Source organism: Streptomyces sp. NPDC052020 (assembly GCF_040680575.1).
In the GTDB taxonomy this organism is placed as follows: domain Bacteria; phylum Actinomycetota; class Actinomycetes; order Streptomycetales; family Streptomycetaceae; genus Streptomyces.
The window spans coordinates 1-55,682 of record NZ_JBFAWY010000031.1; the positions used below are offsets into that span (position 1 = coordinate 1).

Annotated in this window: 53 protein-coding genes (1 of these 53 running past the window's edge); 26 read left to right on the top strand and 27 right to left on the bottom strand. The window is 74.1% G+C overall.

The features are described from left to right. Positions 1-132: 132 nt before the first annotated feature. Together AB0L74_RS26515 and AB0L74_RS26520 are read right to left on the bottom strand one after the other, a co-directional pair. Positions 133-1,047, bottom strand: a complete 915-nt coding sequence (locus tag AB0L74_RS26515) for a YceI family protein (RefSeq protein ID WP_365657334.1) — start codon at positions 1,045-1,047, stop codon at positions 133-135. A gap of 348 nt (positions 1,048-1,395) precedes the next feature. Next, on the bottom strand, positions 1,396-2,457 hold the full coding sequence (locus AB0L74_RS26520; RefSeq protein WP_365657337.1) for a LacI family DNA-binding transcriptional regulator: 1,062 nt from the start codon (positions 2,455-2,457) through the stop codon (positions 1,396-1,398). 185 nt (positions 2,458-2,642) lie between these two features. Between AB0L74_RS26520 and AB0L74_RS26525 the strand changes: the two genes are divergently transcribed. Next, complete coding sequence (locus tag AB0L74_RS26525) at positions 2,643-4,187, top strand: carboxylesterase family protein (protein WP_365657340.1); 1,545 nt, start codon at positions 2,643-2,645, stop codon at positions 4,185-4,187. Here AB0L74_RS26525 and AB0L74_RS26530 read toward each other — a convergent pair. The 3 genes from AB0L74_RS26530 to AB0L74_RS26540 form a co-directional block, all read right to left on the bottom strand. Further along, on the bottom strand, positions 4,135-4,383 hold the full coding sequence (locus AB0L74_RS26530; protein ID WP_365657343.1) for a DUF397 domain-containing protein: 249 nt from the start codon (positions 4,381-4,383) through the stop codon (positions 4,135-4,137). The genes AB0L74_RS26525 and AB0L74_RS26530 overlap by 53 nt on opposite strands. Before the next feature lie 82 nt (positions 4,384-4,465). Beyond that, entirely contained in the window at positions 4,466-4,714 is a 249-nt protein-coding gene (locus tag AB0L74_RS26535) for a DUF397 domain-containing protein (RefSeq protein ID WP_365657346.1), read from the bottom strand. Next, positions 4,711-5,544, bottom strand: a complete 834-nt coding sequence (locus tag AB0L74_RS26540; RefSeq protein ID WP_365657518.1) for a helix-turn-helix transcriptional regulator — start codon at positions 5,542-5,544, stop codon at positions 4,711-4,713. Before AB0L74_RS26540 ends, AB0L74_RS26535 begins: the two co-directional genes overlap by 4 nt. 85 nt (positions 5,545-5,629) lie before the next feature. Here AB0L74_RS26540 and AB0L74_RS26545 point away from each other — a divergent pair, with 85 nt between their 5' ends. Further along, the gene (locus AB0L74_RS26545; RefSeq protein ID WP_365657520.1) at positions 5,630-6,163 is read left to right on the top strand and encodes an ATP-binding protein; all 534 of its coding nucleotides are present in this window, start codon (positions 5,630-5,632) and stop codon (positions 6,161-6,163) included. Between the two features lie 109 nt (positions 6,164-6,272). On the opposite strand, the gene AB0L74_RS26550 is transcribed toward AB0L74_RS26545, so the two are convergent. After that, positions 6,273-6,872, bottom strand: a complete 600-nt coding sequence (locus tag AB0L74_RS26550) for a TetR/AcrR family transcriptional regulator (protein WP_365657349.1) — start codon at positions 6,870-6,872, stop codon at positions 6,273-6,275. 110 nt (positions 6,873-6,982) lie between these two features. Between AB0L74_RS26550 and AB0L74_RS26555 the strand changes: the two genes are divergently transcribed. Next, positions 6,983-7,864, top strand: coding sequence for an NAD(P)-binding domain-containing protein (locus AB0L74_RS26555; protein ID WP_365657522.1), 882 nt, complete (start codon positions 6,983-6,985; stop codon positions 7,862-7,864). A 79-nt stretch (positions 7,865-7,943) separates the two neighbouring features. On the opposite strand, the gene mmuM is transcribed toward AB0L74_RS26555, so the two are convergent. Both mmuM and AB0L74_RS26565 read right to left on the bottom strand, forming a co-directional pair. Further along, positions 7,944-8,861, bottom strand: coding sequence for a homocysteine S-methyltransferase (gene mmuM / locus AB0L74_RS26560; RefSeq protein ID WP_365657352.1), 918 nt, complete (start codon positions 8,859-8,861; stop codon positions 7,944-7,946). Between the two features lie 122 nt (positions 8,862-8,983). Then, the gene (locus tag AB0L74_RS26565) at positions 8,984-9,601 is read right to left on the bottom strand and encodes a hypothetical protein (protein WP_365657355.1); all 618 of its coding nucleotides are present in this window, start codon (positions 9,599-9,601) and stop codon (positions 8,984-8,986) included. A gap of 258 nt (positions 9,602-9,859) precedes the next feature. Between AB0L74_RS26565 and AB0L74_RS26570 the strand changes: the two genes are divergently transcribed. Together AB0L74_RS26570 and AB0L74_RS26575 are read left to right on the top strand one after the other, a co-directional pair. Then, positions 9,860-10,945, top strand: coding sequence for a glycoside hydrolase family 43 protein (locus AB0L74_RS26570; RefSeq protein WP_365657359.1), 1,086 nt, complete (start codon positions 9,860-9,862; stop codon positions 10,943-10,945). A 1-nt stretch (position 10,946) separates the two neighbouring features. Then, positions 10,947-11,999 (top strand): rhamnogalacturonan acetylesterase, encoded by a 1,053-nt coding sequence (locus AB0L74_RS26575; protein ID WP_365657362.1) that lies wholly within the window; start codon positions 10,947-10,949, stop codon positions 11,997-11,999. 1 nt (position 12,000) lies between these two features. Here AB0L74_RS26575 and AB0L74_RS26580 read toward each other — a convergent pair whose 3' ends face one another. After that, entirely contained in the window at positions 12,001-13,206 is a 1,206-nt protein-coding gene (locus AB0L74_RS26580) for a hypothetical protein (RefSeq protein WP_365657365.1), read from the bottom strand. A 203-nt stretch (positions 13,207-13,409) separates the two neighbouring features. Then, positions 13,410-14,543 carry an MFS transporter gene (locus AB0L74_RS26585; protein ID WP_365657368.1) on the bottom strand — a complete coding sequence of 378 codons (1,134 nt, stop codon included), beginning with the start codon at positions 14,541-14,543 and terminating at the stop codon, positions 13,410-13,412. Positions 14,544-14,718: 175 nt separating this feature from the next. Between AB0L74_RS26585 and AB0L74_RS26590 the strand changes: the two genes are divergently transcribed. Together AB0L74_RS26590 and AB0L74_RS26595 are read left to right on the top strand one after the other, a co-directional pair. Then, complete coding sequence (locus tag AB0L74_RS26590) at positions 14,719-15,642, top strand: LysR family transcriptional regulator (protein ID WP_365657371.1); 924 nt, start codon at positions 14,719-14,721, stop codon at positions 15,640-15,642. 156 nt (positions 15,643-15,798) lie between these two features. Then, entirely contained in the window at positions 15,799-16,596 is a 798-nt protein-coding gene (locus AB0L74_RS26595; RefSeq protein ID WP_365657374.1) for an isocitrate lyase/phosphoenolpyruvate mutase family protein, read from the top strand. A gap of 15 nt (positions 16,597-16,611) precedes the next feature. Here the strand turns inward: AB0L74_RS26595 and AB0L74_RS26600 are convergent, their stop codons facing one another. The 5 genes from AB0L74_RS26600 to AB0L74_RS26620 form a co-directional block, all read right to left on the bottom strand. Beyond that, entirely contained in the window at positions 16,612-17,712 is a 1,101-nt protein-coding gene (locus AB0L74_RS26600) for a glycosyltransferase family 4 protein (protein WP_365657376.1), read from the bottom strand. A 217-nt stretch (positions 17,713-17,929) separates the two neighbouring features. Next, a complete protein-coding gene (locus AB0L74_RS26605; RefSeq protein WP_365657379.1) occupies positions 17,930-20,074 on the bottom strand; it encodes a glycogen debranching N-terminal domain-containing protein in 2,145 nt (714 codons plus the stop codon). Between the two features lie 124 nt (positions 20,075-20,198). Further along, a complete protein-coding gene (locus tag AB0L74_RS26610) occupies positions 20,199-20,963 on the bottom strand; it encodes an alpha/beta fold hydrolase (protein WP_365657382.1) in 765 nt (254 codons plus the stop codon). Then, positions 20,956-21,540, bottom strand: a complete 585-nt coding sequence (locus tag AB0L74_RS26615) for a TetR-like C-terminal domain-containing protein (RefSeq protein WP_365657385.1) — start codon at positions 21,538-21,540, stop codon at positions 20,956-20,958. The genes AB0L74_RS26610 and AB0L74_RS26615 overlap by 8 nt, the downstream gene beginning before the upstream one ends. A 134-nt stretch (positions 21,541-21,674) precedes the next feature. Next, positions 21,675-23,012, bottom strand: coding sequence for a jacalin-like lectin (locus tag AB0L74_RS26620; RefSeq protein WP_365657387.1), 1,338 nt, complete (start codon positions 23,010-23,012; stop codon positions 21,675-21,677). Between the two features lie 210 nt (positions 23,013-23,222). Between AB0L74_RS26620 and AB0L74_RS26625 the strand changes: the two genes are divergently transcribed. After that, a complete protein-coding gene (locus AB0L74_RS26625; RefSeq protein ID WP_365657390.1) occupies positions 23,223-24,911 on the top strand; it encodes a PHP domain-containing protein in 1,689 nt (562 codons plus the stop codon). Further along, positions 24,908-25,423 (top strand): hypothetical protein, encoded by a 516-nt coding sequence (locus AB0L74_RS26630; RefSeq protein ID WP_365657392.1) that lies wholly within the window; start codon positions 24,908-24,910, stop codon positions 25,421-25,423. Before AB0L74_RS26625 ends, AB0L74_RS26630 begins: the two co-directional genes overlap by 4 nt. Positions 25,424-25,488: 65 nt before the next feature. Here AB0L74_RS26630 and AB0L74_RS26635 read toward each other — a convergent pair whose 3' ends face one another. Both AB0L74_RS26635 and AB0L74_RS26640 read right to left on the bottom strand, forming a co-directional pair. Further along, positions 25,489-26,067, bottom strand: a complete 579-nt coding sequence (locus tag AB0L74_RS26635; protein WP_365657395.1) for a hypothetical protein — start codon at positions 26,065-26,067, stop codon at positions 25,489-25,491. A gap of 131 nt (positions 26,068-26,198) precedes the next feature. Then, positions 26,199-27,452: a D-arabinono-1,4-lactone oxidase gene (locus AB0L74_RS26640; protein WP_365657398.1), complete on the bottom strand. Its 1,254-nt coding sequence runs from the start codon at positions 27,450-27,452 to the stop codon at positions 26,199-26,201. Between the two features lie 281 nt (positions 27,453-27,733). On the opposite strand from AB0L74_RS26640, the gene AB0L74_RS26645 reads away from it, so the two are divergent. The 6 genes from AB0L74_RS26645 to AB0L74_RS26670 all read left to right on the top strand — a co-directional run bounded on the left by AB0L74_RS26645 (position 27,734) and on the right by AB0L74_RS26670 (position 34,584). Continuing rightward, complete coding sequence (locus tag AB0L74_RS26645; RefSeq protein WP_365657401.1) at positions 27,734-29,053, top strand: radical SAM protein; 1,320 nt, start codon at positions 27,734-27,736, stop codon at positions 29,051-29,053. Between the two features lie 180 nt (positions 29,054-29,233). Next, positions 29,234-30,157 (top strand): hypothetical protein, encoded by a 924-nt coding sequence (locus AB0L74_RS26650; RefSeq protein WP_365657403.1) that lies wholly within the window; start codon positions 29,234-29,236, stop codon positions 30,155-30,157. Between the two features lie 114 nt (positions 30,158-30,271). Further along, positions 30,272-30,784, top strand: a complete 513-nt coding sequence (locus tag AB0L74_RS26655; protein WP_365657406.1) for a hypothetical protein — start codon at positions 30,272-30,274, stop codon at positions 30,782-30,784. A 641-nt stretch (positions 30,785-31,425) separates the two neighbouring features. After that, the gene (gene rsgA / locus AB0L74_RS26660) at positions 31,426-32,535 is read left to right on the top strand and encodes a ribosome small subunit-dependent GTPase A (protein ID WP_365657409.1); all 1,110 of its coding nucleotides are present in this window, start codon (positions 31,426-31,428) and stop codon (positions 32,533-32,535) included. Between the two features lie 79 nt (positions 32,536-32,614). Further along, a complete protein-coding gene (locus tag AB0L74_RS26665) occupies positions 32,615-34,018 on the top strand; it encodes an AlkA N-terminal domain-containing protein (RefSeq protein WP_365657524.1) in 1,404 nt (467 codons plus the stop codon). A gap of 14 nt (positions 34,019-34,032) precedes the next feature. After that, a complete protein-coding gene (locus AB0L74_RS26670; RefSeq protein ID WP_365657526.1) occupies positions 34,033-34,584 on the top strand; it encodes a methylated-DNA--[protein]-cysteine S-methyltransferase in 552 nt (183 codons plus the stop codon). Here AB0L74_RS26670 and AB0L74_RS26675 read toward each other — a convergent pair. After that, entirely contained in the window at positions 34,571-35,053 is a 483-nt protein-coding gene (locus tag AB0L74_RS26675) for a DUF456 domain-containing protein (protein ID WP_365657412.1), read from the bottom strand. The two genes, AB0L74_RS26670 and AB0L74_RS26675, sit on opposite strands and share 14 nt — an antisense overlap. A gap of 116 nt (positions 35,054-35,169) precedes the next feature. Beyond that, positions 35,170-36,153: a winged helix-turn-helix transcriptional regulator gene (locus AB0L74_RS26680; RefSeq protein ID WP_365657415.1), complete on the bottom strand. Its 984-nt coding sequence runs from the start codon at positions 36,151-36,153 to the stop codon at positions 35,170-35,172. A 309-nt stretch (positions 36,154-36,462) separates the two neighbouring features. Here AB0L74_RS26680 and AB0L74_RS26685 point away from each other — a divergent pair, with 309 nt between their 5' ends. The 3 genes from AB0L74_RS26685 to AB0L74_RS26695 all read left to right on the top strand — a co-directional run bounded on the left by AB0L74_RS26685 (position 36,463) and on the right by AB0L74_RS26695 (position 40,697). Then, the gene (locus AB0L74_RS26685) at positions 36,463-38,232 is read left to right on the top strand and encodes a protein phosphatase 2C domain-containing protein (protein WP_365657418.1); all 1,770 of its coding nucleotides are present in this window, start codon (positions 36,463-36,465) and stop codon (positions 38,230-38,232) included. Between the two features lie 82 nt (positions 38,233-38,314). After that, positions 38,315-40,057 (top strand): pyruvate dehydrogenase, encoded by a 1,743-nt coding sequence (locus AB0L74_RS26690; protein ID WP_365657421.1) that lies wholly within the window; start codon positions 38,315-38,317, stop codon positions 40,055-40,057. A 160-nt stretch (positions 40,058-40,217) separates the two neighbouring features. Next, the gene (locus tag AB0L74_RS26695; RefSeq protein ID WP_365657424.1) at positions 40,218-40,697 is read left to right on the top strand and encodes an ATP-binding protein; all 480 of its coding nucleotides are present in this window, start codon (positions 40,218-40,220) and stop codon (positions 40,695-40,697) included. A 141-nt stretch (positions 40,698-40,838) separates the two neighbouring features. Here the strand turns inward: AB0L74_RS26695 and AB0L74_RS26700 are convergent, their stop codons facing one another. Together AB0L74_RS26700 and AB0L74_RS26705 are read right to left on the bottom strand one after the other, a co-directional pair. Next, positions 40,839-41,873, bottom strand: a complete 1,035-nt coding sequence (locus tag AB0L74_RS26700; RefSeq protein WP_365657427.1) for a DUF2637 domain-containing protein — start codon at positions 41,871-41,873, stop codon at positions 40,839-40,841. Positions 41,874-42,107: 234 nt separating this feature from the next. Beyond that, positions 42,108-42,953, bottom strand: coding sequence for a (2Fe-2S)-binding protein (locus tag AB0L74_RS26705; RefSeq protein WP_365657430.1), 846 nt, complete (start codon positions 42,951-42,953; stop codon positions 42,108-42,110). 166 nt (positions 42,954-43,119) lie between these two features. Between AB0L74_RS26705 and AB0L74_RS26710 the strand changes: the two genes are divergently transcribed. Further along, positions 43,120-43,890 (top strand): GntR family transcriptional regulator, encoded by a 771-nt coding sequence (locus tag AB0L74_RS26710; RefSeq protein WP_365657433.1) that lies wholly within the window; start codon positions 43,120-43,122, stop codon positions 43,888-43,890. 83 nt (positions 43,891-43,973) lie between these two features. On the opposite strand, the gene secD is transcribed toward AB0L74_RS26710, so the two are convergent. From secD to AB0L74_RS26730, 4 genes are all read right to left on the bottom strand, one after another. Further along, positions 43,974-46,250 (bottom strand): protein translocase subunit SecD, encoded by a 2,277-nt coding sequence (secD, locus tag AB0L74_RS26715; RefSeq protein ID WP_365657436.1) that lies wholly within the window; start codon positions 46,248-46,250, stop codon positions 43,974-43,976. A 100-nt stretch (positions 46,251-46,350) separates the two neighbouring features. Then, a complete protein-coding gene (locus AB0L74_RS26720) occupies positions 46,351-46,776 on the bottom strand; it encodes a hypothetical protein (RefSeq protein ID WP_365657439.1) in 426 nt (141 codons plus the stop codon). Between the two features lie 93 nt (positions 46,777-46,869). After that, on the bottom strand, positions 46,870-47,535 hold the full coding sequence (locus tag AB0L74_RS26725; RefSeq protein ID WP_365657442.1) for a response regulator transcription factor: 666 nt from the start codon (positions 47,533-47,535) through the stop codon (positions 46,870-46,872). After that, on the bottom strand, positions 47,532-48,485 hold the full coding sequence (locus AB0L74_RS26730) for a HAMP domain-containing sensor histidine kinase (RefSeq protein WP_365657445.1): 954 nt from the start codon (positions 48,483-48,485) through the stop codon (positions 47,532-47,534). Before AB0L74_RS26730 ends, AB0L74_RS26725 begins: the two co-directional genes overlap by 4 nt. A gap of 359 nt (positions 48,486-48,844) precedes the next feature. On the opposite strand from AB0L74_RS26730, the gene AB0L74_RS26735 reads away from it, so the two are divergent. The 4 genes from AB0L74_RS26735 to AB0L74_RS26750 all read left to right on the top strand — a co-directional run bounded on the left by AB0L74_RS26735 (position 48,845) and on the right by AB0L74_RS26750 (position 51,180). Next, positions 48,845-49,171 (top strand): TraR/DksA C4-type zinc finger protein, encoded by a 327-nt coding sequence (locus AB0L74_RS26735; protein ID WP_365657447.1) that lies wholly within the window; start codon positions 48,845-48,847, stop codon positions 49,169-49,171. 41 nt (positions 49,172-49,212) lie between these two features. Further along, entirely contained in the window at positions 49,213-49,584 is a 372-nt protein-coding gene (locus AB0L74_RS26740; protein WP_365657450.1) for a hypothetical protein, read from the top strand. Then, positions 49,581-50,447, top strand: coding sequence for a rod shape-determining protein (locus AB0L74_RS26745; protein WP_365657453.1), 867 nt, complete (start codon positions 49,581-49,583; stop codon positions 50,445-50,447). The genes AB0L74_RS26740 and AB0L74_RS26745 overlap by 4 nt, the downstream gene beginning before the upstream one ends. Before the next feature lie 109 nt (positions 50,448-50,556). Then, positions 50,557-51,180 (top strand): hypothetical protein, encoded by a 624-nt coding sequence (locus AB0L74_RS26750; RefSeq protein WP_365657456.1) that lies wholly within the window; start codon positions 50,557-50,559, stop codon positions 51,178-51,180. 7 nt (positions 51,181-51,187) lie between these two features. Here the strand turns inward: AB0L74_RS26750 and AB0L74_RS26755 are convergent, their stop codons facing one another. Both AB0L74_RS26755 and AB0L74_RS26760 read right to left on the bottom strand, forming a co-directional pair. Next, positions 51,188-51,970: a hypothetical protein gene (locus AB0L74_RS26755; RefSeq protein ID WP_365657459.1), complete on the bottom strand. Its 783-nt coding sequence runs from the start codon at positions 51,968-51,970 to the stop codon at positions 51,188-51,190. 151 nt (positions 51,971-52,121) lie between these two features. Beyond that, positions 52,122-53,831, bottom strand: a complete 1,710-nt coding sequence (locus tag AB0L74_RS26760) for a PucR family transcriptional regulator ligand-binding domain-containing protein (protein ID WP_365657462.1) — start codon at positions 53,829-53,831, stop codon at positions 52,122-52,124. 366 nt (positions 53,832-54,197) lie between these two features. On the opposite strand from AB0L74_RS26760, the gene AB0L74_RS26765 reads away from it, so the two are divergent. The 3 genes in view from AB0L74_RS26765 to pucD are tightly spaced (at most 2 nt apart) and all read left to right on the top strand, a layout consistent with a single transcriptional unit that may run on beyond the window. Then, the gene (locus AB0L74_RS26765; protein ID WP_365657465.1) at positions 54,198-55,088 is read left to right on the top strand and encodes a xanthine dehydrogenase family protein subunit M; all 891 of its coding nucleotides are present in this window, start codon (positions 54,198-54,200) and stop codon (positions 55,086-55,088) included. Next, the gene (locus AB0L74_RS26770; protein ID WP_365657468.1) at positions 55,088-55,678 is read left to right on the top strand and encodes a (2Fe-2S)-binding protein; all 591 of its coding nucleotides are present in this window, start codon (positions 55,088-55,090) and stop codon (positions 55,676-55,678) included. The genes AB0L74_RS26765 and AB0L74_RS26770 overlap by 1 nt, the downstream gene beginning before the upstream one ends. 2 nt (positions 55,679-55,680) lie before the next feature. Beyond that, positions 55,681-55,682, top strand: a 2-nt sliver of a protein-coding gene (gene pucD / locus AB0L74_RS26775) for a xanthine dehydrogenase subunit D (RefSeq protein ID WP_365657471.1). It continues 2,383 nt past the right edge of the window; a 2-nt sliver of its 2,385-nt coding sequence is all that appears in the window; only part of the start codon is in view: it crosses the right edge, with 2 bases visible at positions 55,681-55,682; the stop codon falls past the right edge of the window.

Here is a 55,682-nt window from a genome sequence, read left to right on the forward strand (position 1 = left end):
TCGCATGCCCTGGCCAGCCGGCACCTGCGGCGCCTGGATGCCGTCGGTCTGGTGGAACTGGCCGAGGAACGCATCCGCCGGGACCGGCCGTGCCGTCCCGGAAGAAGGGCCGGACGGCTCCGGCCGGTCCGCCTACTCCGGCGGGGTGGGGGTGTCATGGGTGTGGTACATCGCCTGGACGTCCAGCTCCAGCTGGACGGTCGGCCCGACCACCGCGATGCCGCGCGCCAGCATCGAGCGCCAGTTGAGCGTGAAGTCCTCGCGGTGCAGCTCCGTCTTGGCCAGGGCCGCGCAGCGCAGCTCCTGCTCGTAACCGCCGTTCACGGTGCCGAGGTACGTCGTGTCGAGGCCGACGGTACGGCTGGTGCCGTGCATGGTGAGCGTGCCGTGCAGGGTCCACTTCGAGCCGCCCTGGTAGACGAACCGGGAGCTGACGAAGTCGATGTACGGGTAGCGCTCGACGTCGAGGAAGTCGGCGGACCGCAGGTGGTTGTCGCGGGTCTTGTTGCCCGTGGTGATGCTGGCCGCGTCGATGCGCACCGAGACCTGGGAGTCCGCCATGGTCGGCGCGACGCGGATGGCGCCGTCGAAGTTGGTGAAGCGGCCGTGGACATGGGCCATGCCCACGTGCTTGGCGATGAAGCGGATGGCGGTGTGCGGCGGGTCGAACAGCCAGGTACCGGGCGGCGGCAGTTCCTGCTGCGGCGCGGGCTGGAGCATCACGCGCGTGGGCGGATGGGCCACACCGGCGGCTATCTCCACGGTCTCGCGGGCGGGTGACAGGCCCTCGGCCATCATCCGCACGCTGTAGGTGCCCGGGGGCAGCGTCGCCGTGAAGAAACCGTACGGGTCGGTCGTCCCCTGGGCCGCGACGCGGTGGCTGCTCAGCCCGGTCACCGTGACCTCCGCTCCGCCCATGGGCTGCCCGGTGGGGTCGACGACTTCGCAGCCGAACGCCCCCGCGCCCTCCGGCAGGGGAACCGAGAGGACCGGCGCGGCACCGGACGGACCGGCGGAGCGCCAGCGTCGGAGCAGTCCGAAGGCCATGGTGTTCACCTTTCTTGATACGTGTCACTGCGCGTCGGCCCCGCTGCGCCAAACGCGTTCGCGGTCGCCAAGAGTCTCCGGAAAAACGGGATGCAGGCACGGAGAGGTTGATGCGTTAACGATCATAAAGCCGTCACGACGCAGCGGTTATTCTGCACCGGAGGCACGGGCGCACAGCCCTCCGGGGCGGTCGGCCACGTCAAATCACCACATCCGCAGGCCATATCGCCACACCTCGACCGCGTTGCTTTGCATCACCGCTGTGGTGAAGAACACCCGCGGCGCACAGCACACAGCACGCAACCCCCGGCCCGTGGTCCGGGCCGGGGGCGTGGCGGCGGCGGGGCGTCAGCCGGTGCCCGGCGGCGGCGCCGTGCTCGCGCGCTCCACCAGACGGGTCGACAGTTCCGTGCGGGTGCTCTCTGGGCGGTCGCCCTCCATCAGGCGCAGCAGCAGGCGCAGGGCGGTGGCGGCCATCTCCGCGAGCGGCCGGCGGACCGTGGTCAGGGCCGGGGTGGCCCAGCGGGCCTCGGGCAGGTCGTCGAAGCCGACCACGCTCAGGTCGGCGGGCACGCGCAACCCCCGCTCCGCCACGGCCTCGTACACCCCGAGAGCCATGGCGTCCGAGCACACGAAGACGGCCGTCGGCGGATCCGGCAGGTCCAGCAGCTCCCGCATGCGGTGGCGGGAGGTGGTCCGGTCGGAACCGGCGTGGCGGACGTACTCGGGCCGGTCCGGCAGGCCCGCCGCGGCGAGCGCCGAACGGTAGCCCGCGACCCGGGCGCTGCCGGACAGGGTGCGCCGGTGCCCGGCGATGACGGCGATCCGCTCATGGCCCAGCGACAGCAGGTGCTCGGTGGCCGTGACCCCGCCCTGCCAGTTCGCGGCGCCCACCGACACCACCCCCGGCGGCGGTTCGACGGCCGGGTCGATCATCACGAACGGGATGCGGTGCTGTTCCAGCCAGGCGTACTGCGCCGCGCTCAGCTCGGCCAGCGCGAACAGCGCGCCGGGCGAGCCGCGTTCGGCGAACCGGTCCAGCCGCCCCAGCCGGTCGCGCTCCGGCCGGCCGTCCCGGGCCCGGTCGGGAGCGGCCGAGACCACGACCTCCAGGCCCGCGTCGTACGCCGCCGCCTCCACCCCGTGCAGTACCGCACCCGACCAGGAACTCTCCAGGCAGTGCACGACCAGATCGACCTGCCGGGGCACCCGTGCCGTGTCGAAGCGGGGCCTGCGGACGTACCCCAGGCGGTCCAGCACCTCCATGACCCGGCGGCGGGTCTCCGGCGCGACGTCCTCCCGGCCGTTGACCACCTTGGACGCCGTCGGCACCGACACCCCCGCCTCGCGGGCCACCACCGCGAGGGTCGGCCCGGTGGCCGCGCCCGCTCGCCCCGCCGTACGGACCATCGGACAACCACCTCTCCGGCCCGCCCGAGGGCCTGGGTAGAAGGCGTGCTGGCGTAGAAAGCGCTTCCTACTCTAGTCCGTCGATCGCGAATCGCACCGGGATCCGCAGGAATACCCGCGTACGGCGTGATGCTCTGAGGAGAGCGGCGCGCGCGAGGGCGCGCCAGGCGAAGGGCTGGTGGCGTATGACGGCAGCAGACCGAACGGGCCCCGGGATCGCCGATCCGGTGGTCGCCACGCCCTACGGCGCCGTACGCGGCAGATACGAGCACGGCATCGCCGTCTTCCGCGGCGTCCCGTACGCGGCGCCCCCCTTCGGTCTCCTGCGGTTCCGCCCGCCCGCGCCCCCCGCGCCCTGGGACGGGGTCCGCGACGCCGGGGCCTTCGGGCCGACCGCCCCGAAACCGCCGTACTCCGACGCCTTCGCCCCGTACCTGTCCGACCCGGTCGTGCCCGGGGACGACTGCCTCAACCTCAACGTTTGGACCCCCGACCCGGACCCCCGGGCCCGGCTGCCCGTCCTGGTGTGGGTGCACGGCGGCGCGCTGACCCGCGGCTCGTCCGCCGTCCCCGTGTACGACGGCCGCACCTTCGCCCGCGACGGCGTCGTCTGCGTCTCGTTCAACTACCGGCTGGGCGTGGAGGGCTTCGGCCTGTTCCCGGACGCCCCGCCCAACCCCGGCCTGCGCGACCAGCTCGCCGCCCTGCGCTGGGTGCACGAGTCCATCGCGGCCTTCGGCGGCGACCCCGACCGGGTCACCCTCTGCGGCCAGTCCGCCGGCGCCGTCGGCGTCGGCGCCCTGCTCGCCGCCCCGCAGGCCCAGGGGCTGGTACGGCGGGCCGTCCTCCAGAGCGGGGCGCCCGAGGCCGCCGAACGCGCCGGGGTACGGCGGATGGTGCGCCGCATGGCGACCCGGCTGAGGATCCCCGCCACCGCCGAGGCGTTCGCCGCCGTCGACCGCGACCTGCTGCTGCGCACCCAGGCCGAGGTGGGGAAGCTGAGCAGCCCCGTCCTCGGCGGACCGGCCTTCGGCATCGTCATGGACGGCGACCTCGTCCCCCGCGACCCCCTGGCGGCGCTCACCGACGGCGGCGCGGCGCCCGGCGTCGACCTGCTGATGGGCTGGACCCGTGACGAGTACCGGCTCTGGCTGGTCCCCGGCGGGCTGCTGGAGCGCGTCGACCGGCTCGGCGCGGTCGCCCTGGCCGGGGCCCGCGCCCGCTGCCACTGCGGCCCCGACGTGCCGCGCGGCTACCGCGCCCTGCACCCCGGTGCGGGCACCGCCGAGATCGTCGGCCAGATGGTCACCGACCACCTGCTGCGGGTGCCGCTGCACCGCCTGGCCGACGCCCGGCCCGGCACCTCGTACGTGTACGAGTTCGCCTGGCCCTCCGACCGGCCCGGCCTCGGCGCCTGCCACGCCCTGGAGCTGGGCTTCGTCTTCGACAGCGGCGACCTGCCCGAGTCCCGCGGGCTGGCGGGCGAGGGCGCCCCCCGGGAACTGGCCGACGCGATGCACGCCGCGTGGGTGCGGTTCGCCACCACGGGCGACCCGGGGTGGGCGGCGTGGGACGCCACCCACCCCGTCCGGATCTTCGACGCCGGAACACCGCGTACGATCCTCGGCCCCCGGGACCGGGAGGTGGCCCTGTGGGCGCCGGGGACCGGCGACCGGGTCAGGATTGCGGGCGGGCCAGCGTCAGGAACGCGGTCCAGGCGTCGGGGGTGACGGTGAGGTGGGGGGTGGTGGGGGTCTTGGAGTCGCGGATGTGGATGGCGGTGGGGTGGGTGGCGACTTCGACGCAGGCGCCGCCCTCGCCGCTGCTGTGGCTGGACCTGTGCCAGTCGTGAGCGATTTCGAGGCAGGCGCCGCCTTCGCTGCCGCTGTGACTGGACTTGAACCATGCAAGTGTGGTGCCGCTCATTGGTCTCCCAAAAGACGGTCCAACAGATCCCTCGTATCGGGGGTGAGGGTGGCCCTGTCGGCGCCGGAGAGCGCCGACCGGATCAGCCTTCCGGGCGGGCCAGCGTCAGGAACGCGGTCCAGGCGTCGGGGGCGACGGTGAGGTGGGGGGTGGTGGGGGTCTTGGAGTCGCGGATGTGGATGGCGGTGGGGTGGGCGGCGACCTCGACGCACTGGCCGCCTTCGTCGCCGCTGTAGCTGGACTTGCGCCAGTGGTAGGCGACTTCGAGGCATTGGCCGCCTTCGCTGCCGCTGTAACTGGACTTGAACCACGCAAGTGTGGTGGCGCTCATTGCTCTCCCAGAAGACGGTCCAACAGGCCCTTCGAATCCTCGGTGTTGAGGGCCTGCGTCCGCAGCATCGCATACTTCTGGGTCAGGATTCCCACCTCGTCGGGATCCCCAATCAGCTGGCTGCCGCGCTGCGACTCCGTATAGGCCAGGCGCTGGTGTTCGGGTGTTTCCAGGAGGACGAAGGGGCCGTTGAGCCCGGCGTGTGAGGTGCGTCCAAGCGGGAGGATCTGGAAGGCGATTCCCGGTACGTCCGCGTACTGGCGCAGCTTCCGCACCTGCTCGACATACACATCCTGGCCGCCCAAGTGGTCCCGAAGCACTGCCTCCCAGATCACGAAACTTGTGGTGGGCGGCACCTTGCGATGGAAGAGCTCCTGCCGCTCCAGGCGCTTGGCCACCAACTGCTCGATCTCGTCCTCGTCGTACACCGGAACGCGACTGCGGAAGACAGCTCGCGCATATCCCTCCGTCTGAAGCTGGCCAGGTACGGCAAGGCTGTCGTAGACGGAGATCGTGATCGCCTCACGCTCCCGATCCAGATACTCCTCCGCCCACAGCGGTACGAGGTCCACCTCCGGCATATGGCGCAGGGCCGCGGACAGCGCTCCCTTGGTGTTCAGGAACTCGTCGAGCTGTTCGGCGAGGTCCGGCTTCAGCGACCGTCTGCCCTGCTCGATGGAGGCGATCTGCTGCTCGCTGACGACGAAGATCTCACTCAGCGACCGCTGGGTATGGCCGGCGGCCTCGCGGTAGAGGGCGAGCAGGGCGCCCACCATCCTCATCGCCGAGGCGTTCCGTCGTGCCCTTCGTGACCGTGTCGTGGTGCTCATGCGGTCGAACTCCCCACCCGCGCGCGTACGTTCACTGTCGCGCGCCCGTACAAAGAAGGTGTACGGGCGCACGCACTGTTCCATGATGGCCACAGAACGTGACACTCGTCGTGTGAACACCGAAAGTCACCACCTGGCCGCCCGTGAGCGGTTCTACCGACGTGAGCGTCAGTCCGTGCCCGCCGCCCGCGCGTTCACGCGCGAGGTGCTCGCCGACTGGCGGGTGCGGGAACGGGCGTACGACATCCTGCTATGTGTGAGCGAACTGGCCACCAACGCCCTCGTGCACGGCGTGCCGCCCGGCCGGGGCTTTCTGCTCCGGCTGCTGCCGTACGCCGAGGGCGACGGCGGCGGCGTACGCGTCGAGGTGCACGACAGCGGCGACGGTGTTCCGGCCATACCGCAGGCAGAGGGCGGGGAACCGGCCGAGGGCGGGCGCGGGCTGCTGCTGGTGTCGGAGCTGGCGGACAAGTGGGGAGTGGGGGAGCGGGACCCCGGCAAGATCGTGTGGTGCGAGTTCGCGGAACGGCGGCGTGAGAACGGGGTCCGCGACGCCTGGGGCTCGCGCACGGAGCCCGTCGGAACGCCGCCGGAGCCGATGTCGAAGCGTGCGCCATAGAGCCGCACCCGGTGGCCGGCGGGCTCCAGGGCGCTCTCGTCGAGGCACTCCACGTCGCCCTGTCCTTCGATGCGCGGCGAGCGCCCCCTCCTGGGCGCTGTTTCCCCGGTCAGCGACCGCCGCTCGCCGGTGGAGGCGATACCTCGTGCGAGCGTACGAGGCGGGCGAGTTGCCGGCCCGCCACCCGTAGCGGTTCCTCGCTGCGGTTGACCTGGGCGGTGACCTCGGCACCTTCCAGGGTGGAGATGACGGTGGTCGCCAGTTCCCGGGCGCTCTGGGAGGGGACGCCTCCTCCCAGCAGCTTGTCGTAGACCAACTGCTCCCAGGCGCGCAGCGCGTCGGCGCACGCCTGCTGGATCTCCGAGTCGGTGCCGAGCGTCTCCAGGGCCGCTGCCGTGACGGGGCAACCGTCGGTCCAGCCCGACGCGCGCAGTTCGTCGGCGAGTTGCCGGGCGCAGGCCAGCACGGCGTCCGCCGGGTCTTCCTCGCTGCCCAGTGCCTTCCGCAGGAGCGACGCGAACTCCTCGGTGCTGTGCCTGATCGCGGCGACGGCGACGGCCTCCTTGCCACCCGGGAAGAAGTGGTAGAGGGAGCCGAGAGTGGCCTGCGCCTCCTGGGCGATCTGTTTGATTCCCGTGCCGACGTAACCCTGCCGCTGCAAGAGGCGTGCTGCGGCGACGACGATCCGGTCCCGTGTGCTGGTCTGCATGCGGCCACCCTATCGATCCATTGAGTAGAGCGCTCGTTCTAGAGGTGTGATACGTTCTCGCCCAGGCTCTAAATAGAGCGCTCGTTTTAGTGAGGGGTGGAGATCTCATGATGCGCAGCACCAAGCAGTCGGTCACCGTCATCGGCCTCGGCCCCATGGGGCAGGCCATGGCCGGGGCGTTCCTCGATCGCGGCTACGACGTCACCGTCTGGAACCGCACCGCGTCCCGCGCGGACGCCCTGGTCGCGCGCGGGGCGGTGCTCGCGCCGAACGTGGAGGAGGCCCTTGCCGCCAATGAGCTGGTGATCCTCAGCCTCACGGACTACGACGCGATGTACGCCGCGCTCGAGCCCGCCGCGGCCGCGCTGGCCGGCCGGATCCTGGTGAACCTCAGTTCGGACACGCCGGAAAAGGCCCGGGCCGCGTCCCGTTGGGCGGCCGAGCGGGGCGCCGTCCAGCTCACCGGTGGCGTCACCGTGCCGCCCTCCGGGATCGGGCAGGCCGAATCGTCGACCTTCTACAGCGGCCCGCGTCAGGTCTTCGACCAGCACCGGCCCGCGCTCGAAGTCATCACGGGGCGGACCGACTACCGGGGAGAGGACCCGGGGCTCGCCGCGCTCATGTACCAGATCGGCATGGTCATGTTCTGGACCTCCATGCTGAGCTACTGGCAGGCCATCGCCCTCGCCGACGCCAACGGCCTGACGGCGGCGGACATCCTGCCGCACGCCGTGGAGACCGCGCATTCCCTGCCGGGATTCTTCTCCTTCTACGCCGAGCGCGTCGACGTCGGCCGGCACGTCGGAGACGTGGACCGCCTCGCCATGGGGATGGCCAGCGTCGAGCACGTCCTGCACACCAACGCCGACGCGGGAGTCGACACCACGCTTCCGGCCGCGGTCGTCGAGCTCTTCCGGCGCGGCATGGACGCCGGTCACGCCGCGGACAGCTTCTCCACTCTGGTGGAGTTGATGAAGAAGGCCGAGGTGTGACCGGGCCTGTCCGACGAGCCGATCACCGAGCCGGAATCGACTGGACATCGCTCGACGCGGCCCCAGGGCGGGGTTCGGCTCAGGCAGGCCCCGCCACGGCCCGGGCGATCTGTCCGATCGTCTCCGGCCCCACCCGGCAGCACCCGCCGATCAGCCGTGCCCCGGCCTCCCGCCACACCCGTACCCGCCCGGTGACGAAGGCGGAGCCGCCCGTCCAGGCGCGGGCCCCGGCGTCCCATGCCTCGCCGCTGTTGGGGTAGACGACGACCGGCTTGCCGGACACCCGCGCCGCGACGGCGACGGCGTGGTCCGCGTCCCGTGGCGCGCAGCAGTTGACGCCCACCGCGATCACCTCGTCCGCGTCGGCGGCCAGGGCGAACGCCTCCTCCAGCGGCTGCCCGGCGCGGGTGCGGCCGTCCGCGACGGTGTACGACAGCCAGGCCGGTACGCCGAGCCCGCGCACCGCGCGCAGCAGCGCCGCCGCCTCGTCGGTGTCGGGGACCGTCTCCAGGGCGAGCACGTCGGGGCGGGCGGCGGCCAGGACCTCCAGGCGGGGCCGGTGGAAGCGCTCCAGTTCGGCGACGGTGAGCCCGTAGCGGCCCCGGTACTCGGAGCCGTCCGCGAGCATCGCCCCGTAGGGGCCCGCCGACGCCGCCACCCACAGCGGGCGGCCGGTTCGGGCCCGCCGGGCCGCCTCGCGGGCCAGCTCCACGCTCAGGGCCATGAGCCCGGCGGCCTCCTCCCGGCCGATGCCCCGGCGGCCGAACCCCTCGAAGGTGGCCTGGTAGCTCGCGGTGATCGCGACGTCCGCGCCGGCCTCGTAGTAGGCGAGGTGCGCCGCGACGACCGCCTCCGGCCGGTCGGCGAGCAGCCGGGCGGACCACAGCGCGTCGCTCAGGTCGTGCCCGGCGGACTCCAGCTGGTTGGACAGGCCGCCGTCGAGGACGAGGGGCCCGGCGGCGAGGGCTTCGGCGAGGGGCGGGGCGGTGCCGGTCATGGTTTCGACGGTAGGGCACGGCGGGCGGGCGGCCACGGGGACGCGAGGCACCGTGGCGTGAGACGGCGGGACCGCCGGGCCGGACGGGGGTCCGGTCCGGCGGTCCCGCCGTGGTCACCTCGTCACCGGACGGAGGCGCTGAGCTCGCCGTCGAAGGTGAGCACGAGGAACAGGCCGTTGCCGTTCACGCCCGCGTCGCGCTTGTTCGCCTCCAGCGTGGCGTACACAAAGCCGCGGTGGATGATCCGGGCGATGTAGTGGTGGTCCCCGACCTTCGTGACCTCGGCGGTCGAGCCGCCCGGGAGGGAGAAGGTGCCCGGCCCCTGCATGCCGCCCCCGACCCAGGAGTGCATCTCGCCGTCGAAGGTGAGCACGACGAACATGCCGTTGCCCTTGACGGCGGCGTCGCGCTGGTTGGCCTCCAGGGTGGCGTACACGTAGCCGCCGTGGATGATCCGCGCGACATAGTGATGGGCGGCGCGCTTGGTGATCACGGCCGTGCTGCCGTCCACCAGCTTCTGGGTGCGGACCACGGACCCGATCTGCGCCTTGGCGGTGGCGGAAGCGGTGCCGCTCAGGCCGCCGGCCGGGGTCGCGGCGACCGCCGTCGCGGCGGGCACCACCAGAGCGGCCGTCAGGGCCGCCCCGGCCAGGGCGCGGAGGGCGGTCCGGCGGCGGGTCTCGAACGTCGACATAAGGGTCTCCTCGGAGAAGGTGTGCGGGTGAGCCTGGTCGCGCACGCCACCCGCCTCCTCTCGTGTGGGGCCATCGGAGGTGGGGCCTGCCTGATCAAAATTAGTGATCTTCTTTACCGGACCCGTCCATTCCGTGTCACAGGCGGGAAACGGGCCCCCTCGGCGTCGTCGGAAGGGCGGCGGTGTCGGCGGCCGTACCGTCCGACCCGTTGACCTCTTCGCACCACGCCTTTACCTTTTCGGCGTTCGCAATGACAGATGCCGTTCGCGATCTCGAACACACTCGACCGAGAGGCCGCCCGTATGAGCCGCGCCGACGACCTGCCCGACGCTCCCGACCGCCGACTCGTCCTGAAGGGCGCCGCCCTGGCCGCGGGCGCCCTGGTCGCCGCCCCGGGGGCCGCCCACGCCGCCGCCCCCGCCCGGCGCCCGAAGGCGGACCCGTATGTGAACCCGCTGGTCCGCAACCGTGCCGACCCGCACATCCACCGGCACTCCGACGGCTTCTACTACTTCACGGCGACCGCCCCCGAGTACGACCGCATCATCCTGCGCCGCTCCCGCACGCTGAACGGCCTGTCCACCGCCGCCGAGTCCGTCATCTGGCGGGCGCACCCCGCCGGTGAGATGGCCGCGCACATCTGGGCGCCGGAGATCCACCGCATCGGCGGCAAGTGGTACATCTACTTCGCCGCCGCGCCCTCCCACGACGTGTGGGCGATCCGCATGTGGGTCCTGGAGAACGCCCACGCCGACCCGTTCCGGGGCACCTGGGTGGAGAAGGGGCAGATCACGACGGCGTGGGAGACCTTCTCCCTGGACGCCACCACCTTCACCCACCGGGGCACCCGCTATCTGGCCTGGGCCCAGCACGAGCCCGGCATGGACAACAACACCGCCCTGTGGCTGTCCAGGATGGCGAACCCGTGGACCCTGACCGGACCTCAGGTACGGCTGTCCACCCCGGAGTACGACTGGGAGTGCGTCGGCTTCAAGGTGAACGAGGGCGCCTCGGTGATCGCCCGCAACGGCCGGCTGTTCATGACGTACTCGGCCAGCGCCACCGACGCCAACTACTGCATGGGCCTGCTGACCGTCGACGCGGACGCCGACCTCATGAACCCGGCCAACTGGTCGAAGTCGCCGGTGCCCGTCTTCACCAGCAACGACACCACCAGGCAGTACGGTCCCGGCCACAACAGCTTCACGGTCGCCGAGGACGGCCGCACCGACGTCCTCGTCTACCACGCGCGCCAGTACAAGGAGATCGAGGGCGACCCGCTGCACGACCCCAACCGCCACACCCGGGTGCAGAAACTGGGCTGGAAGCCGGACGGCACCCCCGACTTCGGCGTCCCGGTCGCGGACACGGCCGCGGGGAGCGCGTGAGATGAGCGTGGCGTCCGCACGCCTGCGGGCCGGCGCGGTGTCGGCGCTGGTCGTGCTGAGCACCGTACTGTCCGCCGGGCCCGCCCGGGCCGGGCAGGCGCCCCGGCCCCTCGGCATCGAGCACTGCACGGGCGGCGCCTGCCATTTCGACGTGCCGCCCGGCACGTACGACGTGACGGTGCTGCTCGGCGGTGACACCGCGTCCGCCACCGCGATCAGCGGCGAGACCCGGCGGTCGCTGCTGGCGCAGACGGAGGTCCCGGCCGGCGAGCGGACCGCCCGCGGCTTCACCGTGGACGTCCGCACGCCCGAGGGCGAGCCCACCGGGGCGGACGGCACTCCCGGCCTGGACCTGGTCATCGGCGGCGCGGCGCCCGCGCTCGCCGGTATCCGGGTCACCCCGGCCCGGCACGCCCGCCAGATCTTCCTCGTGGGCGACTCCACCGTCTGCGACCAGCCGGGCGAGCCGTACACGGGCTGGGGCCAGCAACTGCCGCGCTACCTGCGCAAGGGACTGTCCGTGGCCAACCACGCCGACTCCGGCGAGAGCACGGTGAGTTACCTGGCCGACCCGCGCCTGTGGGAGACCGTGCGGTCGCGGATCCGGCCCGGCGACCTGGTGCTGATCCAGCTCGCCCACAACGACAAGACCACCGACGAGCCGACCTACCGGGCGAACCTGGAGACGCTGGTGGCGAGCGCCCGGGAGCGGGGCGGGCGGCCGGTGCTCGTCACACCGGTGGTGCGCCGCTGGTTCAACGCCGACGGCACCCTGGACAACGGCACCGCGCTGCTGGTCAACGGCCTCGGCGTCGACCACCCGGCGGTCATCCGCTCGGTCGCCCGCTCCCTGGACGTGCCGTTGATCGACCTGACCGCGCGGACGAAGGAGCTCGTGGAGTTGCTCGGCGCGGAAGACTCCAAGGCGCTCTACCTGACCAACGAGAAGCGCGACAACACCCACACCTCCGCCCGGGGCGCCACCGTCTACGCGGGCCTGGTCCGCGACGCGCTCGTCGCCCAGCACCTGATCCCGCCCGGCCTACAGGGTTGAATCAGTCGCAGTAGGGGCTTCCCTGCGGGTTCGAATTGCATTCGATCACTTTGCCTTCGTGCGGGTCCATCACCCATTGCTGACGGGGGCGGCGAGGGACACCTTCCGTGACCAGCGCCTTCCCCTCGTCGCCGATCTCCGATCGCCTGTTCTTCTCGTCGGAGGTGTTGTACGTGGCGAGGATTTTCCATTCACAACGCGAGTGGGTGCGGGAGTAGCCGGTGACATTGAAGGTCACCGGCTCACTCGAGCCTCCCACCGACACTACTTTCTGGCTGAAGTAGGGCTTCCCGCCGTCCTCGTGATCGGGGCTAAAGGGGATCTTCGCCCGGGTGTCACCCAGTTTCTGAAGGGTGAACTCGATGCTTTCGATCGCACTCGCCCCGTCGGCCGGGATGGTGAGCACCGCCTGTGCTCTCGACTCGGTGCACCTCTCCTCCTTGGCCCTCAGGTCGACGATGTGGACCGGGGAGTCCCGGTCGCTCGTCAGGTCGAGGAAGAACGGCTGGCCGTATCCGACGGTGGAGTCCACCATTTCGCCAAGGGCGTTGCGCCGCACCTCGAAGACCTGGGCGACGGCCGGCCGGGCTCCGTGACGGGTGATGAGCTCCATCACGCGATCCCAGTCGGAAGCGTCGAGGCGCAAACTCTTCAGCTCGGAGCTCTCCGAGGCGCTGAAAGGGGCATCGTAAATGATGTCGAACGAGTCGATCTGCTTCCACACGTCCATGACGTCTTGGTATCTGACGTTCGCGGAGAACGGGGGCTTTTCGGATTGAACGCGGTCCTGGGCCTCGTCGTCCGTCTTCGCTTCCCGGGTCTTCAGGGACGGATGGAGAGCCGGAACGAGGGAAACGATCGTCGATGCCGCGAGAGCGAGCACGGCGACGAAGGCGGTCCACAGAATCCTGTAGCGCCAGGCCTTCCAGCGGGTCTCCCTCGGCAGCTCCGCGATGTCGGGAGCGCTGCCGCGGAGAAAGGCGTCGCTCTCTCTGCGCCATCCGCTCTCCGCCTCAGCGGGCGAAGGCCCCGCCTCGGCCCCGCCCCCGGCCCCGGCCGCGGACCCGCCAGAGCCGGCATCGGGAGCGCCGCGCTCCGAGCCGGTGCCGGCCGCGACGCGAGCGGCACCGGTACCGGCGCTGGTACCGGTGCCGGAAGGCTCCTCGCCAGGGAGACCCGGCGGTTCAGGCTGTCCCGGTGACGACATCTCTCCCCCTAGCGATGCCACGCCACAGCGACGCTCACGGCAGGCGGCCCCAGGCCCGGCCCTCGATCCCCGGCGTCACCACACCCCGCCCGCGGCCCGTAACGTATACGTCTTCGTGTCCCCAGTGTGACCCACGGTGACACAGGCGGGTCAAGACCGGGGACCGGTCTCACGCGCGCGGCGACCGGAGATCCCCGCGCGGATCAGACGCGGCCGCCGTCCGGCGCGCGCCCCAGCGCCGCCACCGCCAGGGCACCTGCCGCAAGGGCCCCGCCCACGTACATCACGGCCCGGACGCCGGCCCCGTCCGCGACGAGGCCCCCGGCGAACGCTCCCACCGCGATCGCGCCGTTGAACACGCCGGCGAACAACGCCGAGACCGCCTCGCGTGCCTCACCGGCCGCCGTGAGCAGCCACGCCTGGGTGGCCACCGAGACCCCGCCGTACGCCAGCCCCCAGACGGCGAGCAGCACCGCCGCCGTGATCACCGAACCGCCGATCAGCGGCATCAGGCAGACCGCCGCGGCGAGGACCAGGCTGATCACCACCAGCACACCGCGCGGCGAGCGCGAAGCCCCCGCCCCGGCGGCGAAGTTGCCCAGCACACCGGCCACCCCGTACACCAGCAGCAGCGTGCCGATCACCGGCGCTTGCGCCGCGAAGAGCCTCTCCAAAGCGGGCCGTACGTAGGTATAGGCGGCGAAGTGACCGGTGACCAGGAGCGCCACCACACCGAGCCCGGTCGCCACCGGCGGACGGGCGCCAAGCCGCAACACGCCGCCGAGCCGGACCTCCTGGTCGGCCGGCAGCCTCGGCAGCGACACCGCCAGCGCGGCCAGCACCACCAGCGCGAGAGCGGCGGCAGCGGCGAACGCGGCGCGCCAGCCCGCCAGTTCACCGAGGTAGGTGCCGGCCGGGACGCCGAGCACCGAGGCCACCGAGATGCCGCCGAACACCAGCGAGGTGGCCAGGCCCACCGACCTCCCGGGGACGAGACGGACCGCGAGACCGGCCGCGACGGCCCACACCCCGCCCATGCCGACGCCGACCAGGACCCGGGCCACCACCATCACCGCGAAGTGCGGGGACCACGCGGCCAGCAGATTCCCGGCGGCCAGCACCGCCATCAGAGCGCACAGCACCAGCCGGCGATCCAGGCGGCCCAGCGCCGGGGTGAGCAGCGGCGCGGACACCGCGCCCACCAGCCCCGTGACCGTCAGCGTCAGCCCGGCCGCACCCTCCGTCACCCCCAGCGCCCCGCCGATCGGCGTGAGCAGACCGACGGGCAGCATCTCGGAGGTGACCACCATGAACGTCGCGCCCGCCACAGCGGCCACCGCGGGCCACCCCCCGCCCCGCCCCCGCGGCGGGCAGTCGCGGGCCACGTCTGTGAGTTGCTGACTCTGTGACATGACTTCAGCCAACCGGCCGCAGACCTGCGGAACAACGGCCGATCCCTCATGGTTCCATGAGCTGGGCTACTCGACCGGCACCGCGCACAGAGGGACAGCCATGAGCACGCTGGAGATCCGCGAACTGGAGGCATTCCTCGTACTCGCCGAGGAACTGCACTTCGGCCGCACGGGCGAACGCCTGTATGTGTCGCAGAGCCGCGTCAGCCAGTTACTGAAGTCCCTGGAAGCCCGTATCGGTGCCCCGCTGGTGGAGCGCACCAGCCGCCGCGTGAGCCTGACACCGCTCGGGCAGACCTTCCTGTCGTCGCTGCGTCCGGCGTACGAGGCGCTGCGGGCGACGGTCGAGGAGGCGCGAGCCGCCGCCCGCGGCATGGGCGGGGTGCTGCGGATCGGCTTCCAGGGCACGATCGACGACCAACTCGCCCGTGCCATCGCCGTCTTCGAGGAACGCTGCCCCACCTGCATGGTCGAGGTCGCGGAGATCGCGCTGTCCGACCCGTTCGGGCCGGTGCGCCGCAAGGAGGTGGACTGCGCGGTGGTACTGCTGCCGGTGGCGGAGGACGACCTGGTGCTCGGGCCGGTGTTCTCCCGGCAGCCGCAGATCCTGGCACTCCCCGCCCGGCACCCGTACGCGGCCCGCGAGTCGATCTCGGCGGAAGAACTGGCCGACTGCCCCTTGATCGGCGTCCAGGACGGCGCCCCCGACTACTGGCGCCGCGCACAATCCCCCCAGCAGACCCCGAACGGCCGGCCCATCCCGGCCGGCCCTCTCGTCAACACCCTCCAGGAGGGCCTCTCGCTCACCGCGGCGGGGCGGGGAGCGATGCTGCTGTGCCGCTCGAGCGCCGCATACCACGGGGGCGGCCGCAGCTCGATCGCCTTCGTCCCCGTCGAGGGTCTGCCCGGCTCCCTGCTGGGCCTGGTCCTGCGCCGCACCACCAGTGCCCCCCAGGCCCACGCCTTCGCCCAGACCCTGGGCGAGACCCTCGCCGAATCGCCGCCGCACGGCCTCCGTGCCTAGGCTGACGTACATGGAGTCGATCCAGCGGCGGGTACGGCGCCTTGTGGAGCAGGCATCGGCCGCCCTGGCCGCGCACGGCCTCTCGGCGCGCTGCGACGGCAGGGGCGCCGGACCGTTCGGCCGGTGCCGAAGCGACGGGCCCGTACCGTACGGGGCATGAGTGACTCCGTACGGCACGACCCTGCCGCGGCCGCCGCCGGCTTCGCCGCTCTGCACCGTTCCGGTGATCCGCTGCTGCTGCCCAACGCCTGGGACCATGCCTCGGCGTGTCTGCTCGCCGCCCGGGGCTTCCCCGCGATCGGCACGACCAGCCTGGGGGTCGCGGCCGCCGTAGGGGTGCCCGACGGCACCTCGGCGACCCGCGACGAGACGCTCCGGCTGGCCCTCGCCCTCGGTTCCGGGCCGTTCCTGCTGAGCGTCGACGCCGAGGGCGGTTTCAGCGACCACCCGGACGAGGTGGCCGCGTTCGCGCGGGAGCTGGCGGCCGCCGGAGCCGTCGGCATCAACCTGGAGGACGGGATGGGGCCCGTCCAGCGGCACGCCGCGAAGATCGCCGCCGTGAAGTCGGCCGCGCCCGGGCTCTTCGTCAACGCGCGCACCGACACCTTCTGGCTCGGCGACGGCGACGGGAGCCTCGCCGCCACCCTGCGGCGCCTGGACGCCTACCAGGAGGCGGGCGCGGACGGGGTGTTCGTCCCCGGGCTCACCGACGCCGCCCGGATCGCCGCTCTGGTGGACGCCCTCGACGTCCCCCTCAACATCCTCTACTCGCCCACCGGCCCCCCGCTGCCGCACCTCGCCGACCTCGGGGTACGCCGGGTCAGCGTCGGTTCGCTGCTGTACCGGCGGGCGCTGGGCGCGGCCGTCGAGGCGATGGCCGACATCCGGGCGGGCCGGGAGCCGCAGGGGACGGCACCGGCGTACGCCGAGGTCCGGGCGCTGGGCGAGGGCTGAGGCGGCGGAACGGGCTCAGGCCACCGGGACCATGTCCTCCCGGGTGGGCACGGCGCCGGTCAGCGGAGTCGGGCTCGGCGCGGCGGCCAGCACCCCGCGGTAGACCGCCTCGTACCCGGCCGCCATGGTGTCCGGCTGGAAGTGCTCGATGACGTGGTTGCGGCAGTCACGCGGGTCCAGCGCGCCGGCCGCCTCGATCGCCTCGGGCAGTTCGGTGACGTGCTCGCGGACGAGACCGGTCACCCCGTCGACGACGACCTCCGGGACCGAGCCGCGGCGCAACGTGACCACCGGCGTGCCGCACACCATCGCCTCGATCATCACCATGCCGAACGGCTCCTCCCACTGGAGCGGGAACAGCAGGCAGCGCGCCCGCGCCAGCAGCCGCTTCTTGCGCTCGCCGGTCACCTCGCCGAGCCATTCCACGCCGGGCCCGAGCCGCGGCTCGATCTCGGCCTCGAAATAGGCCCGTTCGGCGGGTTCGCTGCACTTGGCGGCCAGCTTGATCTCCCGGCCCGCGGCGAGGGCGGCGTCGATGGCCAGGTGCATGCCCTTGTCGGGGGTGCAGCGGCCCAGGAAGAAGACCCAGTCCTCCTTGTCGCGCCGGTAGGGGAAGTCACCGGCGCGCAGCGCGTTGTGCACCGTGCCCGCCCAGTTGAGGTCGGGGGCCTGGGAGCGCTGCGACTCGGAGATCGCCACCAGATGCACGCCGTCGCCGAGCTGGCGGTAGTACTCGCCCGGTTCGCCCTCCAGCGGGCCGTGCGTGGTGACGACGGTCGGGACGTTCCGGCCGCGGGCGAGCAGCGGTCCGGCCAGGGTGTGGTCGTGGACGACGTCCACGTCGAGGTCGTCCAGGAGACGGCCGGCCGCGGCGGTGTGCAGCACCTCGGGCAGCGGCTCGCCCAGGCGGGGGCCCTGCGGCACGTCGTAGGTGCGCAGCATGCGGTGGGCGCGGGTGCCGTTGCGGCCCGCCGCGATCAAGGTGACGTCGTGGCCGCGGGCCACCAGCGCGTCGGTGAGGTCGGCGCACATCGCCTCGATGCCCCCGTAGCCGCGGGGCGGGAGCTCGAACCACGGCGGCGCGACCATGGCGATACGAAGCGGCCGGTTGCTCAACGCAGCTCCTTTCATTCGGTTGTCCGCCCGTCCGCCCGTACCTCCGCGCACGGCACGGCGGTGCCCGCGTGCCTCGCCGGGGCGCGCCATGCCATGCCCGGATGCGCGGGCAGGCGGGATGCCTGTGCGTCGGGATGGGTGGGGCCGGCCGCGAACGGCGTCGGTCGCGGCGGCGCTCGAAGGGGAGGGAAGTCGGTTCGGTCCGGGTGCGGTCCGGTCAGCCCGGGTGCGGCGGATCGACCGCCGGGCACGCGCACGGCGTCTCGGACAGCCGCATGCCGGACGGCAGGCCGCTGACGCGGACACCGCCGTCGCGGGCCACCGTCACGCCCACCCGGGCGGTGCCCACCGGCACGTCGGTCAGCCGCAGCGCCCCGTAGCGGGCCGGGAGCGCTGGGTCGAGGCGGAGCACGCCGTGCGGCACGCACACCTCGGCGCCGAGCAGCACCCGCAGCAGGTGCAGCGGCGTGGCGGAGGCCCACGCCTGCGGGGAGCAGGCCGCCGGATAGGGCACCGGCTGCGTGTACTCGGTGCGGTCGAAGCCGCACAGCAGTTCCGGCAGGCGCCCGCCGAAGGCCGCGGCGGCGTCGAGGACGGCCTCGGCGACGCGGCGGGCGTGGGCGGTGAAGCCGTAGCGCCTGAGCCCCGCCGCGACGATGCCGCTGTCGTGCGGCCACACCGAGCCGTTGTGGTAGCTCATCGGGTTGTACGCGGCCATGGTGGTGGCCAGCGTGCGCACGCCCCAGCCGCTGAACATCTCGGGGGAGAGCAGGAGTTCGGCGACGGCGGGGGCCTTGTCCGCGTCGACGACGCCGGTCCACAGGCAGTGCCCCATGTTGGAGGCCAGCGCGTCGACGGGGCGTTTGGCGCCGTCGAGCGCCTCCGCGTACCAGCCGCGTTCGGGCAGCCAGAACCGCTCGTTGAAGCGTTCCTTCAGCAGCCGCGCCCGCTGGTGCCACTTCTCCGCGCCGACCGGGTCCCCGGTGTGCTCGGCGAGCAGGGCGCGCGCCCGGTAGGCGGCGTAGACGTACCCCTGGACCTCGGCGAGCGCGATCGGCGGCTCCGCGAGCCGGCCGTCGGCGCTGTTGACGCCGTCCCAGGAGTCCTTCCAGCCCTGGTTGGCCAGGCCCCGGTCGGTGGAGCGCCGGTACTCCACGAACCCGTCGCCGTCCCGGTCGCCGTACCTCTCCACCCACTCCAGCGCCCGGTCGGCGTGCGGCAGCAACTCCCGTACGGCCTCCGGGTCGACGCCCCAGCGGCACAGTTCGCCGAGCAGCATCACGAACAGGGGGGTGGCGTCGACGGTGCCGTAGTACACGGTGCCGCCCAGGGCGAGGGACGCCTCGACGCCGAACCGCAGCTCGTGCGGGATCTTGCCGGGCTCCTCCTCCGTCACCGGGTCGGTCTTGGTGCCCTGGTAGCGGGCGAGCGTCTGGGCGGTGCCGAGGGCGAGCTGCGGGTCCAGGGGCAGCGCCATCAGCGCGGTGAGGAGCGAGTCACGGCCGAACAGCGCCATGAACCAGGGGGCGCCGGCCGCGACCACGGGCGTGTCGGGGCGCTCGGGGTCGAAGACGCGCAGGGCGCCCAGGTCCTGGCAGCCGCGGCGCAGGGTCACCGCCAGCGACTCGTCGCCCACCTTCACCCGGGGCCCGGTCTCGCGCCACTCGGTGGTGCGCACCGACGGCCCGGCCTGCTCCACGGGCCGCTCCAGCGGGAACGACGTCGGCGTCTCCACCCCGTCGATCACCGGCGTGACCAGCACGGACGCCCGCCAGGTGCCGCGCGGCGGCACGACCGCGCGGAAGGTGAGCCGGCCGGGGGAGCAGATGGCGCCCTCGGCGACGATCCGGACGCCCCGGCTCTCGCCGCGCCACTGCCGGGTCAGGGCGAGCACGCCGTCGCCGTAGTCGACGCCGTACTGCCCGCGCGGCTTCACGCGGCCCTCCTTGACCTCGAACAGGTCGGCGAAGTCCGCCTCCGCGCGCAGGGTGAGCACACAGGCCGCGGCCTCGTTGCCGAGGTTGCGCAGCACCAGGTCCTCGCGCATGCCCGCACCCACGTACCGTCGCCGCTCCACGAGGACGGTCGCCTCGCTGTGCCCGGGGCGCGGCCGGGCCCGGCCCAGGAACAGGGCCTCGTACGGCTCCTCGGCGATGACGGAGAGGGTGTCGACCTCCTCGTCGTCCAGCCGCAGTTGCCAGCCGGACAGAATGCGGGTGTCGCGGTGGAACAGCCCGTGGGGGGTGCCGGGGGCGAGATCCCCGCCCCGCTCGGACAGGCAGAACGACGAACCCTCGATCAGCGTCACCGCATCGCCGCCGCCCTGCGCCGCCTCCCCGGCGAACGTCCAGCCCGCACCCATCGATCACCTTCCCGCCACGACAGTCCACGACAGCCCAGAACACGGGCGCCGCGTCACGGAATACGCACGTGAGCACGAAACCCGTGAGAAGAGGGTTGATCGGTCATGTTTTATACGACGCAGCTCAACTTTCCTGCAAGTGGCCGCGGGTTGCCGCGGAAGGCCCGCCGCCGGCACCGCCCAGCAGCCCGGCGAGGCGCTCCGCGAACTCCTCGGGATGGGAGAGGGCCCCGAGGTGGCCGCCCGGGAACTCGGCGAAGGCGCCGCCCGTGCGCTCGGCGAGGAACGCGGCCGTCCGGTGCGGCGGTTCGCCCCGCGAGCCGGAACCCGCGGCCAGGGTCAGCCGGGAGGCGTGGGCGCGCAGGGCGTCCAGGTCCGGCGGGTACGCGGTGAAGGGGCGCACGACCCGGGCGAGGAAGACGCCCATGGGGTCGGCCGGCTCCCCGCCGCCGGACGGCGGCTCGCCCAGGCTCCGCAGCAGGTCCAGGCGCTCCCGGGCTCCGTCGGGCAGCACGGTGACGGCGGGGGGTTCGTGGGCGACGACGTGCCGCAGCCGCCGCGGGTGCCGGGCGAGCAGGTCCAGGGCCGCGATGCCGCCGGAGCTCATCCCCAGCACATGCGCCGGCGCCCCCTCGGCGAGGACCGCGTCCAGCACCCGCCGCGCGCCCTCGCTCCACCACTCCACCCGCTGTGCGGGAACGGGCAGGCCGAGCCGTCCGTGGGCGAGGCCGAGCGGGTCGTACGTCACCACCGTGAACCGGGCCGCGAGGGCGGCCGTCATCCGCTCCAGCCCCATGGGGTGGCCCGCGCCGCCGGGGACGACGAGCAGGACGGGGCCGCTGCCCGTGACGTCGTAGTGGTCGCGGTGCCGGTCGGGCCGGTCAGTCATCGTGCGTCTCCTCGCGGGGCCAGTTCTCCAGCGTGATGTGCAGGGCGTCGATCGCCTTGTCCCAGGACGCTTGGACATCGCGGGCGGCGCCGAAGCCGCCGGCCGCCTCCAGGGCGCAGTAGCCGTGGAAGGTGCCGCGCAGCAGGCGGACGGCGTCGGTGAGGTCGGGCTCCGCCAGGCCGTAGGCGCGGAGCATGCCGTAGGTGATCTCGGCGGTGCGGTGCAGGGCGGGGGAGCGTGCCACGAGGTCCTGGTCGATGCGGATCTGGGTCGCCGCGTACCGTCCCGGCCGCGTCAGCGCGTACTCCCGGTAGGCACCGGCGAAGGCGGCCAGCGCGTCCTTCCCGGCGCGCCCGGCCACGGCGGCGGCGATGCGCTCGATCAGCTCGCCGCCCGCGAACAGGGCCAGGCGGGCGCGCAGGTCCTTGAGGTTCCTGACGTGCGCGTACAGGCTCGCGTCCTTCACCCCGAAGCGGCGTGCCAGCGCCGACAGGGTGACGTTCTCGAACCCGACCTCGTCGGCGAGGTCGGCGGCGGCCGCGACGAGACGGTCGGCGGTGAGCCCGGCGCGGGGCATGGGATGACCTCCGGAACGGAAACCTAGGGCCCCTAGAAAATAACCTAGGGGCCCTAGAGAGTCGAGGGGGCGGACGCGCCGGACCGAAGCGGACCGACCGAAACGGAGCGGGGGAGAGGAGGAGGGGCCGGCCGTCAGCCGATCGGCGCGTACAGCACTCCCAGCTTGTCGATCTCGTCACCCGACCGCCCCGTGAAGCCGGCGATCTGCCGGCCGGGCGGGGCCGTGAAGGTCCTGGCGTCGGACGTGGCCGTACCCGCGGACAGGGTGCGGCCCCGGTCCGTCGTGAAGGACGCCGAGAAGATCCTCGTACGGCCGTCTTTCCGGCCCTGGGTCAGCTTCACCGAGGTGAGGTGCTCGCCGGGGGCCAGCGTGAGCGACGCCGCCGTGCCGCCCGTACCGCCGTGGCTCAGCGTCGTACCGCCGTCGTGGGTCAGGGAGACCGCGTCGAGGCGGGAGGCGCCGCGCAGTGTCAGCGTGCGCGGGGCGGGGGACGCCGGCAGGTCGTCCGCGTCGTTGAAGGCCGTGCCGTGCGGGCCGCCGAAGAAGTCGCTGGCGCGCAGGGACGCGTCGAGGGTGTAGGAGAAGCCGACCGTGTGCGGGAAGTGGTCGGACAGGTGCGTGCCGTCGGAGCGGAGGAAGGACTCCCATTCGTTGTGGTAGTGGGTCGCGGTGAGGTTCAGCAGCCTGCTGCCCCGGTACAGGACCTTGTCCACCACCTCGCAGTCGTCCGTCGGGGCAGCCGCGTCGCAGACCAGGGCGTCACCGCCCTGCGCCGGAGGCGTACCGCCCTTCACCAGGCGCACCCAGGCGTCCGTCAGGTTGTTCTCGGTGAGCAGCGTGCGGATGTTGTCGCCGGTGCGGGTGTACCGCGTGTTCGTGTCGCCCATGACGATCACCGCGTTGCCCGCGGAGTTCGCCTGGATGAAGTCGGAGAGCTGTTGGATGTTGGCGCGGCGGGCGGCGAGGGCGTCGTCGGTGGAGTCGGCGTTGGCGTGGACGTTGTACAGGTCCACGAACACGCCCTCGGCCAGGCGGACCCGGGCGAGGGTGAAGCCCTTCGGAGTGAGGCAGTTGGTGCCCGTGCACTCCTTCCACCTCACCCGCTCGAAGTCCTCGAAGGGAACGTCCGAGAGGGTGTTGAGGCCGTCGCCGATGCCGGCGCCGCCGCTGGTCGGCGTGCGGTGCGGATGGGCGTCGTGGGCGTACAGGGACGCGTGGTAGTTGAAGTCCTCCTGCACGTTCACGAGGTCGTACGGGGCGAGTCGCTGCCCGATCAGCGGGGTGTTCGTCTCCGGGTCGCTGTCCCCGAGGCCGAGGGGGAGGCCCGCGATGTTGTACGTCAGGACGGTGAAGGAGCCGGAGGCCGCGGCGGCGGCAGGGGGCGCGCCGGTGCCGGTGAGACCGGCGAGGGCCAGTGTGGCGGTGAGGACGCCGATGAGGCTGAGTCGTCCGAGTCCAAGTCGTCTCATGCCGCCCATGGTCGGGTGAACCGCCGTGGCGGACAGGGGTATTCGGGAAATCGGCGGAGAGTGCGGAGAGCGGCCGTTTCCGGGACGTCCGCCGCTCACCTCCGAGTTGTTTAAGATTCACCTTCCGCCTTGATCCTTCTCACGCGCGGCGCATCGGCGCGGCGCGGCGGAAGGCGGCCGCGGAAGGCGGCGGCGATCAGGAGGTTCAGCATGGGACACGGTCATGGTCACGGTCACCGCCACGGACACGGCCATGACCACGAGGCGCCGGCGCTGCCCGCCGCGTTCGACACCTCCGTGCCCGACGAGGCCCTCACCCCCGAGCAGCGGTCGCGCCGCTCGCTGCTGCGCCGCGCGGGCCTGCTCGGCGCGGGCCTGGCCGCCGGGAGCGTCCTCGGCCGGGCGACGCCCGCCGCGGCCGCGGGCGGCGGCCGGAGGGGCAAGGGCTTCCTGTGGCTCGCCGGCGACCACCACATCCACACCCAGTACAGCAGCGACGGCAAGTACCGCGTCGTCGATCAGGTCCGCCAGGGCGCCCGGCACGGCATGGACTGGCTCGTCATCACCGACCACGGCAGCGCCACCCACGCCAGGATCGGCGTCGAGAAGGTCAACCCGGACATCCGCGAGGCCCGCGCCGCCTACGAGGACACCCTCGTCTTCCAGGGCCTGGAGTGGAACATCCCGGCCGCCGAGCACGGCACCGTCTTCGTGCACCCGGGCGCGCACGAGGTCGCCGTCCTCAAGCAGTTCGAGACCGACTACGACGGCGGCGTCAAGGGCGCCACCGACTCCACGCCCGCCAACGAGGCGCTCGCCGTCGCCGGTCTCGCCTTCCTCCACGACCAGGTCAGGCGGCGCAAGGTCGAGGACGCGCTGATGCTCGCCAACCACCCGGCGCGGCGCGGCGTCGACTCCCCGCACGAGATCCGCGCCTGGCGCGACGCGACCCCCGCGAGCCGGCGGATCGCCGTCGGCTTCGAGGGCGCCCCCGGCCACCAGGCCGCCGGGCTGCCCGCGCCGCTCGGCATGGCCCGCGCCCGGGGCATCTACGACAACGGCCCGGGCGCCAACTCCTTCCCCGGCTACCCGCTGGAGTCCTACCGCACCTGGGGAGGCTTCGACTGGATGACCGCCACCGTCGGCGGCCTGTGGGACAGCCTCCTCGCCGAGGGCAAGCCGTGGTGGATCACCGCCAACTCCGACTCCCACCAGGTCTACGCCGACACCGCCGTACGCGGCCCCGGCGGCGACTTCACCGCCCACGGCCGCCACCCGGACCCGGTCTACGGCGGCAGGATCGACATCACCCAGGGCGACTACTGGCCCGGCCAGTACAGCCGCACCCACGTCGGCGCCGACGGCTTCTCCTACGCCGCCGTCATGGACGGCATCCGCGCGGGCCGCATCTGGGTCGACCACGGGCAGCTCGTCGACGCCCTCGACGTGCGCGTGGCGGGCGGCGGCCGCTGGGCCACGCTCGGCGGCGCGCTGCACGTGAAGAAGGGCGCGCACGTCACCCTGACCGCCGACGTGGCCCTGGCCGGCGGCCCCAACTGGGCCGGTTTCGTCCCGAGGCTGGCCCGCGTGGACGTCATCCAGGGCGATGTGACGGGCGAGGCGAAGGACAAGGACACCTTCACCGCCCCCACCGCCAAGGTCGTCACGTCGTACGAGGTGACCAAGGAGACCGGCACGGTCCGCCTCACCTACCACCTCGGCCGCGTCGACCGCCCCGTCTACGTCCGGCTGCGCGGCACCGACGGCAACCGCACCGCCGTCGGCGCGATGGGTGCCGCCGTCGACCCGGCGGGACCGGCCCTCGACGTCGTCGGCGACGCCGACCCCTGGCGCGACCTGTGGTTCTACTCCAACCCGGTGTGGGTCCTGCCCTCGTGACACCGCCGTACGCCCTCACCGTGGACGCGGGAACGCCGGACCCGCGCGCGGCCGACCACCTCCTCCACGCGGTGGCGGCCGAACTCGCCCTGCCCGGGGACGTGTTCGGCTGCACCCACCTGGTGCGCGGCGACCGCCCGCACGTGGCGGTGTCCCTGGCCCGGCCGGCCGGGCCGCTCCCGCGCACCGTCCCGGAGCGGCTCACGGAGCGCGGGTACGACGTGACCCCGGGCGTGCCGGAGGCGGCGGGCCGCGCGGTGCTCTACCCGGGCGCCGCCTCCCTCACGGGCACACTGACGGTCGCGGACCTGCTGGCGCGCTCCGCGATCGACGCCGTGACGGTGCTCGGCACCCCGGAGCGGCCCGCCCCGCACACCCTGCTGGTGACGCGGGACCACGTACGCCCGCAGTGGCGGGACGGCCGGCTCGTACTGGCCGCCGTACCGGCCGCCGGAGGCACCCTCGTCCCCTTCGAGGTCCCCAACCCGACGCCGTGCTGCGCGGACCACTGAGGCTCCTTCGGCGAACCGGGCGGATCGTCCTCCGGCTGTCCCGGCCTCCGGCCGTCCCACCCGGTTCACCCGCGGTCCGCGTCCGCCCGCAGCGCAACCAGCGCCGACCAGACCGCCCCCTCCTCCTCGACCGGGAACAGCCGCGGCGGGACGGGCCGCCCGGCGGCGAACAGGACGTACGCCCGGGTGAGGTGGGACCAGGCGCCCCACTCCTCCCACCAGTGCGCCCGGGCCAGGACCCGGTCGCGGGACCGGCAGGCGATCCACGGCAGGAGGAACAGCTCCTCCTGCGGGTGGTCCGGCAGGACCGACCGCACCGGCAGCGGCTCCTCGGCGCCGTCCGCGAGGACCCGCGGCGGCGCGGGCCGGGCGGGGTCCCGGGGGAGGGCCACGATGGTCTCCCCGAGCCGGTCCCCCTCGCCCCACTGCCCGGCCATCGCCGCGAGCTCCGCCCGCTCCGCGTCCCCGATCGCCAGGCCCTGGGCGCGGAGCCGTGCCACCAGGACGTCCAGTCCCGCCTCCTGCTCCCCGATGTCCCAGCACGCCCGCACGTCGTCCACGTCCCCGGGGTCCGGCAGCAGGCGGGCCAGCCGGGGCCACACGGCGCCCTCGGCGGCGTAGGCAGCCATCCGTCGGTCACTCACCGGGGAAGCGTATCGCCGGGCGGCCGGCAGCCCGCCGGGGTCTGACGGCATCTGACGGCAGTCCACCGGGGGACTGACGGGGAACTGACGGCACTTCACCGGAGGACTGACAGGGTGTGTGCCGAGGGAGGTCACCCGCCCAGCACGTCCCGCACGAACGCGTTGGTGAACTTCCCCGCCGGGTCCAGCTCCCGCGCCAGCGCGCGGAAGTCGTCCAGCCGCGGATACCGCCCGCGCAGCCGTGCCGCCGGAGTCGTGAACACCTTCCCCCAGTGCGGCCGCGGCTCGAAGGCGCCCAGCACCTCCTCGACCCGCCGCACCACCGGCAGCACCGCCCGGGTGTCCTCGACCCAGGTGAAGTGCGCGGCCACCGTGTCCCGCCCGTAGGACGGGCTCAGCCACTGCTCGTCGGCGGCCACCGCGCGCACCTCGCAGATCTGGAGCACCGGGGCCACCGTCGCCCGTATCGCGTCCAGCGCGCGCAGCGCGCCGAGGGCGTGCCGGCGCGGCATCAGATACTCCGACTGGAGCTCCGCGCCGCTGCTCGGCGTGAACTCGGCCCGGAAGTGCGGCAGCCGTTCGTGCCACGGCCCGGGGACGCCCAGCTGCTCGGTGCAGTTGACGGCGGGCATGCCGGGGACGGGGTGCGCCTTCACGGTGGCGGGCGCGGCCCAGGGGAAAGCGGGCAGCGGCTGGTCGGTGCGCCGCTTCAGCCACACCTGCCGGAAACCGGGCGCCCGCCAGTCCGTGAACAGGCTCACACTGTAGGCCGCCGCCATGACCGCCTCGAAGGCGTCGGGGTCCAGCCCGTCGAGCGGCAGTTCGGTGAAGACGTACTGCTCGACCTCGAAGGCAGGCTCCAGGTCCAGGGTGAGCGCGGTGACCACGCCGAGCGCGCCCAGCGAGGTGACCGCTCCGCCGAACCGCGCGTCCCCCCGCCCGATCACCACCGACGAGCCGTCCGCCGTCACCAGCTCGACCTCTCGCACGGCGGCGGCCAGCGGGCCGTTGCCCACCCCGGAGCCGTGGGTGCCGGTCGCGACCGACCCGGCCACCGAGATGTGCGGCAGGGAGGCCATGTTCGGCAGCGCGAGCCCGTGCGCGTGCACCCGGCGGGCCAGTTCCGCGTACCGCACACCACCGCCGACGCGGACCGTGCGGGCCGTGGTGTCCACGTCGATCTCCGGCGGCAGCGCGGCCAGCGACAGCAGCACGCCCTCGGCGCCGGGCTCGGCGATGTCGTTGAAGGAGTGCCCGCTGCCCAGCACCCGCGCGGCCGGGCTGCGCGCGACCAGCGCCCGCAGCGCGTCGAGGGAGTGCGGCCGGTGCAGTTCCTTCGCCGCGTAGGTGATGTTTCCGGCCCAGTTGGTCACGGTCTCGGTCATCCGGTCGCCCCTTTCCGGGGAGTCGAGCGCCAGGAGGTCACCGCTGGAACCTATCCGGGGGACCGGTCCGGGCCGTCACCCAGGTGGGGGAAGCGGGAACCGGCCGGGCGCCCCCGTGCCCCCGGGCCCGGCCCGGGGCACGCCCGTACCAGGGGCCCGGGGCTCCCGCCCGGCACGCCCGGACAGGACACGCCGCGCGGTCCGGGGGGACCCGGCACGGACGGCGCGAAGGCGGGGGCATACCGTGAGATGTCGTACGCCTGAGCCGGGAGGAGAGACGGATGGACAGCCGTACCGCGCTGGTCGAGGATCTGATGGAGCGGTTTCCGCATGTGCCGCGGGAGGCCGTCTTCAAGGAGGACCTGCTGCGGGGCGGCGTGGCCTTCGACCCCTCGGCCCTCAGTGACAACGAGTCCGGGGAGGTGAAGCCGAAGTCGTACTTCATCTTCTCCTTCGACCACGGCACCCTGCCCGAGCTGGGCGAGGCCGCGCTGCGCCGCCCGCCCGAGGAGATCATCCTCACCGGCGGCCCCTACGACCTGCGCCGCACCGTCGTCTCGGTCCGCGTGAACCCGGCCTCGCCCTACCGCGTGGCCGCCGACGAGGACGGCATGCTCGGCCTCTACCTGGACGGCAGGCGCATCTCGGACGTCGGCGTGCCGCCCATGCCCGAGTACTACCGGCACAAGCTGTCCAACGGGAAGTCCGTCATGGAGGTGGCCCCCACCATCCAGTGGGGCTACCTGATCTACCTGACCGTCTTCCGCGTCTGCCAGTACTTCGGCGCCAAGGAGGAGTGCCAGTACTGCGACATCAATCACAACTGGCGCCAGCACAAGGCGGCCGGGCGGCCGTACACGGGCGTGAAGGACGTCGAGGAGGTCCTCGAAGCCCTGGAGATCATCGACCGCTACGACACCCAGAAGGCGTCCACCGCCTACACCCTCACCGGCGGCGCCATCACCAAGACGGTCGCCGGCCGCGACGAGGCCGACTTCTACGGCCACTACGCCAAGGCCATCGAGGAGCGCTTCCCGGGCCGCTGGATCGGCAAGGTCGTCGCCCAGGCGCTGCCCAAGGCCGACGTCCAGCGGTTCAAGGACTACGGCGTGCAGATCTACCACCCCAACTTCGAGGTGTGGGACGAGTACCTGTTCAAGATGTACTGCCCCGGCAAGGAGCGCTACGTCGGCCGCGACGAGTGGCACAAGCGCATCCTGGACTCGGCGGACGTCTTCGGCGCGCGCAACGTGATCCCCAACTTCGTGGCGGGCGTGGAGATGGCCGAGCCGTTCGGCTTCAAGACGGTCGACGAGGCGATCGAGTCGACCACCGAGGGCCTGCGCTTCTTCATGTCGCACGGCATCACGCCCCGCTTCACCACCTGGTGCCCCGAGCCGACCACCCCGCTCGGCAAGGCCAACCCCCAGGGCGCCCCGCTGGAGTACCACATCCGCCTCCTCCAGGCCTACCGCCAGACCATGGAGGACTTCGGCCTCTCCTCGCCCCCCGGCTACGGCCCGCCCGGCGCCGGCCGCGCGGTCTTCTCGGTCAGCTCCTTCATGGACAGCCTTCCGGCGGACGAGCCGGTGGGGGCCTGACCTGAGGCGGTGACCCCGCCCCCGGCACTTTGCCGGGGGTTCACCGGGGGGCCAGGGGACGTGAACCCCAGCCGGAGCACCGGGGCGGCCGCGGACGGCCGCGGCCCCGGCACCGGCCGGCCTTCCCGGCCCGGCACCGGGGCCGCGAGACGGGCGGCGTTCGTCGATGCGGGCCAGCACATGGCCGCCCGCAAGGACGGCCTCGCGGCCACCCACATCGCCCAGGTCCAGCGGCTGATCGCCGAGGGCCAGGAAATCGCGGCCACCGCCCGGAAGAACGCCGCCCTCGCCTCCCAGGCCGCCGCCGAGGCGAAGGGGGCCGCCGCCGACGCGGAAAAGGCCAAGCAGGACGCCGCGCAGAGCGCAAGGGAGGCCGGGAACTACGCAGCCGACGCCGACGCCGCCGCCGGCCAAGCAGAGAGCAGCGCCGCGCGGGCCAAGGCGTCCGCGGCTACCGCGCGCGCCGCGGCCAACCGTGCGAACCAGGACGCCATCGCAGCCGAGGAGTCCGCAGCCCAGGCCGAGTTCTCGGCCGAGTACGCCCGCACCTCGGCCTACGAGGCCCGGGTAGCGAGCGACCGCGCCCAGGCCGATGCGCTGGCAGCAGGCGAGAGCGCCGAGGAGGCCAAGAAGGACGCAGCCGCGGCGTGGAAGGACATCGCGGCCAAGCACACGGCTGAGGAAGCCGAAGCCCGGCGCCTCGCCGCGGAGAAGCGGAAAAAGGAAAGCGAAAGCAAGCCGAAGTGCTACATCCCGACAAACCGGGACGATGGCGACATCGTCACTGTCCGGGCCAACCGCTTCTCCAGCCAGTACGCGCGCACCTGCAACCTTACGGTCAAGGACCTGCACTCGTACTACGTACTGGTCGGCGACACCCCAGTGCTGGTCCACAACAGCCGGTGCCTGATCGGCAACGTCGTCGGGCCCAAGGGGGGGGGGGGGGGGGGGGACGCCCTGGCTGCCCAAGGGGCGAAAGGCCGTCGCTGTGACAGACAAGGGCAAGGGCTGGGTCTACGAGATCAAGGAGAGCGAGGCCATCGCCAACGGGCTCAACAAGAAGGTGAGGTGCGTCCGTGTGATGGACCCGGTCGCGAAGGGTAAATACCCGTACCCGAACGGGTGCGTGATCTACATGAACGAGGGCCAGTCCATGAACCCCATCACGGGTCAGGTCGGCATCCCCAACAACGACCCCTACAAGCACATCCCGATTCCATGACTTCCATCGAAGACCTCTTCAGAGGCTCCCAGGACGGCACGCCGGCGGATCCCGTCGACTGGGACCCGCTGCGGGAGTCCGATGCGTTGCAGGAGACCGGCCTCCTCGACTGCAGGGTGTGCCCCCTCACCGGCAGGGCCGGGCTGCTCCTCGACATGCGCAGCGCCCTCCAGTACCGCACGGGCAACGCCGCCCTGCTCGTGGTCCGGGGGCTTGCGTCATTCCAGTGGAATGAGGAGCCCCTGGAGCGTGACCTGCTGTCCTTCGCGATCATGTCGAGCACACCATCGGCGGCACGAAAGGGATGGCGGATGGACCTCGACCTCTTCCCGGGCGGCGAGCTTTCCGTCACTGGCCAAGGGGCGGACTTCTATCTCCTTGAAGCCGAGGGTGTCCCCGACGCTCCGCCGGACTATACGGGGCGCAAGCTGAACGAGGTACGCGAGGGTCTTCCGTGGTGGGTTTCCGACTGCACCGTGCTGCAGTTCGCCACTACGAGCGGCAAGTGACATAACAGTGCGGTCGAAGCGGCCCGCCAAGGTCTCTCCTTGGCGAGCCGCTTCAATTCAGTTCTTGAGTGATCCAGGCCAGCTCGATCTCCGAAGGAGAAGTTTCTGATTTCAGCGTGAATCCCAAGGTGCACTGACGCAGGCTGTCTGGCGGGGTACCGCCAGCCCCGCTTCACGGCGTCCAGCACGGCACCGCGCACGCATGCAGGTGTTGCTCCGGGCGCCGCAGCCGCCGCGAGGGCGGGCCGCCGACGTGACAGGGCTGCCACTTCGGTGGGCACCGCCCTCTCACGCTGCCTCCCGCAGCGCTGCGGCGACGGTGCCTCCACCATGACGCTGCTGCGGATGTCGCCGCTTGCGCCGCCGCAGGCCGTGTGACCTCATCAGGCCGGAGTGTGGTGCCGGTAATTAGCTGGTGCATACCCAAGAGGGGTGGCTAGGGTTATGCACGATCCGGTGGATGCTCTGCCGCCGGTAGTCGTTCTACGTGCTCGGGAGGTGTTGACCGATGGCTGTCGCTGCGACGGGCGTTGCCCGCATCCGGAAGTTCGTCAAGTCCACCTCTGTGGCCGCCGGCTGACCTCACACCTTTTTCCGCGCCAGCGCGCGGTGCCGGGGCCACCCCTCTGAAGGGTCACCCCTTGTCTTCCTCCTCTCTCCAGAGTTCGTCCTCCTCGCATCCGCTCGTGCCGTACGGCTGGGACACGGGCTGGGAGGCTGAGTTCGCTCCGTATGCCGAGCGGGGACTCGTGCCCGGCCGTGTCGTCCGCGTCGATCGCGGGCTCTGCGACGTCGTCACCGCGGTCGGCACCGTCCGGGCCGACACCGAGTTCGTCGTCCCCCGGGACCCGATGAAGGTCGTCTGCACGGGGGACTGGGCCGCCGTCGATCCCGAGGGGGGTGATCCGCGGTATGTGCGGACGCTGCTGCCGCGCCGTACCGCCTTCGTGCGCTCCACCTCCTCCGAGCGGTCCGAGGGGCAGATCCTCGCCGCCAACGTCGATCAGGCGATCATCGCCGTGTCGCTGGCCGTCGAACTCGACCTCGCCCGCGTGGAGCGGTTCCTGGCCCTCGCCTGGGAGTCCGGGGCGCAGCCCGTGGTCGTGCTCACCAAGGCCGACCTCGTGCCGGACCCCGTGACGCTCTCCCACCTCGTCCAGGACATCGAGAGCGCCGCCCCGGGCGTGCCGGTGCTGCCCGTCAGCTCCCTGCGCGGCGAAGGGCTCGACGTCCTGTCCGCCGTCGTCGGCGGCGGCACGGCCGTGCTGCTCGGGCAGTCCGGAGCGGGCAAGTCCACCCTCGCCAACGCCCTGCTCGGCGAGGATGTCATGGACGTGCGGGCCACCCGCGACGTGGACGGCAAGGGACGCCACACCACGACCACCCGCAACCTGCTGCCCCTGCCCGGCGGGGGCGCGCTGATCGACACCCCGGGACTGCGCGGCGTCGGACTGTGGGACGCGGGTGACGGCGTCGGCCAGGTCTTCGCGGAGATCGAGGAACTGGCCGCCGAGTGCCGCTTCCACGACTGCGCGCACGAGAGCGAGCCCGGCTGCGCGGTCCGCGCCGCCCTCGACGCCGGGGAACTGCCCGAGCGGCGGCTGGAGAGCTACCACAAGCTGCTGCGGGAGAACCAGCGCATCGTCGCCAAGACCGACGCCCGGCTGCGCGCCGAGATCCGCAAGGAATGGAAGCGCCGGGGCGCCCAGGGCAGGGCGGCGATGGAGGCCAAGCGCGGCCGTCTGCGCTGACGGACGGCCACACCGGCCGACGCCATGTCCGATTTCCGCCAGCCCGATCCGCCCGGTCTGGCGGAGACTGGACAGCGTGATGGACGAGGACACCCGATACGAGGCCGTGCGCAGCCGGGACGCCCGGTTCGACGGCGCGTTCTTCTTCGCCGTCGAGACGACCGGCATCTACTGCCGGCCCAGCTGCCCGGCGGTCACGCCGAAACGGCACAACGTGCGGTTCTTCCCGACGGCCGCCGCCGCGCAGAGCTCCGGGTTCCGGGCCTGCCGGCGGTGCCGTCCGGACGCCGCGCCCGGCTCGGCGGAGTGGAACGTGCGCGCCGACGTCGTCGGCCGCGCCATGCGGCTGATCGGCGACGGCGTCGTCGACCGGGAGGGCGTCGCCGGCCTCGCCGCCCGCCTCGGCTACAGCCCCCGGCAGGTGCAGCGGCAGCTGACGGCCGAGCTGGGCGCCGGGCCGGTCGCCCTGGCCCGCGCCCAGCGCGCGCACACCGCACGGGTCCTGCTCCAGACCACCGGACTGCCGGTCACCGAGATCGCCTTCGCGTCGGGGTTCGCCAGCGTGCGGCAGTTCAACGACACCATCCGCGCCGTGTACGCGGCCACCCCGAGCCAACTGCGCGCCGCCGCGCCCGGCGGCGGACGGGCGGCCCGCCGCCGGGCGACCCCGGCCGCCGGGATCCCGCTGCGGCTCGCCCACCGCGGCCCCTACCAGGCCCGGTCCGTCTTCGACCTGCTCCAGCGGGAGGCCGTCCCCGGCGTCGAGGAGGTGACCGGTACCCCCGGCCGCCGCGTCTACCGGCGCACCCTCCGCCTCCCGCACGGCACCGCGATCGCCGCCGTCCACGAACGCCCGGGCAGCCCGGGAGCCGCCTCGCGCGGCGCCCACCCCGGCGGCTGGCTGGACGCCCGGCTGCACCTCACCGACCACCGCGACCTGACCACCGCCGTCCAGCGGCTGCGGCGCCTGTTCGACCTCGACGCCGACCCGTACGCCGTCGACGAGCGGCTCGGCGCCGACCCCCGGCTCGCCCCGCTGGTCGCCGCCCGCCCCGGACTGCGCTCACCCGGCGCCGCCGACCCCGAGGAACTCGCGGTGCGGGCGCTGACGGGGAGCGCGCGGGCCGCGCGGCTGGTCCAGCGGTACGGCAAACGGCTGGACGCCCCGTGCGGCGGCCTGACCCACGTCTTCCCCGAGCCGGCCGCCCTCGCCGACGCAGAGCCCGGCCCCCTGGGCGCCCTCGCCGCCGCCCTCGCCGACGGCGACGTACGCCTGGACCCCGGCGCCGACCGGGACGACGCCCACCGGGCCCTGCTCGCCCTGCCCGGCCTGGACGCCGCCACGGCCGCCGCCATCCGCACCCGCGCCCTCGGCGACCCGGACGTCGCCCCGCCCGGCGCCGACCTGCCCGACACCTGGCGCCCCTGGCGCTCGTACGCCCTGCACCACCTGCGTGCAGCCGGAGAGCTGGAGTTCTCGTGACGACCTACGGCACGATCACCGACGCGGCGGCCCCCGGCACCGCGGACGCCCCCACGTACTGGACCGCGCTCGACAGCCCCGTCGGACGCCTGCTCCTCACCGCCGGCCCGGACGGCGCGCTCACCTCCCTGTCGGTCCCCGGGCAGAAGGGCGGACGCACCGTGCAGGACGGCTGGCGGCACGACCCCGGGCCGTTCCGCGAGGCCGCCGACCAGCTCGCCGCCTACTTCGCCGGGGAGCTCACGGAGTTCCGGCTGCCGCTGCGCGCCGAGGGCACCGCCTTCCGCACCCGCGTGTGGGACGCCCTCGACGCCGTGCCGTACGGCCGGACCACGACCTACGGCGAGATCGCCGCGCGGATCGGCGTCTCCCGGGCCGCGGTGCGCGCCGTCGGCGGCGCGATCGGCGCCAACCCGCTGCTCATCGTGCGGCCCTGCCACCGCGTGATCGGCGCGGACGGGACCCTGACCGGGTACGCGGGCGGGCTCACCCGCAAGACCTGGCTCCTCACGCTGGAGGGCGCCCTGGGCCGGGCGGACGCCCCCGCGCACCTCAGCCCGCGATGACCGCGACCAGCCACGCCGCCGCGACCAGCAGGCAGGCGAACAGTTCCGCCAGCACGCTGGAGCCGCCCGAGCGCATCGCCGTGCGCAGCGCCGCCACCGCCTCGCCGTGCCGGCCCAGCCGCAGCCGTTCGGCGAGGTAGACACCGCCCAGGAAGCCGGGGATCGCCCCCACCACCGGGATCAGCAGGAACCCGAGGAGCGCCCCCGCTCCCGCGAACGCCGTCAGCCGCCGGCCCGCGCCGCTCGCCCGCAGCCGCCGGGGCGGCAGGGCCCAGCGCACCGCCTGGGACAGCAGCAGCACGGCCGTGGCCCCCACCAGCACGCTCCACGCCACCGGGCGGGGATCCCGCAACGCCCACCACGAGACCCCGGCCCACACCAGCCACGAGCCGGGCACCCCGGGCAGCAGCACTCCGCACAGCCCGAGCACGATGACCAGGCCGGCCAGCAGGAGTTCCACCACTCCCATCCGACCAGAGTGCCGGAGGCCCGGCGGGATCGCAGAACCTCCGGACGGCGGCCGCGGGTGGGCCGGACAACGGCTGTGTCCGGGCGGGGCGGCGGCCGCGCGCGGGCCGGGCGGCGTCAGTGCTCCCGCGCCACCCAGCCCCGCTCGTACGCGTGCCAGCCCAGCTGCAACCGGGTCGTCACCCCGGTCAGTTCCATCAGCCGCTTCACCCGGCGCTGCACGGTGCGCAGCCCCAGATCGAGCTGCTTGGCGACGCTCGCGTCGGTCAGACCGGCCAGGAGCAGGGAGAGGATCTCCAGGTCGGTGGGGTCGGGACCGTCCGGCTCCCGCTCCGTCATCCCGGACGCGCCGAGCCGCAACGGCAGCGCGCTCCGCCACACCGACTCGAACAGCCCGGCCAGCAGCTCCAGCAGCCCGCTGGCGTGGACGACCAGCGCGGCGGGCTCCGCGCTGCGCCGCGTGAGCGGCACCAGGGCCAGCGACCGGTCGGCGATCACCAGCTTGGTCGGCACCCGGTCCACCACCCGCACCTGCTCCTCGCGGCCGAGCGCGGCCGTCAGCTCGGTGAGGCTTTCCGGCAGGTCCAGCACCGCGCGCTCGACCACCACCCGGTAGCGCACACCGCGCCCCGCCGCCTGCTCCTCCGCGTCGTTCTCCATGCCGCTGACGGCCATCGGATTGCCGGTGACCAGCGCGCACACCTCCTCGCTCGCCCCGAGCTGGAGCTGGAGGAAGCGCTGCGCGACCGCCGCCGCGCCGATCACCACCTCGACCAGATCGTGCACCGCGGGCTCGGCCGCCGCCGCCCGGTACTCCTCCGCCAGCAGGGCCGCCGCCAGCTCCGCCCTCTCCAGCTCATGCCGCTGCTGGGCGAGCAGCGCGCCCAGCGCCACGCCCGGCGGCGCGGCGACCCAGCGGCCGGGCCGCGCCGAGGACTGCGCCGCGAGCCCCTGCCGTTCCAGCCGGCGCAGGGCGCGCTCGGTGGCCTGCTCGCCGAGCGCCAGCCGCCGCGCGAGATCGGGCACGTCGGCGGCGCCCGCAGAGACCAGCGCCCGGTACGCCGCCTCATGCGTCTCGTCCAGCCCCAGCACTCCCAGCATCAAGCGTCGCCCCTCCCCAGAACCGGCCCGCGCTGCCGCCCGTGGCGGGAAACGGCCACGGCGCAAACCCGCCTCGGGACATCATCGCCGTACCGGCCGTCCCTCCGCCAAGGTGGGGGCGCCGCGGCGCCGGGGGTCCGGGTCACCTTCGCTCGCCGGACGGTCCTTCGGTGGGGGGGCGGCCGCCCGGCGACCGCACCGCATGGCTGTTCGACGCCTCACCCGACGCGGTGTTCCCGCCGGTCGCCGCCCGGCGCAATTTCCGGATGACCCGTTTTCCCACGGCTCGTGCGGTGGACAATCGGGGACATGAGCCAGCAGGGGGGAAGTCCCACCGGTCACGACGACGACTGGTGGGGCCAGTTGTACGACGACACCACCGGCGACACGGGTCCCGCGGCCGCGGCCGATTCCCTGGACGACCGGTTCGCCTCCGCGGCCGGGGCGGTGACGGAGACGGACGGACCGCCGGCGGACGGCACGGGCGGGGCCACCGGCTCACCCGCCCCCGGCGAACGGCCGCCCCGCACGCCGCACACCACGAACGGCGTCCCGGCACCCCGCGCCGCCAACGGCGTCCCGGCACCGCGCGCCGCGGACCCGCGCATCCCCGCCGGGAGCACCGGGGAGCCCGGGGGAAGCGCAGGGCGTACCGGGGATTCGGCAGACGTTTCGTACGGTTCCGGGGACCCGGTGGGGGCCGCGCCGGATGCCGGGGGTTCGGTGGGTGTCTCGCCCCGCGCCGGGGATCCGGCCGCCCCGCCGCGCGCACCCTGGGAAGGTCCGCGCGCCGCACCGGCCGGTCCCGTCACCTTCCCGCCCAGTCCGGCGCCCGGAACCCCGGACACGCCGCCGGGAGCGCCGTCCCGCCCCGCCGGGACACCCGCCGCGCACGTCCCGGCCGCCCGGAGGCCCCCCGACCCGCGCACGTCCCCGCCTCCGCCCCCACCCCCGCCCTCGTTCCCCCTGCGGACGCCCGCCCCGCCGGAGTCCCCGTCCCCTGCCTCGGGGCAGGACGCCCCCGAGGCCCCGGGCGAACCCCCGATCGACCAGCCCCCGCCGGCCCCCGGGGACGGCCGGGCCGCCGGCCGGGCCGCCGTCGTACCGCCCCCGTCCCCCGACTACGTCGGCTCCGGCCCGCCCACCTACGACCCCGAACCGACCGCGCTGCCGGCCGCCGACCCCGACGGCCTCGACGACCTGATCCCGGACACCGTGCTGGACGGCGCCCGTTACGGCACCTGCACCCTGCGCGCCCTCTCGCTGCGCGGGGACTCCCCCCGGTTCCGTGGGGAGCGGCGCCGCGACGCCCTGCTCACCGCCCGCTTCGGCACGGGCGACCAGGCACTGATCGTGGTGGCGATGGCCACCGGGGCCCGCGCCGCTCCGGGGGCGCACCGCGCCGCCGCCGACCTCTGCCGCTGGATCGGCCGGGCCGTCGGCCGCAGCCACCTCCAACTGCTGGCGGACGTCCGGGCCGGGCGGCGCGGCGACCTGAAGGCCGGGCTGCACCGCCTCACCGACCGCAGCCTCGGCAAGCTCCGCGCCGACGCCGCCGAACAGGACCTCGCCCCCGACACGTACACGGCCACCCTGCGCTGTCTGCTGCTGCCGGGCGACCCCGACTGCCGTACGCGCGTGTTCTTCGGCGTCGGCGCGGGCGGACTGTTCCGGCTGCGCGACGGCACCTGGCAGGACCTGGAGCCGGACGCCGCCGGCGTCACCGGAACCCCGGCCGCCGGGTACGGCCCGCCGCCGGACCGGACACCCGAGGGCGACCGGCCCACCCCTGACCCGGACCTCGCCACCCCGCCCGCTCCGCACGGCGAACCGGCCGGAACGCCGCCCCGCGAACCCTTCCGCTTCCGCGTCTCCCTCGCCCGCCCGGGTGATGTGCTCCTGATGTGCACCGCCGGTCTGGCCGAGCCGCTGCGCGGCGAGGACGAACTGCGCGAACACCTGGCGCGGCGCTGGTCCGGCCCCACCCCGCCGGGCCTGGCCGCCTTCCTCGCCGACGCCCGGGTCAGGGTGAAGGGCTACGCCGACGACCGTACGGCCGCCGCCGTGTGGGAGGCGTGACGGCGCCCGCTGTGGATTCATGGGACCCAGAGGAACCCGGAGCAACCCGAGGACCCAGCGGACCGGAGGGCACACCACAGCCATGGCCAGACAGAACGTCGCGGAACAGTTCGTCGACATCCTCGCCCGCGCCGGAGTCCGGCGCCTGTACGGCGTCGTCGGCGACAGCCTCAACCCCGTCGTGGACGCCGTACGCCGCAACGCCGCCATCGACTGGGTGCACGTCAGGCACGAGGAGAGCGCCGCCTTCGCCGCAGGCGCCGAGGCGCAGATCACCGGCAAGCTGACCGCGTGCGCCGGCTCCTGCGGGCCGGGCAACCTCCACCTCATCAACGGCCTGTACGACGCCCACCGCTCCATGGCCCCCGTCCTCGCCCTCGCCTCCCACATCCCCTCCAGCGAGATCGGCCTCGGCTACTTCCAGGAGACCCACCCCGACCGGCTCTTCACCGAGTGCAGCCACTACTGCGAACTCATCTCCAGTCCGCGCCAGATGCCGCGGGTGCTCCAGACCGCCATCCAGCACGCCGTCGGCCGGCGCGGCGTGAGCGTCGTCGCCCTGCCCGGCGACATCGCGGGGGAGCCCGCCCCCGAGCGGGCCGCCGAGACCGCCCTGGTCACCTCGCGGCCCACCGTCCGCCCGGGCGACGACGAGCTGGACCGGCTGGTCCGGTTGATCGACGAGGCCGACAAGGTCACCCTGTTCTGCGGCAGCGGCACGGCAGGGGCGCACGCCGAGGTCATGGCGTTCGCGGAGAAGATCAAGGCGCCGGTGGGGCACGCGCTGCGCGGGAAGGAATGGATCCAGTACGACAACCCGTTCGACGTCGGGATGAGCGGGCTGCTCGGCTACGGCGCCGCCTACGAGGCCACCCACGAGTGCGACCTGCTGATCCTGCTCGGCACCGACTTCCCGTACAACGCCTTCCTGCCCGACGACGTGAAGATCGCGCAGGTCGACATCCGGCCCGAGCACCTGGGCCGCCGCTCCAAGCTGGACCTCGCCGTGTGGGGCGACGTGAAGGAGACCCTGCGCTGCCTGACCCCGCGGGTGAAGGCCAAGAAGAGCCGGCGCTTCCTGGACAAGATGCTGAAGAAGCACGCGGACGCGCTGGAGGGAGTCGTCAAGGCGTACACGAAGAAGGTCGACAAGCACGTCCCCCTCCACCCCGAGTACGTGGCGGCGGTCCTGGACGAAATGGCCGACGAGGAGGCGGTGTTCACCGTCGACACCGGCATGTGCAACGTCTGGGCGGCGCGCTACCTCACCCCCAACGGGCGCCGCCGCATCATCGGCTCCTTCTCGCACGGCTCGATGGCCAACGCGCTGCCGATGGCGATCGGCGCCCAGCTCACCGACCGGCGGCGGCAGGTCGTCACCCTCTCCGGCGACGGCGGTTTCTCCATGCTGATGGGTGACTTCCTCACCCTGGTGCAGTACGACCTCCCGGTGAAGGTGGTGCTGTTCGACAACTCCTCCCTCGGCATGGTGGAGCTGGAGATGATGGTCGCCGGGCTCCCCTCCCACGGCACCGCCAACACCAACCCCGACTTCGCCGCCGTCGCCGAGGCGTGCGGCGCCTTCGGCGTGCGCGTCGAGAAACCCAAACAGCTCGCCGGTGCGCTCAAGGACGCCTTCCGGCACAAGGGCCCCGCCCTCGTCCACGTCCTCACCGACCCCAACGCCCTGTCCATCCCGCCGAAGATCAGCGCCGAGATGGTCACCGGCTTCGCCCTGTCCGCCTCGAAGATCGTCCTGGACGGCGGGGTCGGCCGCATGCTCCAGATGGCCCGCTCCAACCTCCGCAACATTCCGCGCCCGTAAGCGGTGTGACCGCCCCTCGCGGCGCTGTGGCAAGGGGGGCGGAGTTCGGCCAACTTCGCCCCCGGACATCCGGCAGGACTGCCGGGCGCCGGATCGGGCAAGGATCCTCGTGAACGTGTTCGAGCAGGAGGGAAACCGACATCGGCACGCGGGCGGGGGCATGAAGAGGCAGGCAAGAGGGGGCGGCCCCACGACGGCCGGGGCGTCCTCGGCACACGGCACGGCACAGCGGCAGACCGGCACCACCGACGCGGCGGCGCCCCAGCTCAGGCGAAGACTGGGACGGGCGGACCTGCGGGCTGTCCCCGAGGCGCGCCGGGCGCTGCGCGAACTGCTGCGACACTGGGGCAGGCCCGGACGCTCCGAGGTGGCGGAGCTGCTGACGAGCGAACTCGTCACCAACGCGCTCATCCACACCGACGACGACGCCGTACTGACGGCCACCGTCGGTCCGCGCGGGGTGCGGGTGGAGGTACGGGACTTCGTGGCCGGGCGGCCCCGGCCGTGTGCCCCCGGCTCCGGTGAGGCGACGAACGGCAGGGGACTGGTGCTGCTGGAGTCCCTCGCGGACGCGTGGGGTGTCCGGGCACACGGGGTGGGCAAGTCGGTCTGGTTCGAACTGGACGCCGAGGCGGCGTGAACACCGACGCGCAGCGTGAACACCGAGGCGGCGTGAAGCGAAAGGGGCGTGAACGCCGAAGGGGCGTGGCCCGTGGCCACGCGCCCTCGCCCGGAAAAGCCGTACTCACGGCCGGGGGCGCCGGCCGCCCTCAGGGGCCGGTCAGCCGAACTGCTGCTCCAGGTCCTTGAGTTTGCGCTCCAGGGAGTCCAGGCGCGGCAGGGCCTGGGTGTCGTCCTCCGCCGTGAGGTCGACGGTGACCCGGTCACCGCCGCCGCGCACCGGCTGGAGGGAGGGACGCGTGGGCGGCGCGGATATGGCAGGCTCCGCGGCGGCCCGGTCCGCGCCCCGTTCCACCGCCTGCACCTCGATCTCGACCTGGGGTCCGTCGCCCCGCCCGGGGAACCCCGGGTGGCCCCGGCGGATCGCCTTCAGCCGGGCCCGCTCCAGGCGCTGCCGCTCGCGGCGCCGCTGCCGGGTCTCCTCCTTCCGCCGCCGGTCCTCGCGCACCTCCTCGACCGCCTCGTCCAGGCTGCGCACCCCCTCCAGGAGCATGAGCGACCAGGCCCGGTAGGTCTCCCGGGGCGCCCGCAGCCAGCGGACGATGCGGATCTGCGGCAGGGGGCGCGGCACCAGCCCCTGCTCGCGCAGGGCCGCCCGGCGCGTCTGCTTCAGGGCGCGGTCGAACAGGACCGCCGCCGACAGGGACATGCCCGCGAAGAAGTGCGGGGCGCCCGCGTGGCCCGCGCCCCGCGGCGCGTGCACCCAGTTGAACCAGGCCGCCGCCAGGGCGAACGTCCACACCAGGATCCGGGAGCCGAGGGCGGCGTCACCGTGACTGGCCTCGCGCACCGCGAGTACGGAACAGAACATCGCCGCCCCGTCCAGACCGAACGGGACCAGGTACTGCCAGCCCCCGGACAGCCCGAGGTTCTGCTCGCCGAAGCCGACCAGACCGTGGAAGGAGAGCGCCGCCGCCACCGCGGCGCAGCAGAACAGCAGAACGTAGGAGACGGTGCCGTAGACGGCCTCCTTGCGTCTGCGGCGCTCCTCGGCGCGCTCCCAGGAGTCGTCCGCGCTCGCGCGCTTCACCGGGGAGCGCTTGCCGCGCGCGAGCACCGCAACCGCCGCCAGCATGCCCAGGAGCAGGACGGCGCCCGGAAGCAGCCAGTTCAGCGATATGTCGGTCAGTCTCATCTGGGTCCCTTGCCGTGCGATAGGGCGTGACGCCCGCCATGGTGGCCCAAAGCCGGTGGCGCTCAGGCAGTTTCCCGGCAAGAGGCCGCCAAGGGAGTGCGACAGGGGTGCCCAGGGTGGCTCGGCTATCGAACTAGCGCTTGAAGAGGGCGAATTGGGTTCGAGTGAGACCTGCCTGTGCGGGTGATCGCGCAGGCGTTTTCGGTGATCTGTCAGGCGGGCGTGGTAGCGGTGTCAGCGCGCGGCGGCGGTCAGCCGGCCGACGCGGTCCGCGTCGCAGGTGCGCGGGCAGGTGGCGCAAGTGTCCTCGGGGCGCACCGTATAGAACATGCAGCAGCTGGCCCGGTCCCGGGTGCGCAGCGGCTCGCCGTCCGGCCCGGTCAGCTCGCGGAACGCCGCCGCCCCGACGTACGGCCGGGTCGCGCCCGGCAGCAGCAGCTCCAGCTCGTGCCGCGCCCGCTCCTCCTCGCCGAGCAGATGGGCCACGTACCACAGGCCCTCGACGATCTCGTCGGTCGCCATGCCCCACAGGGCGCGCCCGCGCCGCCGCATCCGCGGCCCGAAGCCGGCCAGCACCGGCTCCAGGTGCTCGGCGACCGCCGCCCGCACCTCGGCCCGCAGCGCCTCCTCGCCGGCGACCACGCGGGCGCCGGGGAGCGCGGCGGCCGGATCGCCGGGCAGGCAGGCGAAACCCTCCGTCCGGACGGCCATGCGGCCCAGCGAGAGGCCGGGGGCGGTGCGGTCGAACGAGACGTGCGTCACGGGCAGCCGGGGCACCCGGCGGTGCAGGAACCACGGCACGGTGACGAGCAGGCAGGCCGGCCAGGCGTACCGGTGGAGCCCGAAGCTCGCCACCACGTCCGGGCGGGCCTTGAGGCCGTAGTCGCGCAGCACCTGCGCGTCGTCCCAGGCGAGGAACTCCGCCAGCGCGGTCCCGCCCTCCGCGAGGGAGGCGGCGGCGACCCAGCCGCCGCCCCGGGGGGCCGGTTCGCCGGGGCCGAGCACGGTGACGGCCAGCCCGGGGAAGACCTCGGTCAGACGGGCGTACGCGTCCGCGACGGCCGAACGGGGCACGGGCATACGGGACCACCGATCCACGTCTCACAACGGGCTGACTAAAGGTAAGCCTTACCTTACCCCGCACTCGCCGGAATGTGCACCGTCGGCGCGGGCGCTTATCGTGCTCGACGGGGCGGGTCACCAGCCCGTCCCGTCCCACACACCGACACGTCCCGGAGGAGGACTCGTGAAGCAGGGCACGCAGGGCCCCGCCGGGCCGGACGCCGCCGCGGCCCGCCCGCCGGGGCAGGTCCGGGTGCCGCCCCAGCCCGGCGCGGGGGGGCCCGCGCGCGGCGAGCACCCGCACGGCGGACCGCACGCTCCCCGCACCCGCCCCCTCATCCAGCGGTCCTCCGTGCGCGGACAGATCCTCGACGCCCTGCGCACCGCGCTCCTGGCGGGGGAACTGAAGCCCGGCGAGGTCTACTCGGCCCCGGCGCTCGGCGAGCGGTTCGGGGTGTCGGCGACCCCCGTGCGGGAGGCGATGCAGCAGCTCGCGCTGGAGGGCGCCGTCGAGGTCGTCCCCAACCGCGGCTTCCGCGTCCTGGAGCGCAGCGGCCGGGAGCTGGCCGAACTGGCCGAGGTGCGGGCTCTGATCGAGGTGCCGGTGATGCTGCGCCTGGCCCGTACGGTGCCCGCGGCGCGCTGGGCGGAGCTGCGGCCCCTGGCGGAGGCGACCGTCCGCGCCGCCTCCGCCGGGTGCCGGGCCGGCTACGCCGAGGCCGACCGCGCCTTCCACCGGGCGGTGCTGGCCCTGGCGGGCAACGAGCAACTGGTCCGGATCGCCGAGGATCTGCACCGCCGCGCCCAGTGGCCGCTGGTCGGCCTGCCCGCGGCGCCCGGACGCGCCGATCTGGTGGCCGACGCCCACGAGCACACCGCACTGCTGGACGCGCTGATCGCCGGGGACCCGGACGTGGTGCGGGACCTGGTGGAGGACCACTTCGCCCCCTCCTGAGCGGTTGCCTCCCCCGCGGCCATGTCCCCCCTCACGCCGTCCGAGTCCGCCGCGCCCGACGACCCGGTGGTGCCGCCCGGCCGCTACCCCGCGCGCCGGACGCCGGTCCGCCCGGCACCGCGCCGGTCCAGCGTGACCGCGACGGGGGCGGCCGTGAACACCGACGAGTACGTGCCGACCGCCAGGCCGACGAGGAGGGCCAGCGCGAAGTCGGTGAGCGCGTCCTCGCCGAGGACGGCGAGCGCGCCGACGACGAGCACCGCGCCCATGCCGGTGCTGACGGTCCGCGGCAGCGTCTGCACCACCGCCCGGTCCACGACCCGGGACAGCGGCAGTCCGCGATGGCGTCCGCGCAGCTCCCTGATGCGGTCGAAGAGGACGACCGAGTCGTTGACGGAGTAGCCGACGACGGTCAGCACCGCGGCGAGGAACACCCCGTCGACGGGTTTGCCGAGCCAGGCGAAGACACCGACCAGGATCACCACGTCGTGGGCGAGCGCGGTGACCGCGGCGGTGCCGAACAGCCAGCGGAAGCGGGCCGCCAGGTAGAGCAACTGGGCGCCGAGCGCCACGGCGAGGGCGATGAGCGCGTTGCGCCGCAGCTCCTCGCCGAGGCTCGGGCCGATCATCTCGTCGCGGAGCTTGTCCGCCCCGCCCCCGAGGCCGCCGACGGCCTCGGTGACCCGGTGGGCCTCGGCGTCGGTCAGTTTCTCGGTGCGCACCGACAGCCCGGCCTCGCCCGACGTCTGGACCACCGCGCGCGGCAGGCCCGCGTCGGCCAGCGCGGCGCGGGCCCGGTCGGGGTCGACCGGCTTCGCGGTGGCGTACTCGATGAGGCGTCCGCCGGTGAACTCCACCCCGAGATCCAGACCACGCACCGCGATACCCGAACCCGCCAGGGCCAGCAGGGCGGCGGAGACCGCCAGCCAGCGGCGCGAGCGGCCCATCAGGCGCGGCTCCCGGCGCAGTACGGCCTCGCGGACCCGGCCGGGGGTGGCGATACCGGTGAGGCGGGGGCGGCGGCGCACCGCCGGACGGTTCACCGCGAGGTCGGCGAGGACACGGGTGACGACCAGGGCGCTGACCATGGACGCCAGGACGCCGATGCCCAGGGTCACGCCGAAACCGCGCACCGGTCCGGAGGCGAGGAAGAACAGCAGGGCGGCGGCGATCAGCGTGGTGACGTTGGAGTCGGCGATCGCGCTGAAGGCACCGCGGAAGCCCGCCGTCAGGGCCGACCGGGGACTGGGGCGGGTGCGGGCGGCGTACTCCTCCCGGGCGCGTTCGAACACCAGCACGTTGGCGTCCACGGCCATGCCGATCGCCAGGACGAACCCGGCCAGGCCCGGCAGGGTCAGCGTGGCGCCGAGCGCGGCCAGCGCGGCGTAGGAGATCAGGCCGTAGCAGACCAGGGCGAGGGCCGCCAAGGCGCCCATCAGCCGGTAGACGACGACGATGAACAGGGCGGTCAGCGTGGTGCCGACGACCGCCGCCCACGCCCCGGCCTCGATGGCCCGTTCCCCGAGGGTGGGGCCGACGGTGCGCTGTTCCACGGTCTCCACCGGCACCGGGAGCGCGCCCCCGTTGACCAGCAGGGCCAGCTCGCGGGCCTCCGCGTCGTCGAACGAGCCGGTGATCTGCGTGGAACCGCCGGTGATGCCGGCGCGGCAGGCGACCGACGGGTCGACCTCGGGGGAGGAGATCACGGTGTCGTCGAGGGTGATGGCGACCCGGCGCCGCGGGTCTCCGGCCGGATGGCAGGCGGCCTCCCCGGTCAGCCGGGCCCAGCCGGCGCGGCCCTCGCCCTTGAAGTCCACGGTGACGTGCCATCCGGCGCCGCTCTGCTGGTCGAACCGGGCCTGGGCGCCCTCGACGTGGCGTCCGGTCAGCTCGGCGGGCGCCAGCCGGAGTCTCGTGCCGGACTCGTCCGCCAGGACCCGCTCGCGCGGACGCTCGGCGTCCGGGGGCGCGGACGCGCCGGTGCCGCCGGTCCCGCCGGCGGCCTCGGCCGTGCCGAGCACCGCGTGGAAGGTGAGCTGAGCGGTACGGCCGAGGACCTCGGCCGCCTTCCTCGGGTCCTGGACCCCGGGCAGTTCGACGACGATCCGGTTGCTTCCGGAGCGCACGAGGGTCGGCTCGGCGACGCCCAGCGCGTCGATGCGTCCGCGCAGGACCTCCACCGTGCGGTCGGTGGTCTCCGCGTCGGCGGTGACCGCGGGCGTGGAGCGGGTCTCCAGCACGATCTGGGTGCCGCCGCGCAGATCCAGTCCGAGGCGGACCGGCACGGTGACGGCGATGTACAGCGATACGGCGATCACGGCGAGGGCGAGGGACGCCCGCACCCGTGAGGAACGGTTCACAGGGGCCTCCGGCAGGCATGCCGCGGCAGCGGCCTGCGCGGGCCGCGGCGGGGGAGGCGGCGCGAGGCGCCGCGGAAGAAGACGGGGAAGGGACGGGACGTCAGATGCCGGAGGAGACGGGCGGGGCCCGCCCGCGGTCGGGCCGCGACGGGAGCGGACAGGCGGGCGGGGCGGTAGACCGGGCCGGGCGCCGCCCGTGGCCGTGTGCGGCGACGGCCGTACCGCCGCACGCGGCGGCCACCGCGTGGCCCGGGGCCGCCGGGCGCTCCCCGGGGTGCTCGTGCCGGGCCCCGGCCCGCGCGGCGCACCCCGCGCCGCACCCGTCGTCGGCGTACGGGCCGGGCTCCGCGTGGGAGACGGCGACGGCGGCGGGGACGGTGACGGGGGCCGGGAGGGCCGAGGCGGAGGGGACGGGGACGGGCTCGGCGGGGGCGGCGACCAGGGCCGCCAGCAGGGCCAGCAGTGCGGCGAGCACCCACGCGGCCCCGCGGTGGGCGGAGGGGGCGGTGCGAGATGCGGGGCGCATGCGCCGTTCCCTTTCGCGAGTGGCGGGTGTGGCCCTCAGGCCCGGGGCCCGGCCGGGGAGTGACGGCCGGGCCCCCGGGCGGCCGGGGCGAGGTCAGGGTTCGACGAGACCGACGCGGATGGCGTACCTGGTCAGTTCCAGGCGGTCGCGCAGGCCCAGTTTGTGCAGCAGGTTGGCCCGGTGCCGCTGGACCGTCTTGACGCTGATGAACAGCAGCTCGGCGATCTCCTTCGAGGAGTGGCCCTCGGCGACGAGTTTGAGCACCTCCTCCTCGCGCGGCGTCAGCAGGCCCCCGGCGCCCTCCTCGCCCTGGCGCACCCGGTCGAGGTGGCTGCGGATCAGGGCGGCGACCGCGCCGGGGTACAGGAACGGCTCGTCGCGCATCGCGGCCCGGCAGGCGGCGACCAGATCCCGGTCGGCGACGGACTTCAGGACGTACCCGCAGGCCCCGGCGCGCAGCGCCTGGAACAGGTACTGCTCGTTGTCGTGCATGGTCAGCATCAGCATCCGCAGCCCCGGCTTCAGCGCGGTCAGCTCCCGGGCCGCCTGAAGACCCGTCAGGCGCGGCATGGCGATGTCCAGCACGGCCAGGTCGACGTCGTGGGCGCGGGCCAGCTCCACCGTCTGCGCGCCGTCCCCGGCCTCGGCGACCACCCGCAGGTCCGGCTCCCGGTCGAGGATGAGGCGCACGCCGCGCCGCACCAGGGCGTGGTCGTCGGCGAGGAGGATGCGGATCGGGGACGTGCCGGGCGCGGTCACGGCCGCCTCCCGGACACCGGCGCGGTCAGCCGGACCCGGGTGCCGCACCGCGCGGCGCGGGCGATGTCCAGGTCCGCGCCGACGAGCAGGGCCCGCTCGCGCATGCCGCGGATCCCGGCCCCCTCGCACACGGCGTCGATGCCGCGGCCGTCGTCGGTGACGCAGAGCTCCACCGCGCCGTCGGCGTGCCGCAGGCTCACCTCCACCCGCTCGGCGTCCGCGTGGCGGGCCGCGTTGGTCAGGCTCTCCTGCGCCACGCGGTAGAGGACCAGTTCGGTCTCCCGCTCCAGGGCGGGCAGAGCGGGGTCGAAGCGGCGCAGCACCCGCAGACCGGTGTGGGTCGCGAAGTCGTGGGTCAGCGAGGTCAGCGCGCTGACCAGGCCGAGGTCGTCCAGGACGCCGGGCCGCAGCCGGCGCACCAGCCGGCGGACCTCGTCCAGGCTCTCCCGGGTGATCTCCTGCGCCTGGTGCAGCTCGCCGCGCAGCGGCTCGGCCGCCTCGTCCGCGGCCCGTTTGAGCACCAGCAGGACCGCGGTCATGCTCTGCCCGACCTCGTCGTGCAGTTCCTGGGCGATGCGCCGCCGCTCCGCCTCCTGGGCGAGCAGCACCCGGGCGCTGCTCGTGGCCCGCTCGCGCTCCAGCCGGTCGAGCATGGCGTTGAAGGTGCGGATCAGCTCGCCGACCTCGCCCCCGCCGGGCACCGGCAGCCGCTGGCCGGGGCGCAGCAGGTCGACGGTGGTCATCAGCCGCGTCAGCCGGTCCAGCGGGGACAGGCCCCAGCGCAGCAGGGCGGCGTTGGCGACCAGCATGACGGCCAGGCCGCCGACCAGGATCACCGCCTCCGTCAGCAGCACCGGCACCGAGACGGTCACCGGCGCCCACAACAGCAGCGCCGTGGCGGTGCCCAGCACCAGGGCGTTGAGCCCGAAGATCCGCCAGAACAGGGACACCCGGAAAACGCCTCCTCACCGCTCCTCGCGCGGCGCGGTGCGCCACGGTTCGCCTCAGGTGCCGGACTTCACGCACCCGGGCGGGAGCAGCGGCCCTCGGCCCGACCGGGCCGGCAGCCAGCCTGCACCCGGCCGGGCGGGCGCGTCGATGGGCGGTGACACCCATTTCCCGGGTTCGGCACCACCCACGGCGCGGACCTCCGCCGTCCACGGCGCGCACCTCCGCTCCCCCTCAAGGGTGGGCGTGGCGCCCACCGGTAAATGGGGCCTGCGCCCGATGGGTTTCCGCCGCGGTGACGGCCAGGGTGGACGAGAACCGTTCACGTACCCGTGACAGTCCCGTCAGAAAGGGGCCCGCCGTGCCGCTCGACGCCTCCCGTTCCGAACCCCGCACCCACCGGCTGAGCGCGCAGGAGGCCCGCCGGCGCCTGGAGCACGCCCGTGACACCCGCCTGGCGCAGCTGCGCGCGCTGGCCGGGACCGGGCGGACGGCGGACGACCGGTTCCTGGCCGAGCAGAAGGCCGCCGTCGAAGGGGTGCTGGCGGAGATCGACGCGGCCTTCGCCCGGGTCGCCGACGGCACGTACGGCAGGTGCGAGGGCTGTGCCAAGCCCGTGCCGGCGGAGCGCCTGGAGATCCTCCCCTACACGCGTCACTGCGTGGCCTGCCGCGCGCGCACCGCCTGACCGTCCTGTGACCCCGGCTCCCGCCCTGCCCGAGGGGTGAAGTGGTGAACCATCAGACTCTCGGCGGCCCTCCGGCCGCGCTGTCGCCCGAGGATCTCGCCGCGCTCCGCGCCGATCTGCTGGAGCAGCGCCTGTTCCGGCGCGAGCAACTGCGGCAGCTCGCCGCCCCCCGCCCGTCCCGCGCCGGTGGTCCCCGGCGGGAGGCCGCCGCCCGGGCCGAGGTCCGGGCGAAGCTCGCGGCGTCCGCGCGCATGGTCCTCGCCGACGTCGAGGCGGCGCTCACCCGCATGGCCGAGGGCCGCTACGGCGTCTGCCACCTGTGCCGGCGGCCCCTTCCCCTCGAACATCTGACGATCGTCCCGCAGGCCCGCTACTGCGACGGCTGCCGGCGGGGACGGGACGCCGAGCGGTGACCGCGGTCTCCCGCGTCCGCGCCGGTTTCGGCAGGCACCGCCCCTGGCCGCTGTGCCGGCAGTGCTGCGGCGTCGCCCTCGACCTGGGCAGCGCCCGCACGCGTGCCTGGGTCGCCGGCCGGGGACTGGTCGTCGACGTGCCCACCGTGACGTTTCCCGGTGCCGTGTATCCGGTGCAACGGGGCACCATCGTCGACCTGCCCGGTCTCGCCCGGATGATCGACCGGGTGATCGGCCGGCGTCTGCCCCGCCACGCCCGGCCGCTGATCGTCGTCACCACGCCCGTACTGGGCGGCACCAGGCAACGGGACACGGTGCGCGCGGCCGTGCGGGGACTGCGCCCGCGCGGGGTGCTCACCATCACCGGCGCCCGGGCCGTCGCCCTGGCCGCGGGCGCCGGTCCGCGCCGGTCGCGGCTGGTCCTCGACATCGGCGCGCACCTGACCGAGGTGGTGCTGCTCGCCGACGGGGCCGTCCTGGACGCACGCCGCACCGCCCTGGGCACCGGTGATCTGGACGCCGGCGCCACCTGCGCCGACATGGCCGAAACGGTGGCCGCCATGGTGGCGTCCGTCCTGCGCCAGGACCGTACGGGGCTGGCCCTGGAGGCCCTGCGCTCGGGGGCGCTCCTGGCCGGGGGAGGCGCCCTGCGCCCCGAGCTGACCAGCCGGCTCACCGGCCGGCTGCACGGGCCCGTGCGCATCGTGCCGGCGCCGCACACCGCCGCCGTCCGCGGCGCCGCCCGGCTCCTGGAAGCGGCCCACACCCACCCCTGGGCCGCCGCGGCGTCCGATGCCCCCTGCCCGCACCAGCGCCTGACGCCGGCCGGCCGCCGCCCGCCCGCAGGCCGGAACGAGGGGTGACCGCCTACCGCCCGCCCCGGTCCCGCCCGGGCGGTGGCGCCCGTGCCGCCGGGGCGGGCCGCCCGGCCGCACCGCCGTATGCCGGACACCGACGGAAGGAGAAGGGACCGTGGCAGGCGAGATGGCGCGTGCCGAGCCGCCGCCCGGGCCGCCCCCGCGCGACGCGCTGTGGCGCTGGCGGCGCAACCCCCTGCGCCGACCCGCCGACGTCGCGCTGGCGTGGACCGGCCTCGTGCTGCTGCTCACCGTCCTGGCGGGCGCGCCCGCCGCCGCGCTGTGGGCCGGGGACACCGCCCTGCGCCACTACCGGGAGTCCGCCGAACGGCAGGCGCGGACCCGCCACCTCGTCACGGCCGTCCTGCTGCGTGACGCGCCGCGGCACCCGGAGCCCGGTTCGGCGGAGGCCCGGGAGACCCGTTACCCGGTGCCGGTCCGGTACGCGCCGCCGGGCGGCCCGCCGCGCACGGCGCGCACCGAGGTCGTCCCCGGGCTGCGCGCCGGGAGCACCGTCCGCGTCTGGGCCGGGCCGGACGGCCGGCTCGCCGAGCCGCCGCCAAAGCCCGGCGAGATCCGCAGCCGCGCCGCGGGCTGGGCGCTGCTGGCCGCGGCGGGCGTCGCGGCCGCCGGCGGCGCCGCGTACCACATGGCGGGCCGGGCGGTGGAGCGGCGCCATCTCGCCCGGTGGGACGAGGCGTGGGCGGCGGCGGCCCGCGGCTGGACCATCCGACCCTGACGCCGCCTCAGGCCGTCGCCGCTCCCGCCGCCGGCGGGGCCAGCTGCCGGGCCAGCCAGGTCGGGACACCCCCCAGCAGCCGGTACAGCCGCCGCGCCTCCTCCCGCAGCCGGGACGCCTCCGGTTCCGCCTCCGTGTCGGCGAGGGACACCAGCGCGGGGGCCGTGCCGACGAGGTAGCCCAGTTCCTCGCGGATCCGCAAGGACTCGGCGAACCCGTGCCGGGCCTCGGCCAGATCGCCGTCCCGCAGGGCGAGGCCGGCCAGATGCCGCCAGGTGAACGACATCAGCAGGGCGTCGGAGTGCGCGGTGGCCCCGGCGTGCGCGCGCCGGTACGCCGCCCGCGCGGCCTGCGGGGACCGGGTGAGGTTCTCCGCGAGCAGCCCGCGCCGGAAGTCCAGCAGGGCCCGCCGCTGCGCCCCCGGCGGGATCAGCGCCGCCGCCCGGCCGAGCGCGGCCCGCGCCTCGTCGGCCCGGTCCCGCACGCCGTGCAGCGTGGCGGCGTAGGCGAGCTGCCCGCGTTCGCAGGCGGCGCCCCCGCGCTCGTCGTCGGTGTGGGCGAGCGCCTCGGCGGTGCGCAGCGCGTCCTCCGCCTCCTCCCAGCCCTGCTCGGTGTAGAGGCACCGCTCCACCAGCAGCGCGGCCCGCTGGAGCGCGGCCGCCGCGCTGACCGGCCGCAGCAGGGCCGCGGCGTCCGCCCAGCAGGCGCGCGAACGCAGCCGCCATACCGCGGTCTGGAGCGGATCGTCACCTGCGGTCGTTCCCGTACCAGACATGGCGGTATGCGCCACCTCGCCCTCCCCAAGCACGCCGTCGAGCCGTCGAGTGGTGGCCGCATCTCAGCACGAACCGACCGGCCGGGCCAAGAGGGTGGGTGAAGGATTTCACAAAGTCGTGGGACTCCCGGTCCCCGGAGGTTTCGCCCGGCGCACCGCCCGAAGGTCAGCTCATCCGCAGCGCCAGGAAGAAATCGAGCTTGTCCTCCAGCCGCGACAGATCGCGCCCCGTCAACTGCTCGATCCGCCCGACCCGGTAGCGCAGCGTGTTGACGTGCAGGTGGAGCCGGGTGGCGCAGCGCGTCCAGGAGCCGTCGCAGTCCAGGAACGCCTCCAGGGTCGGGATCAGCTCGGCGCGATGGCGGCGGTCGTAGTCGCGCAGCGGGTCCAGCAGCCGGGCCGTGAAGGCGCGGCGGACGTCGTCGGGGACGAACGGCAGCAGCAGGACGTGCGAGGCGAGCTCCTGATGCCCGGCGGCGCACACCCGGCCCGGCCGGGCGGCGGCCACCCGCCGCGCGTGCCGCGCCTCCTCCAGCGCGCCGCGCAGCCCCTCCGCCGAGTGCACCGCCGCGCTGACGCCGAGCGTGACCCGCCCGTCGTCGTCCAGCCCGGCCGTGAGCGGGTCCCTTACGGACGCCAGCAGCGCGTCGGCGAGGACCCCGGCCTCGGAGCCGTCGTGCTCGCTGGAGACCGCCGGGAGCGGGACGAGCGCGACGGCCTCGTCGCCGGTGTGGGCGACGGCGATGCGGTCGGAGTGCTCGGGGCCCGTGGACCGGGGGTCGACGAGGATCTCCTCCAGCAGCGCCTGGGCGACCGGCCCCGCCTGGACCTGCCCGTCCTCCCACTCGACGCGCGCCACCACGACCTGCCAGTGCGGGGCCGCGCCGAGGCCGGGCAGCAGGACCGGCGCCGCGACCCGCAGCCGGGCGGCGATCTCGGCGGGCGCCGCGCCCGTCTGCACCAGCTCCAGCACCTCCTGCGCCAGCCGCCGCCGGACCGTGCGCGCCGCGTCCCGCCGGTCCCGCTCGACCGCGATGAGCTGGGTGACCCCGTACAGCAGGTCGAGGCGTTCCTCGGCCCAGTCCCCGGCGTCCGCCTCGACCGCCAGCAGCCAGTCCGACAGCACCGTCTCCCGCAGGTCCCGGGCGGCCTGCGGGGAGCGTCCCGCCCCGGCCGGCGCCGGGCGGTGCGCCCCGCCGCGGACCGGGAAGAGGCTGAACGTCCGCGGCGGCGCGGTGCCGAGCGTCACCCGGTGCGGCGCGCGCCGGCCCGCGCGGGTGGCCGCCAGGTGCTCGGCCGCCAGCTGTCCGCACACCTCGGCGGGCAGGGCGGGGCCGGACACCTTCGGGCCCGCGATCAGCCGCCCCGTCGGCGACAGCACCCAGGCCCTGAGGTCCAGGTCGGAGCGGAGCAGGTCCAGCACCACCTCCGGGCCGCCGCCCGCCGGGCCCGACGTCATCATCCGGCGGTGCCGGTCCACGACCGCCGCCAGGTCCCCCGCGCGCTCGCCGGAGACCTGCCGGACCACATGCTCGGTGATCGTGGCGAACGCCACCGACTCGTGCACCGCGAACAGCGGCAGCCGGTGCCGGGCGCACGCCACCACCAGATCGTCCGGCACCGCGCCCAGCTCCGCCTCACCGGCCGCGAGCGCGGCCACCTGGGCCTGCGCCAGGATCCGTACGAACGGCTCGGAGTCGGCGGCGTCCCGGCGCCAGGCCAGGCCGGTGAGCACCAGTTCCCCGCCCGACAGATAGCGGCTCGGGTCCCTGAGGTCGGTGGTCATCACGCCGCGTACGCTGCGGTCCAGCTCGTCCTCGCCGCCGAGCAGCCTCAGGCCCAGCGCCTCGGTGTCCAGCAGTGCGCGCAGCCGCATTCTCGTCGCCGCCGTTCCTTGTCTAGAAAAGTTCGTCGCATGGTCGATGGGGGGTGGGCGCGGGCCCGTTCGGCGGCGGATGAGCGGGGGCTCGCCGTCTGCCGAGGTGTGTGTCCCGTGTCACGCCGCCGAGTCGCGCGTTTCCACAGGAAAACGCGGAGGTTACCGAGGTCCTCCGTTCATACGAATCTACAAGATGCCCGACGTGGCCAGCCAATTCCTTCATGGTTTCCGTGACTGACCCCCGGGGAGCACGCAGCGGTGTACTGACACCACTCCGCGTTAACAGCACAGGAACGAGCCGCGCCCGCCGCACACGGATTGGCTCAATCTGTACGACTCACGAGACGAAGAAGAGAGCCGGTCATGGACTTCCTTCGCCCCGCCAGCTGGGAGGAGGCGCTCGCCGCGAAGGCGGAGCACCCCACCGCTGTGCCGATTGCGGGCGGCACCGACGTGATGGTCGAGATCAACTTCGACCACCGCCGTCCCGAGTACCTCATGGACCTGACCCGCATCGGCGACCTGACCGAGTGGGAGGTCGGCGAGGACACGGTACGGCTCGGCGCCTCCGTGCCGTACACGAAGATCATGGAGAACCTGCGCGCCGAGCTGCCGGGTCTCGCCCTGGCCTCGCACACGGTCGCCTCCCCGCAGATCCGCAACCGCGGCGGCGTCGGCGGCAACCTCGGCACCGCCTCCCCGGCCGGTGACGCCCACCCGGCCCTCCTCGCCGCCGGCGCCGAGGTGGAGGCCGAGTCGGTGCGCGGCTCCCGCCGTATCCCGATCGACGCGTTCTACAAGGGGGTGAAGCGCAACGCCCTCGCCCCCGACGAGCTGATCCGCGCCGTGCACGTGAAGAAGGCGGACGGGCCGCAGCAGTTCTCCAAGGTCGGCACCCGCAACGCCATGGTCATCGCGGTGTGCGCCTTCGGGCTCGCGCTGCACCCCGAGACGCGGACCGTGCGCACCGGGATCGGCTCGGCCGCCCCCACGCCCGTCCGCGCCAAGGCCGCGGAGGAGTTCCTGAACGCGGCGCTGGAGGAGGGCGGCTTCTGGGACAACGGAAAGATCATCACCCCGTCGGCCGCCAAGCGGTTCGCGGAGCTGTGCTCGGCCGCCTGCAACCCGATCGACGACGTCCGGGGCACCGCGAGCTACCGCCGCCACGCGGTCGGGGTCATGGCCCGCCGGACGCTGACCTGGACCTGGGAGTCGTACCGCGGCACCCGCCGCGCCGCGAAGGGAGCCGCGTGATGCGCGTCAACTTCACCGTCAACGGCCGGCCGCAGGAAGCCGACGACGTCTGGGAGGGCGAGTCCCTCCTCTTCGTGCTGCGCGAGCGGCTCGGCCTGCCCGGCTCCAAGAACGCCTGCGAGCAGGGCGAGTGCGGCTCTTGCACGGTCCGCCTGGACGGCGTGCCGGTCTGCTCCTGCCTGGTCGCCGCCGGGCAGGTCCAGGGCCGCGAGGTCGTCACCGTGGAGGGCCTGGCGGACTACGCCAGGCAGCGCGCCTGCGGTGACGGCGGCTCCTGCGGCACCTCGCTGGACGAGGCCACGGGATGGCAGGCCGAGGGCAGCGACGCCCGGACCGGCGAGGGCGGCACCTCCCCGCGTGCGACGCTCTCCCCGATCCAGCAGGCGTTCATCGACGCCGGCGCCGTGCAGTGCGGTTTCTGCACGCCGGGCCTGCTGGTCGCCGCCGACGAGATGCTGGAGCGCAACCCGAACCCGACCGACGCCGACATCCGCGAGGCGCTGTCGGGCAACCTGTGCCGCTGCACGGGCTACGAGAAGATCATGGACGCGGTCCGCCTGGCGGCCGCCCGCCAGTCCGAGGGGGTCTGAGCAT

What these genes read in the sequence shown, in the direction of transcription:
- AB0L74_RS26555 (WP_365657522.1), top strand. Translation starts at nt 6,983, where the DNA reads ATGCGCAGCACCAAGCAGTCGGTCACCGTCATCGGCCTCGGCCCCATG.
- AB0L74_RS26615 (WP_365657385.1), bottom strand. Translation starts at nt 21,540, where the DNA reads ATGCCCCGCGCCGGGCTCACCGCCGACCGTCTCGTCGCGGCCGCCGCC.
- AB0L74_RS26720 (WP_365657439.1), bottom strand. Translation starts at nt 46,776, where the DNA reads ATGCGCCCCGCATCTCGCACCGCCCCCTCCGCCCACCGCGGGGCCGCG.
- AB0L74_RS26545 (WP_365657520.1), top strand. Translation starts at nt 5,630, where the DNA reads ATGGCCACAGAACGTGACACTCGTCGTGTGAACACCGAAAGTCACCAC.
- AB0L74_RS26530 (WP_365657343.1), bottom strand. Translation starts at nt 4,383, where the DNA reads ATGAGCGGCACCACACTTGCATGGTTCAAGTCCAGTCACAGCGGCAGC.
- AB0L74_RS26595 (WP_365657374.1), top strand. Translation starts at nt 15,799, where the DNA reads ATGAGTGACTCCGTACGGCACGACCCTGCCGCGGCCGCCGCCGGCTTC.
- AB0L74_RS26650 (WP_365657403.1), top strand. Translation starts at nt 29,234, where the DNA reads ATGGCCGCCCGCAAGGACGGCCTCGCGGCCACCCACATCGCCCAGGTC.
- AB0L74_RS26760 (WP_365657462.1), bottom strand. Translation starts at nt 53,831, where the DNA reads ATGCGGCTGCGCGCACTGCTGGACACCGAGGCGCTGGGCCTGAGGCTG.
- AB0L74_RS26770 (WP_365657468.1), top strand. Translation starts at nt 55,088, where the DNA reads ATGCGCGTCAACTTCACCGTCAACGGCCGGCCGCAGGAAGCCGACGAC.
- AB0L74_RS26535 (WP_365657346.1), bottom strand. Translation starts at nt 4,714, where the DNA reads ATGAGCGCCACCACACTTGCGTGGTTCAAGTCCAGTTACAGCGGCAGC.
- AB0L74_RS26625 (WP_365657390.1), top strand. Translation starts at nt 23,223, where the DNA reads ATGGGACACGGTCATGGTCACGGTCACCGCCACGGACACGGCCATGAC.
- AB0L74_RS26665 (WP_365657524.1), top strand. Translation starts at nt 32,615, where the DNA reads ATGGACGAGGACACCCGATACGAGGCCGTGCGCAGCCGGGACGCCCGG.
- AB0L74_RS26610 (WP_365657382.1), bottom strand. Translation starts at nt 20,963, where the DNA reads ATGACTGACCGGCCCGACCGGCACCGCGACCACTACGACGTCACGGGC.
- AB0L74_RS26525 (WP_365657340.1), top strand. Translation starts at nt 2,643, where the DNA reads ATGACGGCAGCAGACCGAACGGGCCCCGGGATCGCCGATCCGGTGGTC.
- AB0L74_RS26705 (WP_365657430.1), bottom strand. Translation starts at nt 42,953, where the DNA reads ATGCCCGTGCCCCGTTCGGCCGTCGCGGACGCGTACGCCCGTCTGACC.
- AB0L74_RS26700 (WP_365657427.1), bottom strand. Translation starts at nt 41,873, where the DNA reads ATGAGACTGACCGACATATCGCTGAACTGGCTGCTTCCGGGCGCCGTC.
- AB0L74_RS26580 (WP_365657365.1), bottom strand. Translation starts at nt 13,206, where the DNA reads ATGTCGTCACCGGGACAGCCTGAACCGCCGGGTCTCCCTGGCGAGGAG.
- AB0L74_RS26765 (WP_365657465.1), top strand. Translation starts at nt 54,198, where the DNA reads ATGGACTTCCTTCGCCCCGCCAGCTGGGAGGAGGCGCTCGCCGCGAAG.
- AB0L74_RS26680 (WP_365657415.1), bottom strand. Translation starts at nt 36,153, where the DNA reads ATGCTGGGAGTGCTGGGGCTGGACGAGACGCATGAGGCGGCGTACCGG.
- AB0L74_RS26640 (WP_365657398.1), bottom strand. Translation starts at nt 27,452, where the DNA reads ATGACCGAGACCGTGACCAACTGGGCCGGAAACATCACCTACGCGGCG.
- AB0L74_RS26645 (WP_365657401.1), top strand. Translation starts at nt 27,734, where the DNA reads ATGGACAGCCGTACCGCGCTGGTCGAGGATCTGATGGAGCGGTTTCCG.
- AB0L74_RS26655 (WP_365657406.1), top strand. Translation starts at nt 30,272, where the DNA reads ATGACTTCCATCGAAGACCTCTTCAGAGGCTCCCAGGACGGCACGCCG.
- AB0L74_RS26685 (WP_365657418.1), top strand. Translation starts at nt 36,463, where the DNA reads ATGAGCCAGCAGGGGGGAAGTCCCACCGGTCACGACGACGACTGGTGG.
- AB0L74_RS26695 (WP_365657424.1), top strand. Translation starts at nt 40,218, where the DNA reads ATGAAGAGGCAGGCAAGAGGGGGCGGCCCCACGACGGCCGGGGCGTCC.
- AB0L74_RS26515 (WP_365657334.1), bottom strand. Translation starts at nt 1,047, where the DNA reads ATGGCCTTCGGACTGCTCCGACGCTGGCGCTCCGCCGGTCCGTCCGGT.
- AB0L74_RS26575 (WP_365657362.1), top strand. Translation starts at nt 10,947, where the DNA reads ATGAGCGTGGCGTCCGCACGCCTGCGGGCCGGCGCGGTGTCGGCGCTG.
- AB0L74_RS26570 (WP_365657359.1), top strand. Translation starts at nt 9,860, where the DNA reads ATGAGCCGCGCCGACGACCTGCCCGACGCTCCCGACCGCCGACTCGTC.
- AB0L74_RS26550 (WP_365657349.1), bottom strand. Translation starts at nt 6,872, where the DNA reads ATGCAGACCAGCACACGGGACCGGATCGTCGTCGCCGCAGCACGCCTC.
- AB0L74_RS26590 (WP_365657371.1), top strand. Translation starts at nt 14,719, where the DNA reads ATGAGCACGCTGGAGATCCGCGAACTGGAGGCATTCCTCGTACTCGCC.
- AB0L74_RS26675 (WP_365657412.1), bottom strand. Translation starts at nt 35,053, where the DNA reads ATGGGAGTGGTGGAACTCCTGCTGGCCGGCCTGGTCATCGTGCTCGGG.
- AB0L74_RS26620 (WP_365657387.1), bottom strand. Translation starts at nt 23,012, where the DNA reads ATGAGACGACTTGGACTCGGACGACTCAGCCTCATCGGCGTCCTCACC.
- AB0L74_RS26520 (WP_365657337.1), bottom strand. Translation starts at nt 2,457, where the DNA reads ATGGTCCGTACGGCGGGGCGAGCGGGCGCGGCCACCGGGCCGACCCTC.
- AB0L74_RS26690 (WP_365657421.1), top strand. Translation starts at nt 38,315, where the DNA reads ATGGCCAGACAGAACGTCGCGGAACAGTTCGTCGACATCCTCGCCCGC.
- AB0L74_RS26605 (WP_365657379.1), bottom strand. Translation starts at nt 20,074, where the DNA reads ATGGGTGCGGGCTGGACGTTCGCCGGGGAGGCGGCGCAGGGCGGCGGC.
- mmuM (WP_365657352.1), bottom strand. Translation starts at nt 8,861, where the DNA reads ATGACCGGCACCGCCCCGCCCCTCGCCGAAGCCCTCGCCGCCGGGCCC.
- AB0L74_RS26540 (WP_365657518.1), bottom strand. Translation starts at nt 5,544, where the DNA reads ATGAGCACCACGACACGGTCACGAAGGGCACGACGGAACGCCTCGGCG.